The following is a 52,569-nucleotide window of genomic DNA, read 5'->3' as shown; positions in this document are numbered from 1 at the left end:
TGCCCGGCAACGTGCGTTTCGAAGATGTAGGCCAGCCCCAGGCCAGCCAACGCGGCTTCGATCATCACAGGCGCATCATTGACGATGACGGCGCCCTCGACCGGCACGTCGACCGTGCGCGCACCGTCCCTAAACATCCAGCGGTAAACGTCGCCATGGCTTGCCGTGCGAAAATTGATGCAGTCATGCGCCGCAAGATCCTCGAGCCGGACGGGCCGGCCCCTCCTGAAGTAGTAAGCCGGCGCGGCGACAATGGCCGCGCTGACATCCGGCCCCACCGGAACAGCCACCATGTCCTTCTCCAGATGCGCTCCGAAGCGAATGCCGGCATCGAACCCTCCCTGGACGATGTCGACGAACCGATCGCTGACATGGATGTCGACCCGTACACCCGGATGGATGGTCAGGAATTCGCTCAGCGCCGGCACCAGAATGGCACGCGCCGGGTATTCCATCACGGTCAGCCGCAACGTGCCGGACGGCTGGTCGCGGCTGTCCTGCAACTCCAGCAGCCCGCTTTCGATCTGGCGCAGCGAAGGCGTGATCCGATCGAGCAGGCGGCGGCCCGCCTCTGTTGGCCGCACGCTGCGGGTGGATCGCGCAAGCAAGGGCACGCCCAGCCGCGCCTCCAATGCACTGATGGTCTGGCTCAGGCCGGACTGCGCACGCCCCATGACGGAAGCGGCCCGTGTGAAGCTGCCCGCCTCCACAATGGCCTGGAACACGAGCAGGTCGGCAATATCGCGACGATCCATTTATCATCCAGCATGATAGACCCATTCATATAAATCACTCTAATGGCGAAATGCAATTCGCCTTACGTCTCTGGCTCCAACCAACCGGAGCTTCAAAATGGACAGGATCAGCACCCTTCTCGCCTCGCTCATGATTGTTGCCGCCGCCGCGGCACTGCCCGCGCCCGCAGCGGCGAAAGCCGGCAATATCGTGCTCGTGCACGGAATGAACATGGATGGCGGCGCCTGGCGCGGCGTCTACGAACGCCTGACAGCCGACAAGTATCATGTCACCGTGGTGCAACTGCCGATGACCTCCATTCAGGACGACATCGCCGCCACCCGCCGCGCGATCGACGCGCAAGATGGGCCCGTCGTGCTGGTCGGTCATTCCTATGGCGGCATGGTGATCAGCCAGGCCGGCACCGAGCCGCAGGTCCGTGCTCTCGTCTATGTGGCTGCGTTCCAGCCCGAGATCGGCGAAAGCCTGGGCTTCCTCAATGCCTCCATTCCCGGCAAGCTACCGGCGGACGCGCTTACCGTGTTCAAGGACGGCTTCTACCTTGTAAAGCCCGACGCCTGGATCGCCGATGTGGCGAACGGTCTGCCCGAAGCCGAGGCACGCTATACCGCCATGTTCCAGACGCCCGCGAATACGGCGATTTTCGGCTACAAGGCCGAAGCCGCAGCATGGCACAATACGCCAAGCTGGGCAGCCATTGCCACGGAAGACCGCACCATTGCGCCGGATCTGCAGCGGCGGATGTCCAAACGCTCGGGCGCCAAGGTCGTCGAGATCCACGGCGGCCATTTGCTCCCGATGTCGCATCCGTCGGAAGTCACCGCGGTAATCGAGGATGCGGCCGCTTCGGTAAAGTGAAGCTGGTCGTCTCGCGCCGGGCGCCCACATGGTTGCCTTGCGGATCCATGCAACGAGGTCGCGCCTGGTGCGGATGACCTGATCGTGATGAAGCGGGATCCGGCCGGCATCGCCGGCCGGATTGTTGCGGCTCTCTCCCCCTCACCGCCCCATCATCATCCCATAATGCACCGCCAGCAGGTCCAGCCCGACCTTCAGCAGCTTCGTCACCACGTCCCGGCCTTCCCCCGTCTGCTCGGCCACACCTTTGACCGACTCCCCCGCGCAGCAGACGTGTTGCACCACTGCCGCGACATCCCAATGCCCGACCGCCCTGGTGGCGGCGGCATGCGCGCGGCCGGCGTCCAGCACGCTGTCGGCGATGCCGCCGCCGTGGCGGCCGCCGTCGATGCGCTCACTCCAGCGCATCGGTTTGACGCTGGCCTGCTGGCTGCAGTGGAAGTCCTCGCGGTAGCGCTGGCCGGCCTCGCGCTGCTGGCGTGACAGCGAGGTGAGGCCGATGAGCGGGTCGACCGTGCGCACCCGCACGATGCCGCCGGTGGAGGTGTAGCCATCATTCGACACTTCGTAGACGCGCCGCGCTTCCGCCGTGCCGGCGGCCAGCCGCTTGCGGCCGAAGGCGTCGTCCTTCAGCGCGAAGTCATGGCCGACCTCGCGGCGGATGCGCACCTGCTCGGCCTCGCCCATCGGCAGTTTGGGGGCTTGCGGTTTGGCGGCTTTGGCTTTCCTGGGCATGGGGTGGCTCCTTGTTGGGGATTGGGGTGCGGTGTTTCGGTTAGAGGGGTCATCCCGCCGCCAGCTTCGCGGGAACCGAGGCCGCCCTTCTCGCCAGTAGCTCGCGCATCGTCCGCCTTTCCCGCACCTCAATGCAGAGCTGCGCGCTTGACGGGCAGAACTGGGCGTTGCCGCTCTTCACCTCGCCGCGCACGAAGCGCTGGATGGCGGCTTGCAAATCAGCAAGCTCGGCGTCGCGCACGGCGCCGAGATAGCCGCGCAACTGCATCTCGACATCAGTCAGGGCGGATTGCGGGAAGCATGAGAACATCGCGGCCAGCGCCTTCGTCGCCTGCTGCAATTCGGCTGCGGTCATGGGTCTCGATCTCCTCGATGATGGCCTTGGCGGCGTCGGTGTGGGTCTTCGGCCTATGCCAGCCGGATTTCTTTCCTGACAAAACGGGAGCTGTCGTGTTTGCGCGGGAAAAGGCGCCAGCCTTTTCCTTCTGGTTTCTGGAGTCTGGAGAATGCCGAGGCAAACCATCGGCATTTGCTGGGACATGCGCCTTTGTTTTCAAGGCGGTGGCGGCACCGCCGCGCGCCCCGGCGGCCGCTCTCGCTTCGCTTTTGACCTGCGCCTTTTGCAGCTCCCTGCTCAGCCGCTTGTGGCCGATCTCGCCCGCCTCGCGCTCGAAGAAGGTCATGAGATCGGTGCTGATGGCGCGCCATCTCTTGAGGGACAGCCGCGCAACCCGCGCGAGCTTGGCGTCATCGTCGGGCAGGCTGCCGCCGGCGTTCCACATCGCCATCAAAAGCAGCATGTAGGCGCCGATCTGTTCGGTCGAGAGCTGCAACGTGTCGCCGACGAAATCGGAGACGTAGAGCTGCATGAAGGGCCGCTCGCTCATGCCGCCCTCCATGCCGTGGCCACCCTCAGGCCGATGGAACCAGCCGCCAGCCCGCACGTTGTGACGCGATCATGCCAGAGGGAGGTTTGCCGATGACGGCTTTCATGCCGCTTACGTTGCGTTTTAGCGACAACAAGACCATGCTGGTCGGCTCGGTGGCCGAAGCGGAGAAAGCGTTGCGCCAGCAATGGCCCGACAAGGCAAAGCCGGCCTATTCTGATGCCGCGCGGCTGATCGGACTTGCCGTCGAGGGCAGCTGCTGCCCGCGCATTGCTTTCGAAGCCTTCACAAAGGCGGCAAGGCAGCAAGGCATTCTGGTGGCCAAGCCGAGAAGCCGAGCCCATGACTGGCTGGACGCAGCCGCCAATCCATGAGCCGGCGCCAACCGTGATGCAACCGCCCGCCTGGCTTGTGCGTTTATACAAGCGGGCTTTTACACCGCACGAAACGCCAGGGTGAACGCCATGGGTACGATGAAAACCGGAGTGCCGCTCAAAGTATCGCTCGACGGGCATGTCGAGGAAATCGACAGCGTCAGCGACGCCGCCGATTTCCTGCAGCGCTGGCCGATCGAACGGCGCGGCCACGTCTACCGCAGCGCGCTCAATGCCTGCAGCGCCGCCATCGCAGCGCAGATATCGCAATCCGACGCCATGAAAGTGTTCACCGGCTTTGCCCGCGTTGCCGGCATATTGGTCGAAGCCAGCGGCCCGGCCATGATGCTGGAGCCACGCAGCGTGCAGAGCCGCATGCCGAAGCAGGGCCGGCAGGCGCCGAAATAGGCTCACGCGCAGACCCGCCTCTGAAACCGTGCCTGGTGGTAGCTGCAATAGCTTTTCAGCGCCCTGGTGCGCATGCCGCAGCACAGCATGTCGGCGCCGGGCCGGCTGCCCGGTGCATCGTTTTGCGGGTCTTCTTCCAGCATCAGGTCGAGCGGCGCGCGGCAACGGGAAAACAGGCAGTCGATGAAGCGCATCGCCACGCCATGCGGCTGGCGGCCGATCGGGCCGCGCTGTGGCGCCGGCACCTTGAAACGGTAGGCTTCGCCATCGGCGATCAGCACCCCCACCTCGCGCACGAACAGTCGCGGTGGCAGCCAGGCTGGCGAGGCGTTGTGCTTGGTCCGGGCTTTGTTCTTTCTTGGTTCGATGCTCCTGGCGGCATGCTTCTCGGCTGCCCTTCCGCCGGCCGTCTTGTCATCTGCCCTGCCCTTCGCAGGCGTTCGGCTCGCCTGCTTGGCCGCAGCCCCCGCGACGCGTTTGGCGCCGGCCGGCATTCCCTTGCCATTGGCAAAGCCGATGGCGCCCAGCATGGCGTTGCGGTGGACGATGCCGATAATGGCGTTGCGTGACACAGCGCTGCCGCGCAGCGCGCTGAACGCCGCCGCAATCCTTGAGGCCGAGAGCCCCTCGTTCAGCCAGCGGGCGATCTCTTGCAATTCGGCGTCGCTATAGCTTGCCATGTCGGGGCTCCATCCATGGGTCCGCCTTCGACCACGCTCGAAAGCGCACGCCGTCGGCCATGCGTCAGGGTTCGGGCCCGGTGCGGGCCACGGTCAGGGTGTTCGGTATGAGAGCCGGCTCGCGGCCCGGATCAGCCGGAGCGGATCGAGTGCACGGCGGCGAGGCGCGCCAGCCGCGCCTCCCCCGTCTTTCTGTCGGGGGCGGAAACCGCCCTGCCCGTCATCGGCTCGAACAGGATGACGGTGCCGTCCTGGGTGTGGATGCAGGAGCGCGCATAGGGACCGGCAGCTGGCCGGTCGAATGAGGGGCCGGAGCCGCGGGGAGCGGCGGCTCCGGCCGTTCCGGCCGCCGGCGACGGGCGGACCGGACCCGAGGCATCAAGGCGCTCGGGCTTCGCCCCGGCCGGGGAGGAGGACGGCCGGGGCGGAAGGGAATGGCTGGTGACTTCGGTCACCGGATGCGCCTCACAAGAGGCCGGCGCCACGGCGCCTTGAAAGCTGGACAGGTTCTGCATGGCCAGATATAAGCATAACTCAAAAATAGATGCAAGCCATTCTTTCATAGACGAGAGCTGCTTTCATCGCTCAGATGGGCGCCATGGCCAAAACGGAACTGTCGATCAAGGTCGGGGCGGCGATACGCCAGGCGCGCAAGCAGCGTGGCCTGGTCATGCGCCATATTGCCGAGCACAACGACACCGATGTCGCCGCCGTCGGCAATTGGGAAACCGGCCGCAATCTGCCCAAGACCGAGAACCTGTTGAAGACCGCCGCTTTCCTGCGCGTCGACCCCGTCGCGCTCGGCCAAGGGCAGGTCGTCTTCCTCGACGATGCCGGCCCGGTGGCCGATGCCGAGATCGTCACCGATGCCGGACCGTTGCCGGCCGGATCAATGGATATCGAGGTGCTGGGCGCCGCCGTCGGCGGCGACGACGGCGACTTCACCTTCAACGGCGAGCCGGCCGGCTACGTCCAGCGCCCGCCGGGCGTGCGCAACCTGCCAAAGGTGTTCGCGCTGCACGTGCTCTCGGATTCCATGGTGCCACGCTACGAACCCGGCGACCTGATCTATTGCGGCGGCCGCGACGCGGTGCCGGGCGACCATGTGGTGATCGAGACGTTTCCGGAAGAAAACGAAAAGAACGGCAAGGCCTTCGTCAAGAAGCTGGTCAAGCGCACCGCGGGCGAGCTGGTGGTCGAACAATACAATCCGCCCAAGACGATCACCTTCAACCGCTACGCGATCAAGCATGTCTGGCGGGTTATACCGCTGAAGGAATTGCTGGGGTATTGAGGCGCGCTCCCTTTCCTTCTCCCCTTGTGGGGTGAGAAGCGGTCCGCGTTAGCGGACGAAAAGCCAATTGCTTGGCTTTTCGAACTTCGAACGCCCTGAGCCTGCGAAGGGCCGGGTGGTGGCCGATCCACCTGCCGGGTCCCCGCTGCCGCGCAGCGTCCCGGCGTTCGCCAGCCTTTCATCGTGCCACCGGCACTATGAATTCGCTTCGCGAACCGGCCGCTCACCCCACAAGGGGAGAAGGAAGAACCACCCCTTCACCCCCGCCTCACCCCCGCCTCGACCCCTCCACCGGCACCTCCCTGTCGCTCAGCATCTTCGCTTCGCTGCGCACGCGTTGGCGCTCGTCGATGAACGCCGCCTGGATCGTAATGTTGGCACCCGGCAACCCTTCGGCGCGGCAGGCCGAGCAGCGCATGCGCGCTGAAAGCGCGGCCACAAGCGTGTTGCCGTTCACCCCGAACCGCTTCAGCTGATCAGGCCGCCACCATCTGTTGCGGCCGCAATCGGCGCATTCGACCGAGATCGAGGCGACTTGCGCAACCACTGACTCCTTGCCTGGCAATGCCATCGCCCCTCCCTCGCCTTTTGTTCCTGATTTGTTCACATATTCGTGTGTTTTGGACGGAGAGTCGAGTCGCAGTTTTAACACTTTCCCAAAAGTTTCCCTTCCACAGATTTTTGAGTTACACTTATATAAACTCGTAAATGTGAGTCGCTGTAGCATCAGACCCGGGAGCAGTGATGGATGCCGCCGATTTTGCCCGCGCCTGCGGTTACACCGGCGACAGCCCTGCTTTGCTCGAAGCCTTCGAGGCGATCCGCCGCAACGGCATCGCGCAGGCCCGCCACGACCATTTCAGGCGCAAGGCCGTCATCGACGAACTGAAACAATCGGAACCGCTGTTCGTGGCCGCGATCGGCCCGGCGCTGTCGGCGCAGGAAGCCATCGAGGATACCGCCCGCTTCATCGCTTGCTGGCGCAACATGCCGCGCTGGCGCCAGGAGCGGCGCTTGCCCGATCTCGTCAGGGCGAGACAGCAGCGTCTCGTGGCACGCTTCTTCCGTCGCTATGGCCACCGCCTGTGGGTGCGCGAAGCCGCCTGAGGCGCCGGGCATCTTGATTATCCGGCGGCCTGACACCAAGCCGGCCCTGATTCTGTCGGAATGCTGCGCTGATTGGTGGCCTCGAAAACCAGGGAAGGACCACCATGAAACGCCTTGTTCTCGCCGCCCTGTGGATAATGGCGCTTGCCCTGTCCGCCCATGCCGCCGGCGACAGCACGACGGGGCTCGCCGACGCCACCGTGCTGATCGTGCGCCATGGCGAAAAGCCCAACAGCGGCCCCGGCCTGTCGCCCGCCGGCGAAGCCCGTGCGCAAGCCTATGTCGCCTATTTCCAGCCCTTCATGCTCGACGGCACGCCGTTCCGGCCCGATATGCTGGTGGCCAGCGCCGATTCCAAGAACAGCGCGCGCGAAAGGCTGACGCTGACACCCCTCAGCCAGGCCTTGAAGCTGCCCATCGACCAGCGCTTCGCCGACCATGAAGTCCAGAACCTCGTCGCGGCGCTGGCGACCGAAAGCCACGGCAAGTCGATCCTGATCGCCTGGCATCACGGCCAGTTGGCCAAGCTGATCAAGGCCTTCGGCGCCGACCCCAAGGCGCTGCTGCCGGACGGCAGATGGCCAGGCGACGTCTTCAACTGGGTGGTGGTGCTGCGCTACGACCATACCGGGCAGCTGGTGCCGGGTTCGGCGAAGATCATCGAGGAGAAGCTGGCGGGTTGAAATGGCGTAGATTGGTGCGAGGCAGACCTCTCGCCCCTATCGCCTCACCCGCGACTTCAGCCAGCGATCAAACGCCACCGCCAGGATCAGGATCAGCCCAATCACAATGCTCTGCGTGTAGGACGACACGTTGTTGAACTGCAGCCCGTTCTGCAGCACGCCGATCAACGCCGCGCCCACCACCGTGCCGCCGACCGAGCCGATGCCGCCAAACAGCGAGGTGCCGCCAATGACGACGGCGGAGATGACCGTCAGCTCGTAGCCGATGCCGGCCACCGCTTCCGAGGAGTTCAGCCTGGCCGATAAAACGAAGGCGGCGAGGCCGGCGAAGAAGCCGACAATGACATAGACCGAGACCAGGATGCGGTCGACGCGTAGCCCCGACAGCCTTGCCGCCTCGGCATTGCCGCCAACCGCATAGACAGCGCGGCCATAGCGCGTGTAGCGCAGCACGATGTGGCACAGGATCGCGGCGATGGCGAAGATGATCGCCGGCACCGGCACCGGGCCGATCAGGCCGGTGCCGAACCAGCGCATCGAGGCGTCGAAGCCCGAGATCGGGCCGCCATTGGAGATGGTCAGCGTCAGCCCGCGAAACACCGTCAGCCCGCCCAGCGTGACGACGAAGGGCGGCACTTTCAGCCTGGTGATGGCGAGCCCCTGCACGCCGCCGGCAGCAGCCCCCACCACCACGGCGGCGAGCAGTGCCGCGAACCAGCCATAGCCTTGTGTGCCCGTGGTCGACAGCGACAGCGTGTTGGCGGTACCGCCCTTGGCGACGACGGCGGCGACCATGCCGCAAAAGGCAAGCAGCGAGCCGACCGAGAGATCAATGCCGGCGGTGAGGATGACGAAGGTCATGCCGAGCGCGATCAGCCCGGTGATCGAGATCTGCCGCGTGATGTTGAACAGATTGATCGGATCCATGAAGCTCGGCTTCAAAACGGTGAAGACGACGATCAGCGCCACCAGGAACAGCAGCGGCCCGAAGCTCATCAACAGCCGCGCGACATTGATGCCGCCGCGCTCATTCTGTTCGCTCACGCTCATCGTGCCCGCCCTTCATCCAATGACTGCCTCTCGTCCTGTGGCTTTCTGTCGAGCGCCATCAGTTCCATGAGTTTTTCCTCGTTTGCCTCGACGCCCGGCATCTGCCCGGTGATGCGGCCGCGCCGCATGGTGACGATGCGGTCCGACACCGCCAGCACCTCGGACAGTTCCGACGAGATCATCATCACCGCGATGCCACGCGCCGCAAGCTGCACCAGGATCTGGTGGACTTCGGCCTTTGCGCCGACATCGACACCGCGCGTAGGCTCATCGACGATCAGCACTTTTGGATCGCGCGCCAGCCAGCGCGCCAGGATCACCTTCTGCTGGTTGCCGCCCGACAGGCTCTCGATCGCCTGCTCGGCCGAGGCCATGCGGATCGACAGCATTTTTCTGAAACCGGACAATGCATCGCGCTCGCGCCGCTCGGCCATGAAGCCGAAACCGTTGCTGAAGCGGCCAAGCGAGGCGACGGAGAAATTGGGCAGGATGCCGAGCGCGGCAAAGATCGCCTGGTGCTTGCGGTCTTCCGGCACCAGGCCGATGCCGAGCGCGATGGCATCCGCCGGCGAGGCCGGCGCGATCGGTTTGCCCTGAAGCGTGATGGTGCCCGCCGCGATCCGGTCGGCGCCGAAAATGGCGCGCGCCAGCTCCGTGCGGCCGGAACCGACAAGCCCGGCGACGCCGAGGATTTCGCCGGCTTTGAGGTCGATGTCGACACCGTCGAGCACGATGGCGTGCGGCGCCTCGGGATCGCGCACGGTGCGCAGGCCGCGCACCGACAGGACGACATCGCCGGCCAACGCGCGCTGTGCCGGTCGGGCATAGAGTTCAGAGGCCGCGCGGCCAACCATTTTTTCGATGATGCGCGGCAACTGGATCGGACCACCCTCACGGTCGAGATGCCCGGCCAGCCGGCCGTCGCGCAGTACCGTCATGCGGTCGCAGATGGCCGAGGCCTCCTCCAGCCGGTGGGTGACGAACATGATGGCGACCTTGTCCTGGCGCAGCCGGCCCATGATCTTCAACAGCCGCTGCACCTCGGTCTCGGTCAGCGCCGAGGTCGGCTCGTCCATAATGATCAGCCGGCTTTTTAGTGACAGTGCGCGGGCGATCTCGACCAGTTGCTGCTCGGCCACCGACAGCGCCGAGACCGGCGTCATCGGGTCGATGGAAAGGCCGACGCGGGCGATTATATCGCGGGAGTCCCGCTCCATCCGCTTCCAGCTGACCAGCCCGAGCGGCCCGACTGGCGCGCGGCCGATGAAAATGTTCTCCGCCACCGTCAGCGTCGGGATCAGGCTGAGTTCCTGGTAGATGGTGACGATGCCAAGCCGCTTGGCGTCCTGCGGGCTGGCGGGCGCGTAGTCGGCGCCGTCGAAGGTAATGCGCCCGCTGGAGGGCGGCATGACGCCCGACAGGATTTTCAGAAGCGTCGACTTGCCGGCACCGTTTTCGCCGAGCAGGCCGAGGATTTCGCCGGGGCGGATGTCGAGCGAAACATCGCTCAGCGCGGCGACACCGGAAAAGTGCTTGGTGACGCCCTCGACGGCGAGCAGGACGGGAGCTGTGGCTTCAACTGGCAAGGGTGGCTTCCTTAGTGAAGTTCATCCGGGCTCCGTCAGCGCTTGAACGCCCCCCTCTGTCCTGCCGGACATCTCCCCCTCAAGGGGGGAGATTGGCAGCTTCGTTGTCGGCGCTTCCCATGAAACGCTGGAGATTGGCTAAGCCGGCGATGACAGCAGATCTCCCCCTTGAGGGGGAGATGCCCGGCAGGGCAGAGGGGGGCGCTGTCCCGCCGGCCTCACCCAATCAGCCCTACTTCGTCTCGCTCAACCTTTCCGCCTTATCCAGATTATCCTTGCCAATAACAATCGGCGTCAACAGCACCAGCTTCTCCTTCGGCTCGGTCTTGTTCTTGGCGTAGGCGACCGCGATCTGCACGGCGGTGCGCGACTGCTGGCCGGGGAACTGTTCGACCGTGCCGGCGAGCTTGCCGTCGCGTACCGCAACCAGCGCTTCCGGCAGCGCGTCGAAACCGTAGATCTTGACGTCAGTGAAGTTGCGCGCCGCACACGCTTCCAGCGCGCCGAGCGCCATGTCGTCATTGGCGCAGATGATGGCGTCCGGCTTGCCGTTGGCGGCGAGCCCCGCTTCGGTCACCGACAGCGCTTCGGCGCGCGCGAAATTGGCGGTCTGCTCGAAGATGATCTGGTACTTGTCCTTCAGCGGATCGAGCACATTGTGCACGCCCTTGTTGCGATCGATGGCGGGGCCGGCACCCGGCTGGCCCTGCAGGTGGAACAGCTTGGCGCCGTTCGGGAATGCCGCCACCATGGCACTGGCTTCCGCCTCGCCGCCCTTGACATTGTCGGCGCCGACATGGGCGAGGATGCCCTGGACACCGTCGACGCGGCGGTCGATCGTCACCACGGGAACGCCGGCCTTGACCGCTTCCTCGATGGCCGGCGCCAACGCGTTGACGTCGAGCGGCGAAATCACGATGGCGTTGACCTTCTGCACCAGGGCCGCCTCGATGTCGGCAGTCTGCTTGGTGGCCGAGTTCTGGCCGTCGCTCTCGGTCAAATTGACGCCTTGTGCGGCGGCTTCCGCCTTGATCTCGTTCAGCATGTGCACGAAGAACGGAAAGCCGAGATTGGGCACCGAGCCAAGGATGGTGAGCTTGTCTTCGGCAAACACCGAGGGTGCGGCCAGCATCATGGCGCCGAACGCCGCGGACGACAGCAGGAATTCACGTCTGTTCATGGTTGATCCTCCTCCACAGAGACGCATCATCCCCAGGACCGGGATCGGTCTTGGGAAGGGATAATGCGTCGGTTCAAAGTGTTGGAGCATCCTCCTTGCGCAAGACGGCGCATGCCGCTCCAGCTGATATCCGTTGCAAAAACTGCCTCCCATCGGCATCAGCCCGAGGATGCTAACCCAGGGTCAACCATTTGTGCAACATCGATATAACAGTGCTGGGTGGCCAATTATCGGAATTTTGGATTCCCAGGCAGAGCGGCTTCGTCTATTTCATGAACGCCAGAACACGGCTCCAGAGCTGCGCCGCCGCCGTCTCGTTGTAGTCGGGCAGTGCCGGGTCCGAGAAATAGTGGCCCGCGTTTGGATAGCGGTCGACCCGCACAGCCGCTCCCGAAGCCTTCGCGTCTTTCTCCCAAGCGCGGACATCCCAGTCGGGGAAAAAGGGATCGGTGTCCGCGACATGCACTTGAACCGGCAGGCCCGGCCGCACAGTCGAAGGAACTGTCGCGAGGCCATGCAGCAACAGCACTCCGGCAGCCAGCGGGCGCGATGCCCAGACTTCGGCCACCACGCCGGCGCCCATTGAAATGCCAGCCAGAACCGCGTCGCCGGGTGTCGCCTCCAGAGCCTCCCGCGCGCTGCGGCAAATGACGTCCCAGCCGATGCGCGCCTTGATTGCGAAGCCTTCATCGATATCGTCCGTCGCTGCCCCTTGATAGAGGTCCGGCAGCGTGACGGCATGGCCGGCGGCGCGAAGTCGATGCGCAAGACGGCGCTCGTTCTCGCGCAGACCGAGAACCGAGTGAAACAGAATGAGGCTGGTCATGCACCGGTCCTGGCGTTCACTGAGATTCCTCGATGGTATCTCCCGCAGTCCACCGCCTCAATGTCCTCGGGTATGCCGCATCGAAGCGGGCGACGGCTTCCATTCTGCGGGCACGGCACTATTTTCGATCCTTCTCAAGGCCACATCCGGAGAACAGCATGAAGCCGCACATCATCTGCCATATGCTCGCCTCGCTCGACGGCAGCCTGCATCCGAGCCGCTACACCACCAGCCCCGACGGAACCCGGGCCGAATGGTCAGGCCTCTATGAACAGATCCATGGCGATCTCCAAGGAGACGGCTGGATCGTCGGCCGTGTCACCATGGCCGAGATGAGCAAGGCCGCCGCGCACCCGCCGGCGCATGCCGGCAAGGTAGAGCGGCCGCATCATTTCGCGCAACGCGATGCAGGCAGCTATGCCGTGGCGCTCGATGCCTCGGGCAAGGTGCATTTCTCCAAGTCAGACATTGGCGGGGACCATGTCGTGGTTCTGCTCGGGCATGACGTGGCTGACAGCCATCTGGCGGAGCTCGCCGCCGACGGCGTGTCCTACATCGTGTCGGAAACGACGGATATCGACCTCGCCGCCATGCTTGATGTGCTCGGGCGCGAACTGGGAATCCGCCGGCTGCTGCTCGAAGGCGGCGCCGGCATCAACGGCTCCTTCTTCGCGGCCGGGCTGGTTGATGAGCTCAGTCTTCTCATTGCCCCCGCGCTCGATGCGCGGGCGGCGAACCAGGGCTTTGTCGAGTTCGGCGAAAGCGGCCTTGCCGGCAAGATGCAACTGTCGCTTACAGACTGCAAAACCCTGGCGCATGGGCTTGTTCACTTGCGCTATGCCGTCACGCGCTGACGCGCACCACCCTCCTCAATCGGGGTATCGCATCGCATCCAGGTCGGCGATCAGCGTCGGGCCGGTCGGATGCCAGCCGAGCCGTGCCTGGGTCAGCGCGCTGGAGGCCGGCAGGTCCATGGGCGCGAACATGCCCATCCAGCCGAAATGCTCCGCCGCCTTCTCCGGCGCGATCGAAACGACCGGCAATTTCAGGCCCCGTCCGAGCGCCTCGGCGATGGCGCGCACTTCAACGCCTTCCTCGCCGACGGCGTGATAGCGCGCGCCGGGCTGGCGCTTTTCCACCGCAACCCTGTAGAGGTGCGCCGCGTCGAGGACATGCCCCGCCGAAAAGCGGTTGCGGCCTTCGCCGACATAGGCCGAGACGCCTTTCTGGCGCGCGATCTCGATCAGCGGCGAAATGAGCCCCTGCTTGAACGTGTTGTGGACCTGCGGCAGGCGCATCACCGAGACATTGACGCCAGCCTCCAGCAAGGCATTGCCGGCCAGTTCCGAGGCAATGCGCGGATTGGGATGGCTGGCGTTGAAGACGTCCTCGACCGCCAGTTCGCCATGTCCGGGGCTGCCCATGCCGACACCCGAGGTGATCACCAGCGGCCGGTCGGAGCCGGCAAGCGCAGCACCCAGGGCCGCGATGACACGGCTGTCCTTTTCGCAGTTCTCGGCAAAGCGCGAAAAGTCGTGGTCGAAGGCGGTGTGGATCACGGCGTCCGCCTTGGCCGCGCCATCGCGCAGGCCCTCTGGCTCTTCCAAAATTCCGCGATGCACCTCGGCGCCGGCGGCAGCCAGCGCCTCTGCGCCGGCATCGGAGCGGGTGACGCCGATCACCTGATGGCCGGCCTTGATGAGTTCGGGGACGATGGCCGAGCCGATGAAACCGGTCGCGCCGGTGAGAAAGATACGCATGCAAATTCTCCTGTGGTTGCCTGCGTAATATCGAAGGTCTATTATCCCATTAAAGTAGTGATCTTATCGTGGTATAATCTTTAACAGGATGCCTAACAGGATGCCCACCAATTCCCCTGGCACGCTCGCGGCCTTCCTGAAGGACCGGCGCACCCGGCTCGACCCCGCCTCGTTCGGATTTTCCGGGCGCCGGCGCACGCCGGGGCTGCGCCGCGAAGAGGTCGCCCAGCGCGCCAACATCAGCCCGACCTGGTACACATGGCTAGAACAGGGCCGTGGCGGCGCGCCCTCGGCCGACGTGCTGAACCGCATCGCCAAGGGGCTGCTTTTGACCGAGGCGGAGCGCGAACATCTGTTCATGCTCGGGCTCGGGCGCCCGCCCGAGGTGCGGTATCGGGGCGACGAGGGCGTCAGCCCCCGGCTACAGCGCCTCATCGACACGCTCGACGCCAGCCCTGCCCTGATCAAGACCGCGACATGGGACGTCGTTGCCTGGAACCGCGCCGCCGAGATCGTGCTGACCGACTATGGCTCCCTTCCCGCGGGCCGGCGCAACGTCCTGCGCTTCATGTTCCTCACGCCCCACATCCGCGCCAAGCAGCACGATTGGCAAAACCTCGCCCGTTTCGTGGTCGGCGCCTTCCGGGCCGATGCGGCACGCGCCGGCGCGGTCTCCGAGGTCACCCAGCTGGTGGAAGAACTGTGCGCCGGCAGCCCCGAATTCGCCACCCTGTGGCAAGAGAACGACGTGCTCGCCCATGGCGACGGAACAAAGCGCCTGAAGCATCCCGAACTGGGTGACATCGAGATGGAATATTCGTCCTTCGCTGTCGACGGCCGGCCGGATCTGAACCTGACGGTCTACAATCCGATCGACAGCGATGTCGCCGACCGTATTCGCGCGCTGGCCAAGGGCCTCAAAGGCTGAAGGCTGGCCGGCCATCTGCTGCGATGGCGCCTCCTCAACTTCGCTCGCACACCGCCTTCAAAATCTGCAGGGTCGGCCCCCAGTAGAGATTGGCATGCGGGCGGATCGCCGGTTCGGCGAAGTCGCTGAGCGTCAGCGTCAGCAGCGTTCCCTCGTCCGCCGAGGCCAGGGCGAAGCTGACGAGCGTGTGGTTTTCCGGTACGTCCGCCAGGCGCGAGGCCGACAGCGTGCTCCAGTAGCTGTAGGCGAAGCTCTTCGCCGGCTCGAAGGCCCGGACGGTGCCATGGTTCTCGAACGGCATGCCATGCAGCAGCCCGCGTATCACGATCGCGCCGCCGGCATGTCCCTGGAGGCTGACGGTCAGTTCCTCGTCCGACATCCATTGCGGGATTATCCCCGGCGTCGTCAGCACCTGCCAAACCTCAGCCGGTTGGCGGCGATGGCGATGGTCTTGACGATCGGCGTGGCGGGATCGGTCATCCCGTGCAACTACCGTGAAGGCGGTGGCGAGGCCATCGCCGTTTCCAGGTGCGATGCTGCCGGATCAGTCGTGCCGCTCCTTTCAGGCTTGCGCGATTGCCGGCTGATCAACGCAACGGCGGCAAAGGCCGCGATGCCGAACAGGCCGACCATGACGTTGAGCCACAAGGCCGGGAAAACACCGAGGCCTGATATCATCAGGGTAAGGCCGAAAGGGGCGAAGGCGGAACTGAACTGGCGCGCCGCCGTGATCCAGCCGACATAGGAGCCGTAGCGCTCGTGGCCGAACAATTCGAGCGGCAGCGTGCCGCCGACGATGCTCATCAGGCCCGAGCCGAAGCCGAAAACCACGGCAAACAGCATGGCGCCGGGAACGGAGGGCGCCACCAGCAGCAGCACCGCGAGCCCACCGGCCAGTGCTGCGGTCGCGCCCAGCGCCAGCGACGTCTGTGTCAGGCCCCGGCCGAACAGCATGTTGACCAGCCGGCTCGCCACTTGCGACGGGCCAAACAGGCTGGCGACCAACACCGAAGCCCCGCCGAGGCCGACAAAAGTGAGCAGCGGCACCATCTGCACGAGAACAGCCGAAAGCACGAAGCCCTCTATGGCAAATCCGGTCAGCACCAGGACGAACAGGGGCGACCATTGCCGGTCGGGCGCGGGGCCTGACATGCCTGATGTGACCGGGACGATCCTCTCCCGAACCTTGCCGGCATGGCCCGAACGCCGGGCCAGCCACCAATGGATGGGCAAGCAGACAAAGGCGTTGAGCGCGGCAAAGAGAACGAGAACCTCGCGCCAGCCGAGATGCTGGTGCAGCAGCGTCGTCAAGGGCCAGAACAGCGTCGAGGCGAAGCCGGCGATCAAGGTGAGATGGGTGATGCCGCGGCGCGCGCCGCCGAGCTGCACGATAGCAACGAAGGCCGTGCTGTAGAGGACGAAGCAGGAGGCGAGCTCCATGGCCAGCACGCCGATGGCAAAGCCGGCGCGCCCCGGCGCCAGCGCGCAAAGCAGCAACGCGCCCGCCGCCGCCAGTGATCCCGGCACCATCAGGCGCCCTGCCCCGACCCGGTCCGCGAGGCTGCCGGCGAACGGCGCCAGGACAGCGCTTGCCAGCAGCGACACCGACAGCACGGCGAACACCCATTGCTGCGACCAGGCGAGGTCCACAGCCACTGCCGGCGCCAAAATGCTGTAGCTGTAATAGAGCGTGCCATAGCCGATGATCTGGGTGGCGCCCAGCGCCCAGATGGCCGAGGCAGGGATCTGGGCGTCGCTCACTCGGCGGCTTCCATCTTCCCGGCGCAGCCGCAACCGCTTTTGCCGGCCACCTTGGCGTCGGCATCCGCCACGCAGCAGGCATCGATTTCGGCCGGCGCCGGCCCGCCGCAACAGCCTTGCGAGGCGCGGCCTACCGGCACCGTGCAGACGCCGGTTTCGGGCAGCACCAGTTGCACCGCGTCGGCCGCCGCTATGTCGCCGGCGATCGCCGCCGCGACCGAGCGGACCTGCTCGTAGCCGGTCAACAGCAGGAAGGTCGGCGCGCGGCCATAACTCTTGATGCCGACGGTGTAGAAACCGGGCTCCGGATGGCAGAGCTCACGGTGGCCGTGCGGCGGCACGTCGCCGCAGGAATGCTCGTTGGGATCGATGAGCGGACCGAGCGCCTTGACGCTTTCCAGCCATGGATCGAGATCGAGCCTGAGCTCCCTGGTCAACGACAGGTCCGGGCGCTGCCCCGTGGCGGCGATGATGCGGTCTACCGGCCTGAGTTGAGCCAAGCCCTCCTCGCTTTGCCCCTCGACGATCAGCCGGCCCTCATGCTCGCGGATCGCGAGCGTCGCAAAGCCCGTCACCAGCTGGACGCGGCCGCTTTCGGCGAGTTCGCGCACATCGGCGCCGAGTTCGCCACGCGCCGGCAGCTGGTCGGCATCGCCACCGCCATAGATGCGCACGAGGTCGGTTCCGCGCACCGCCCAGATGAAGGCCGTACCGGGCGCGGCATCGGCCAGCCTGGCAAGGTCGAGCAAGGCGTTGGCCGCCGAGTGGCCGGAACCGGCAACCAGCGTCGTGCGACCGGCATAAAGCGCGCGGTCGCGGCCGAGAACATCCGGGATGCCGTAGACAATACGGTCGGCAAACGCCGCCTCGCCCTCCGCCGCGATACCGCCGGCACCGAGCGGATTGGGCGTGCGCCATGTCCCCGAAGCGTCGATGACCGCGCGGGCGCTGTCGCGCCTTGTGCCATTGGTGGCGTCGACGACGAGCATGAACGGCCGCGTCGCGCGCTCACTGCCGCGCACCTTGTCGGCGCCCCAGCGCGATATGGCCACGACACGCGCATTGGTTTCGATCGCCGGCGCAAATTGGCAGGCGAGCGGCTCGAGATAGTGCGCGACCAGTTCATCGGCGGTGGGAAACGCTTCCGCGTCCGGCATCCGCCATCCCCGGCTTTCGAGCAGCCTGCCGGCCGCCTGGTCGACGCAATAGCGCCAGGGCGTGAACACCCGGACATGGCCCCAATCGCGCAAATTGGCCGCGACGCGGCTGCCGGCTTCATAGAGTTTTACCGGCAAGCCCCGGGCCATGAGATGGACGGCGGCCGCCAGGCCAACCGGGCCGGCGCCGATGATGGCGATGGGCAGGTCGTTTTGCTTGACCATAGCTTCTATCCTTCCGGCATTATCGAAATGGCAAAGATTTATGCGGCCGCGTCACCAGCCGCCGGATTGCAGGCCGCGTCGGCGCAGCATTCGTCGGCCAGGAAGCCGATGAGATCGTTCATCATGGGATAGTTGGCGCGGCAGATCAGCGTCGTCGCTTGCCGCTCCTGGCTGACCAGCCCGGTCAGGATCAGGCGGTGCAGATGGTGCGACAGCGTCGAAGCGGCGATGCCGAGGCTCTCCTGCAGGAAGCCGACCGGCCGGCCCGCCTCGCCCGCCCTGACCAGGATGCGATAGAGGTTCAACCGCGTCGGATTGCCGAGCGCTTCCAACTGTTTCGCTGCTTGTTCGAGTTTCATGGAAATAGCATGAGGCCGATGGCTGAGATCGTCAATCCTTATTTCGAAGAATATCGAAATAGACTTCAGGCGACCTGCTTGCCGCCGGCATCGACGACGACCTCGCCATCCTCCTTGGTGAAGGGGCCGATGTCGGGATTGGGGAGGAAAGCGAGCACCGCTTCCGACGGCCGGGCCAGCACGGTCCCGAGCGGCGTCACCACGATCGGGCGGTTGATCAGGATCGGATGCGCCAGCATGAAATCGAGGATCTCGTCGTCGCTCCATTTGGGGTCGCCAAGGCCGAGTTCGGCGTAGGGTGTGCCCTTTTCGCGCAAGAGCTGGCGCGGCGTCATCGCCATCGCTTCGATCAGTTCGATGAGCTTGGCGCGCGACGGCGGCGTCTTCAGATATTCGATCACCTCCGGCTCCTCGCCGGACTGGCGGATGATCGCCAGCGTGTTACGCGACGTGCCGCAGGCCGGGTTGTGATAGATCGTGATGGTCATTCTGCGGCTCTCATTTCTGGTACGGTCTTGGGTTCAGCCAGCAGCCAGCCGGCGAGCGCCAGCGCCAGCAGCCCACCTGCCAGTTCCGCTGCGATGAAGGCCGGCACATCGGATGGCCGGATGCCGGCAAACGTGTTCGAGAAGGCACGGGCAATGGCCACCGCCGGATTGGCAAACGAGGTCGAGGCCGTGAACCAGTAGGCTGATGTGATGTAGAGCCCGACCAGCCAGGGGATGGCATCGCCGCGGAAGCGCAAGCCGGCAAGGATGGTGAAGACCAGGCCGAAACTCGCGACCAGTTCAGCCAGCCACTGCCCCTGCCCGCTGCGCACCGTCGCCGACACCTCCAGCAAGGGCAACTCGAACATCGCATGCGCCACCAGCGTGCCGGCGAGACCGCCAAAAATCTGGACAGTGATATAGCCCAGCACAGCCAGCCAGCCGATGTCGCGCCGCAGCCCGAAAACCAGCGTGACGGCTGGGTTGAAATGGGCGCCGGAGATCGGCCCCAGCGTGGTGATCAGAACCACCAGCATGGCGCCGGTCGGGATGGTGTTGCCAAGCAGCGAAAGCGCCGCATCGCCGGTCAGCCGGCTGGCCATGATGCCCGAGCCGACCACCGTGGCGACCAGCATGGCAGTGCCCAGTGCTTCGGCCGCGAGACTGCGTCGAAGTTCGGTCATGTCAACCTCAACATTTGCAGGTCACGGCCTGGATGACCGGCTGGCAAAGCTCCGGCGCGCCGTTGCAGCAATCCTCTATCAGATAGGCCAGCAGATCGCGAAACCCGGTCATGTCGGCTGTGTAGCGGATGCTGCGCCCTTCACGTTCGCCATGCACCAGCCCGGCCTGGCCGAGGATTTTCAGATGCGCCGACATGGTGTTCTGCACTGTGCCCAGCCGCGTTGCGACCTCGCCTGCCGGCACACCCTCGGCTCCGGCCCGAACCAAAAGCCGGAACACCTCCAGCCTGGTTTCCTGGCCGAGTGCTGCGAGCGCCAGCAATGCTATTGCCTTGTCCATCAATCCATCTATCCAGATTCATGGATTAATGGCAGCCGGCCATGACAATGCTGTGACAGCCAGGGCTCACGCTTTACGCCGGGAACCCGTCGCGCGTGGTTCGCTGAGATGCGGGCGCCAGCCATGCACGCGGTCGCGTCCCGCGGCCTTGGCGCCGTAGAGCGCCTCATCGGCACGCCGCAGCAGATCGGCGATCTCGATGTCAGCACTCCCGTCGAAAGTGGCGACCCCGATGCTGACGGTGACGATGCCCTTTTCGCTGCCGGCATGCGCGAGCCTGAGATCGCGCACCTTGCCCCGCAGCGTTTCGGCGATGACGAAAGCGCCCCGCGCGTCGGTTTCGGGCAGGACGATCGCGAACTCCTCGCCGCCATAGCGGGCCGCCGCGTCGGCCGGCCGCCGCGCCGTCGCCTCGATGCAGCGGCTCACAGTGCGCAGGCATTCGTCGCCCGCCGGATGGCCGTAATGGTCGTTGAAGCGCTTGAACCAGTCGACGTCGATGATGAGCAGGCTGAGCGGCGTCGTGTTGCGCCGGCCGCGCGCGAATTCGCGCGCCAGCGCGTCGTCGAAGGCGCGCCGCGTCAACAATTCGGTCAGCCCGTCGCGGTGTGCCAGCAGGTTCAGCTTCTCGTTGGCGGCCAGCAATTCGGCCTCGACCTGCTTGGCCTCGGTGATGTCGGAGAACACGCTGAGGCTGCCGCCATCGCCGGTCGGCCGGGTCCGCACGTCGAGCCAGCGCCCGTCGGCCAGCCGGATCTGGCGGTGGCTGGCCTGCGTCTGCAAGGCCATGATGTCGGCGACCCAGCCCTCGACCGCATCGGGCGGCGTGACGCTTTCGCCGCGCGCCACCGACGCACGCAGTATGTCGCGGTGGTCGGCGCCGGGCACCCTTATGTCAGCCGTCTTTGGAAACATGGCGCGGTATTGGGCGTTGCACAGCACCAGCCTGTCCTGGGGGTCGAACATCACCAGGCCGTCGGCCATGTGCGTCAGCGCGTCGCCAAGCCTGGCCTGGCTTTCGGCCAATTCGGTCTCCAGCTGCTTGCGCTCGGTGATGTCGCGATTGTGCGTGATCAGGCCGACGATCGCCCCGGCCCTGTCGCGGAACGGCGCCTTCAGCGTCGCCAGCCAGCCATCGGTGCCGTCCTCATGGTGCAGGCGCTGCTCGATGGTGGTGGAGATGCCGGACGCCAGCACGGCAAGCTCGTCTTCGCGGAAATGCTGCGCCGTTTCCCGGGGATAAAAGTCGAAATCCGTCTTGCCGATCAGCGCCTTGGCGTCGGTCGCCTGCATCAGCGCGGCGGTTGCCGGATTGGCGACGATGAACCGCCCGTCTAGGTCCTTGACGTTGAGGCAATCGGGCAAGGTCTCGACCACGGCCTTGAAGATGCGCTTGGACTGCAGCGCTTCTATGCGACGCCGCTCCTGGTGGAGCGCCAGCCCCGACATCGCCACGGAGACGAAGATGAGCAGGCTGGAGGGGAAAAAAACTTTTGGCAGGACCGCCTCGATAATGGACCGGGGCAGGACGCTGAGGCCAAGCAGCGATCCGCACGCCGCCGCCGCACCCAGGATCATGATGTCCATCATGCCGGGCGAGCGGCCCCTGAGCGCGAGATTGCCGGCGATGCCGATCAGCATGGTGGCCGCGATCCCGACCGCGCCGGCGAAGGCGCCGATACCGCCCTCGAAAACCCGGAAGGCACCCGCCATGACGCCCGCGACGATGCCGGCGACAGGACCGCCGAAGAAGCCGGCGACGGCGATCATCGTCGCCCTGAGATCGACCATGACGCCCGGCTGCAACTGCATCGGTGTCAGCATCAGGATGATGGCGCCGGCGCCCATCAGCAGGCCGAAGGCCGCCGCCTTGACAACAGCCGGCCTGCGATCCAGCCACACATGCGTGTGGATCCAGACCGAAACGAACATCGCGACGACCGCGAGATTGGCCAGCAATTCGGACCAGGGCGAACCCATTGCGCACCTTTCCTGTCACCGGGCTTCCGCTGTACCGCCTCTTCGATAGGCTCTCGATGACAACAAAGTGTTACGTCAGGTCTTTGACCTTTCGTTTAAGGGCCCCGTGCCGGCAGGTCCGAAAAGGCCGGCGCAACTTGCAGCACGGCATCAGCCCGAGATCACCCCCAGCGCATGCCGCCGACAAAATCGATGAACGCCCGCAGCGGCGCCGGCGTGAGGCGGCGGCCGGGATAGTAGAGGAACGGGCCTGAGAATTCCTGCCACCAGGGCTCGAGCACCGGCTCCAGCCGGCCATCGTCGAAATAGGGACGCAGCCAGTCCTCGAACAGCGAGACGATGCCGCCGCCGGCGACCGCCACTTCGACAGCAAGGGCCATTGCCGTGCCGGTGCTGACCAAAAGCGGGCCGGTCGGCTCGACGCTCACCACCTCGCCGTCGCGTTCGAACTCCCAGGCCGGCGTGAAGCCGCTGGAAAAGCGGCCGCGCAGGCAGGCGTGATCGAGCAGGTCGCGCGGATGCTCGGGCCGGCCATGCCGGTCGAGATAGGGCGGTGCGGCGGCAGTGGCGAAGCGCTGCCGGCGCGGGCCGATCGGCACCGCGATCATGTCCTGCTCCAGCCGCTCGTCATAGCGGATGCCGGCATCGCAGCCGCTGGCCAGTATGTCGACGAAACTGTCCTCGGCGGTCACTTCCATCCGGATGTCGGGATAGGCGGCGAGGAAAGGCGACAACAGGCGCGGCAGCACCAGTTTCGCCGCGACCACCGGCACGTTGAGCCGCAGCGTGCCGGCCGGGCGGCCGCGAAAGCCGTTGACCACGTCGAGCGCCGCCTCGACTTCGCCGAGCGCGGGGCCGAGCCGTTCGAGCAGGCGCGCCCCGGCCTCGGTCGGCGCCACGCTTCGCGTGGTGCGGTTGAGGAGCCGCACGCCAAGCCCGGTCTCCAGCCGCCGCACGGTCTCCGAGAGGCTGGAGGCGCTGACGCTGCCCACCCGCGCCGCCTCGCGAAAGCCGCCGGCCCGCGCCACCGCCATGAACGCCTGGAGGTCTCCCAGATCCGCTGCCATTGTTCGCCTTTCCGCACAGGTTGTGCCGATTGCACCATATTATCGAGCAAGTGCGTTTTGTCTACATTGGGCTGATCCAAAGGAGATGAGACCATGACCGACATCAGCAAGGCCGGAACCTACAAGCTCGGCGACCGCACCGTAAAACGCCTCGGCTACGGCGCCATGCAACTGGCGGGACCGGGCGTCTTCGGCCCACCGAAGGACCGCGACGCAGCGCTTGCCGTGCTGCGCGAGGCGATCGCCAGCGGCGTCGACCACATCGACACATCGGATTTCTACGGCCCGCACGTCACCAACCAGATCATCCGCGAGGCGCTGCACCCCTACCCTGCCAACCTCACCATCGTCACCAAGGTCAGCGCCAAGCGCGGCGCCGATGGGTCGTGGCTTCCCGCCATGTCGCCGGAAGAGCTGACGCAGGCCGTGCACGACAATCTGCGCAATCTCGGGCTTGATATCATCGACGTCGTCAACCTGCGCTCCATGCATGGCATCCACGGCCCCGCCGAAGGATCGCTGGAGCCGCAGCTCAATACGCTCGCCGAATTGCAGCGCCAGGGCCTCATACGCCATATCGGCCTGAGCAACGTCACATCAACGCAGCTCGCCCAGGGACGCGGCATCGCCGACATCGTCTGCGTGCAGAACCAGTACAACATCGCGCATCGCGAGGATGACGCGCTGATCGACGAACTGGCCGCCGACGGCATCGCCTATGTGCCGTTCTTCCCGCTCGGCGGCTTCACGCCGCTGCAGTCGGACACACTGGCCAATGTCGCCCGCAAACTTGGCGCGACCCCCATGCAGGTGGCGCTCGCCTGGCTGTTGCAGCGTTCGCCCAACATCCTGCTCATCCCCGGCACCTCCTCGGTCGGCCATCTCAGGGAAAACCTGGCCGCGGCCGAGTTGGAACTGCCGCGCGAGGCCATCAATGTGCTTAACGGGATCGGCCGTGAAGCCGAGCAAGCAGCATAAGGCGGTTCCTGCTGTCGATCGGCAGCCTACCGGCTGCCGATCTTGGCGATCCGCGTCTGCGGATCGCAATAGATACCATAGAGCGTCTGCAGGATTCGCTCGACCTCCACCGAGGCCAACCGGTAGTAGACCTGCTGGGCGTCGCGCCTCGTGTCCACGAGCTTGAGCGCGCGCAACTTTGAAAGTTGCTGCGACAGCGCCGACTGGTTCATCGCAACCAGTTCGGCCAGTTCGTTCACGCTCGTCTCGCCGTCCAGCAGATGGCACAGGATCATCAGCCGCTTTTCATTGGCCATCGCGGCGAGCAGTTCGGACGCCTCACGCGCTCGTTTGTCCAGTTCGGCTATTTTTATGTTGCGCATATGAACACATTATCATATTAAGAGTTACAAATAATATTAGCCTGACGCCGGCGCCTGTCAAGCCGATGGATCGATACGCTGGAGATTCACGCCAGCGCGCTCGCTTGATCCGCATCAAGTCGCGGCCGGCCACGATGGCGCAGGATCGGTAAATGCCGCTCCCTGCGTGGGAACCGCAATGTCGGCGTTGCGCCAAAGGCAACGCCGCGAAGGAGGAGAAACATGGCGCATATTGTCGTCCTTGGTGCCGGACTGGGAGGCACCATCATGGCCTACGAGCTTCGCGACGAGCTGGCCCGAGAACACCAGGTTTCCGTCGTCAACAACGGCAGCCGCTATTCGTTCGTGCCGTCCAATCCGTGGGTCGCTGTCGGCTGGCGCGACAGGCAGGCAGTAGAGATAGACCTTGCTCCAGTGCTGGCACGGCGCAACATCGGGTTTCATCCGCAGGGGGCAAAGCGCGTCCATCCGGCTGAGCACACGGTGGAACTCAACGACGGCTCATACCTCTCCTACGACTATCTGGTGATCGCCACCGGCCCCGAACTCGCTTTCGACGAGGTCGAGGGCCTCGGGCCGGAGCACAACACCCAGTCGGTCTGCCACATCGACCACGCGCTCAAGGCCAAGGCGGCCTTCAACGCGCTCGTCGCCAATCCAGGCCCGGTCGTCATCGGTGCGGTCCAGGGCGCGTCCTGCTTCGGGCCGGCCTACGAATTCACCTTCATCCTCGACAAGGCGTTGCGCGACGCCAGGGTGCGCGACCGCGTTCCCATGACCTTCGTCACCTCCGAACCCTATATCGGCCATCTCGGCCTCGACGGCGTCGGCGACACCAAGGGCCTGCTCGAGGGCGAGATGCGCCAGCATCACATCAAGTGGATCTGCAACGCCAAGGTCGACAAGGTCGAGCCGGGCAAGATGTTCGTCCAGGAAATCGCCGAAGACGGATCGGTCAGGCAGGCGCATGAATTGCCGCACGCCTTTGCGATGATGCTGCCGGCGTTCCGGGGCGTGGCGGCAGTGCGCGGCATCGAGGGCCTGACCAATCCGCGCGGCTTCATCGTCGTCGACAAGCACCAGCGCAACACGGCCTTCCCCGAAATATTCGCGGTCGGCGTCTGCGTCGCCATCCCGCCGATCGGCAAGACGCCAGTCCCGGTGGGCGTGCCCAAGACCGGCTTCATGATCGAATCCATGGTCACGGCGACGGCGCGCAACATCGGCCGGCTGGTGAAGGGCGCCCAACCCGATGCCCAGGGCACGTGGAACGCGGTCTGCCTCGCCGATTTCGGCGATTCCGGCGTCGCCTTCGTGGCGCAGCCGCAGATTCCGCCGCGCAACGTCAACTGGTCCTCATCAGGCAAATGGGTGCACACCGCCAAGGTCGGCTTCGAGAAGTACTTCCTGCACAAGATCAGGACCGGAAAGTCCGAACCCTTCTACGAGCGCCTAGCGCTGCAGGTGCTGGGCATCGACAAGCTCAAACAGATCAAGGTCGAGGCGTCGGCGGATGTCCCGGCCGCCTGACCGGGGCAAGTCGCGGCGACTGGGCTTCTTGCGGACGGCAGCGGGCAGGCGCGAAGGCCCGCGGTCGCCGGCAGCAAATTTGGCCACGCCTCTTGCGGTCAATGACAACATCATTATATCTAAATATGATCATACACAAATGGAGATAGCGATGTCCCTTGACCGTTCCGTTCTCGCCTTCGCCGGCACCATGGTGCTTCTGTCCGTCGTGCTCACCGCCTTTGTCTCGCCGTTGTTTGTCTGGCTGACCGTCTTCGTCGGGCTCAACATGCTGCAGTCGGCGTTCACCGGCTTCTGCCCGGCAGCGATGGTCTTCCGCAAGCTCGGCATCAAGCCGGGATGCGCGTTCTAAGGACCATCCGCATGCGCACGCCTCTCATTTTCGCCGCGTTGCTGGCGGCCTCTCCGGCGCTTGCCGGCACGCTGACGCTGGCGCCGACGACGGTCACCGAATGGAAGGCTGTCTATGGCCGTGTCGAGGCGCGCGACACCGTTCCGGCACGCGCCCGCATCGGTGGGCTGATCGTCGACCTGGCCGTCACCGAGGGCGAACTGGTCAAGGCGGGGCAGAAGATTGCTGCCGTCCAGGACGACAAGATCGCCTTCCAGGTCGCGGCGCTGGACGCCCAGTTGCGCGCCTTGCAGTCACAGCTGGAGACGGCGCAGTCTGAACTCGCCCGCGGCCAGACCCTGGTCGACAAGGGCGTGATGACCGCGCAGCGCCTCGACCAGTTGCGCACCGAGGTCGACGTCGCGCGCAACCAGCTCGCCGCCACCGAGGCGCAGCGTTCCGTGGTTGTGCAGCAGGGCGCCGAAGGCGACGTCTTTGCGCCTGGCGATGGCCGCGTGCTGACCGTGCCGGTCACGCGCGGTGCGGTCATCATGGCCGGTGAAGTGGTCGCCACCATTGGGGGCGGCGGCGTGTTCCTGCGGCTTGCCGTTCCGGAACGTTACGCTGCGTCCCTGAGTGAGGGAGCCGCCATCCGCATCAACGCCGGCGGCAAGGGGGCCGCCGGCCGCCTCGCCAAGATCTATCCGCAGATCGACAATGGCCGTGTCATCGCCGATGTCGAGGTCGACAATCTCGATACCAATTTCATCGATGCCCGCGTCCTGGTCGAGCTGCCGGTCGCCGAGCGCCCCGCGCTGCTGGTGCCGACATCGGCGATAGCGACGCGCTCGGGCATCGACTTCGTGCGGGTCGCCGTCGATAGCGGCAACGTCGAACGCGCGGTGGTCACCGGCGAACGGACGAAGCGCGCCGACGGCGACTATGTCGAGATCCTGACAGGCCTCGCGGCGGGTGATGTCGTGGTCACGCCATGAAAGGCAATGCCCCGTTCGGCATCGCGGGCACGCTGACGCGGGCTTTCATCGCCTCGCCGCTGACGCCGCTGTTCCTGATTGCCGCCTTCGCCTTCGGGCTGGTCGCGCTGCTCACCCTGCCGCGCGAGGAAGAGCCGCAGATTTCGGTGCCGATGGTCGACATCTTCGTGCGAGCCGACGGCCTCAAGGCCGACGACGCCGTCAAGCTGATAACCGAGCCGCTGGAGACGATCGTCAAAGGCATCGATGGTGTCGAGCACGTCTATTCGCAGACGCGCGACGACCAGGTCATGGTCACAGCCCGCTTCATCGTCGGCACCTCGTCGGACGCCGCCGTGCTGCGCGTCCACGACAAGGTGCGTGCCAACATGGACCGCATTCCCGTCGGCGTGCCCGAGCCGCTGATCGTCGGCCGCGGCATCGACGATGTCGCCATCGTCACGCTGACCCTGTCGCCGAAGCCGGAGGCGGCCGGACGCATGACGGCGAACGACCTCACCCGCATCGCGCGCGAACTGCGCACCGAGATCGCCAAAATCGACAATGTCGGCCTGACGTATCTGGTCGGCGACACCGGAGAGATCATCCGCGTCAACCCCAACCCGGAAAAGCTCGCCCTTTACGGCATCACCTTGCAGCAGCTCGCCGCCAAGGTGTCGGGCGCCAACAAGGCCTTTCCCGCCGGACGCGTTCGCGACAAGGGCGAGCAGATCGACATCGTCGCCGGCGAAACGCTGGCCTCGCCCGACCAGATTGGCAACCTGCTCGTGACCTCGCGCGACAACCGCCCCGTCTATGTCCGCGACGTCGCCGATGTCGCCTTTGCCACCGACACCGGTGATACACTGGTCTCAACGGTCACCAGGGCTGGCACCGGCGTCGAGCGCGTACCGTCGGTGACGCTCGCCGTCGCCAAGCGGGCCGGATCGAATGCGGTCGCCGTCGCCGACGCCATCCTGCACCGGGTCGCCCTGCTCGAGGGCGGGCTGATCCCCGGCGATGTCGCGATCGATGTGACGCGCAACTACGGCGAGACCGCCAACGACAAGGCCAACGAGCTGCTCTATCACCTCGGGCTGGCGACGATTTCGATCATCGTGCTCGTCTGGGTCGCCATCGGCCGCCGCGAAGCCATGGTCGTGGCCGTGGTTATTCCGGTGACCATCCTGCTCACGCTGTTTGCCTCGCGCGTGATGGGCTACACGCTGAACCGCGTCTCGCTGTTCGCGCTGATCTTTTCCATCGGCATCCTCGTCGACGACGCCATCGTGGTGATCGAGAACATTTCGCGCCACTGGGCCATGGGCGGCGGACCCGACCGCCGGCAGGCGGCTATCGAGGCAGTGGCCGAAGTCGGCAACCCGACCATCGTCGCCACCTTGACCGTGGTTGCCGCATTGCTGCCGATGCTGTTCGTTTCGGGAATGATGGGGCCTTATATGAGCCCGATCCCGGCCAATGCCTCGGCGGCGATGATCTTCTCCTTCTTCGTCGCGGTGATGGTGACGCCGTGGCTGATGCTTAAACTCGCCGGACGGGCGCCGGTTCATGCCCATGGGGACCATGGCAATGGCGGTCCGCTCGGCCGCGCCTACACCGCCGTCGCCCGGCCCATCCTGGCCTCGAAGAAGGCGAGCTGGGCCTTCCTGCTGGCCGTCGGCGTGCTGACGCTCGGTTCGCTCGCGCTGTTCTATACCGAGCATGTCACCGTCAAGCTCCTGCCCTTCGACAACAAGTCCGAACTGTCGGTCACCATCGACCTGCCGGAAGGCTCGTCCGTCGAGGCGACCGACGCGGTGGCGCAGGCCGTCGCCGCCAGGGTTCTCGCGCTGAAGGAGGTTCGATCGGTCCAGACCCATGCCGGAACGGCGGCGCCCTTCAACTTCAACGGCCTCGTCCGCCATTCCTTCCTGCGCGCCGAGCCGCAGCAGGGAGACGTGGCGCTCAACCTGCTGCCGAAGGCGGACCGTGCCCGGTCCAGCCACGAGATCGCGCTCGACATCCGCCAGCGCATCGCCACCATCCCCGTACCGGCAGGCACCAGCCTGAAGGTCATCGAGCCGCCGCCCGGCCCGCCGGTCATGGCAACCCTGCTGGCTGAGGTCTACGGACCCGACGGCAAGACGCGCCGCGCGGTTGCCGCCAAAATCGAGGCGGCGTTCCGTTCCGTGCCGTTCATCGTCGATGTCGACAATTCCTGGGGACAGCCGGCACGCCGGCTGCGCGCCACGATCTCCACCGACGATGCGGAGTTCTTCCATGTCGAGGAGAGCGACGTCTTCGACACGCTTGCCATACTCAATGGCGGCAAAACCGTCGGCTATTCGCATCGCGGCGATGGCCGCCAGCCGATCCCGATCCGCATCGAACGGCCGAAGGGCGAAAGGACGCTCGACGAGCGCTTCATGACCACGCCCATTCCGGCCAATGTCCTGCCCGGCGACCGCGGCGTGGTCGAACTCGGCGATGTCGTGCGGGTGACGCCGGAGCGCGCTTCGTTCCCGGTGTTCAGGCACAATGGCCGCGCCGCCGAAATGGTGACGGCCGAGCTTGCCGGCAGCTTCGAGGCGCCCCTTTACGGCATGCTCGCCGTCAGCAAGGCCATCGACGCGCAGGATTGGACCGGACTGCAAAAGCCCGAAATCGCGCTTCATGGCCAGCCGGAGGATGAAAGCCGGCCGACGCTTCTGTGGGACGGCGAATGGGAAGTCACTTGGGTGACCTTCCGCGACATGGGGGCGGCCTTCGGCGTCGCCCTGCTTGGCATCTACATCCTGGTCGTCGCCCAGTTCGGCTCGTTCAAGCTGCCGTTGGTGATCCTGACGCCGATACCGCTGACCTTCATCGGCATCCTCGGCGGACACTGGTTGTTCAGAGCGCCGTTCACCGCGACCTCGATGATCGGCTTCATCGCGCTGGCCGGTATCATCGTGCGCAATTCGATCCTGCTGGTCGACTTCATCCGCCACGCGGCGTCGCCCGACAGGCCGTTGCGCGAGGTGCTGATCGAGGCCGGCGCGATCCGTTTCAAGCCGATCCTGCTGACCGCACTTGCCGCCATGATCGGCGCGGCGGTGATCCTGACCGACCCGATCTTCCAGGGGCTGGCGATCTCGCTGCTGTTCGGCCTGGCCTCCTCGACGCTGCTGACCGTGCTGGTCATCCCCGCGATTTACCGGGTGCTGCGCACTTAAAGCAATTCCGGGAAAAGCATTAACGGTTTTCCGTCGAAAATTACGTTAAAATAAGGAGTTAGTCGCCGACGTCAAAGCGCGTTTCGCAAGCGTTCATAGAGGCGGCGAGGACCTGACAACGGATATTCGAGCAATGGATGGGCCTGGGAATCCGGAATGACCGCAGGCAGCGGCGGGCCGGGGCAGCGTTCCTGAACATCGGTCCAGGACGAAGCATTGAGCACGGTGTCGCAGCGCGCGAGGTGCGTGTTGCCGGCCACGACGAGGCAGGCAAAGCCGCCGCCCGGGATGAACTGACCGTTGGCCCGGCAGACGGACGTGGCCGGCGCGGGTGCTGGCGCCGGATCGCCCGGGCAATGGTCGAGGACCTCTTTCCAAGACAGGATATTGAGGTTCGCCTCGCAGCGGGCCAGGTGGCTGGCCCCGCCGACCCTCAGGCAGGCATATTGCCCGGGCTCAAAACGTCCCATGTTGGCTATGCATATCGCATCGGCCCACGCCGGCATCGTCAAACCGGAGAGCATCACGGCGGCAGGAAATACGGCGCACTTCACTTAGGCGGACCCATCGCTAATACCTGCTCCATCGCATTGTTCGATTGTGGCAACATAAGGTCCAGACAGGACTTGGCCAGCTGAGGCAATGCGGGTCGCCATGCCTCTAATCCAGCCGAACTGCCCTTGCGGCATGACCAGAACCCGTTGACGTAGCCGCTCTTTCCAGTTACAGAACCACTTAGTTCCAGAACTAGATGGTTCCATAATGCCCACGCAAATCTCCCTCGACGACACATTCGCCGCGCTCGCCGACCCCACGCGCCGGGCGATCCTGGCTCGGCTGCTTGATGGCGAAGCGTCGGTTGCCGAGCTGGCGCAACCCTTTGCGCTCACGGTACGCGCGGTCTCCAAACATGTCGGCGTGCTGGAGCAGGCCGGCCTTGTCACCCGCAGCCGGGCGGCGCAAAAGCACCTCAGCCGCATCGAGCTCAAGCCGCTGCGCGACATCGACCGCTGGCTCGACGACTACAGAAAACTCTGGGAAGACCGTTTCGACCGCATGGAAGACCTTCTGCGGCGCGGCGCGGACAAAAAGGAATGAGCCCGTCCGCAACCGCCGACCGCAGCTTTGCCATCGAGCGGATTTTCAATGCACCGGTCGAGCGCGTCTTCAAGCTGTGGACCGATCCGCTTCTGGTCGCGCAATGGTGGGGCATCAAGGACTGCACCATTCCCCATTGCGTGCTCGATGTACGCGTCGGCGGCCGCTGGCGCATCGACATGCTGACCGCCAGCGGCGCGCTCTACCGCAACCAGGGCAGCTATCTCGAAGTCGTCGAGAATTCCAGGCTGAGCTACTGCGACGAACCCGATCCTGAAATCCGGGAATGGGCCGGCAAGCCGCCGGGCCAGAGCCGTCACATGGTCACCTTCACGGCCCAAGGCGCGCGCACCCATGTCCATTTCGAGGTGACACTTGCCAGCGCCGCCGACCGCGAACGCCTGCTGGCGCTCGGCATGCACGGCGGCTGGATGCAGAGCTTCGACCGGCTGGAACAGCTGATAGCCACCGGAGCCGACCATGCTGGCTGAAGACGCAAAGCCGACCACGCACGCCGTGCTGTCCAAGGATGGAACGCCGATCGCGTGCGAGCGCCGGGGCCAGGGTCATCCGCTCATCCTTATCGACGGCGCGCTCTGCTCACGCGCCATGGGCCCGAGCCGCCCGCTGGCCAAGGCGCTGGAGGGCAGTTTCACCGTGTTCCGCTACGACCGCCGTGGCCGCGGCGACAGCGGCGACGCAGCACCCTACGCGGTCGAGCGCGAGGTCGAGGACATCGAGGCCGTGTTGCAGGCGGCCGGCGGTGAAGCCTGTGTCTGGGGCATGTCTTCCGGCGCCATGCTGGCGCTGATGGCGGCAGCCCGCCTGCCCGGCATCAGGAAGCTCGCGCTCTACGAAGCACCGCTGATCGTCGACGACAGCCGCGCGACCACGCAAGGCGACTGGGCAACGATCCGGCAAGCCATAGCAGACGACCGGCGCGGCGACGCCGTGAGCGCCTTCCTCAAATCGGTCGGCATGCCCGGCCTGCTCATCGCCTTCATGAAGCTGACGCCGATCTGGCACAAGCTCAAGGCGGTGGCGCACACGCTGCCCTATGACGGCGCCATCGTCGCCAGCGACCAGCTCGGCAAGCCGCTCGACCCGGCCCGCTGGACCGCGCTTGGCGTGCCGATACTGGTGACCGATGGAGCAAAAAGCCCGCTTTGGATGCGCCATGGCAACAACGCGCTGGCGCAGGCCCTGCCCAAGGCCCGCTACCAGACGCTGGCAGGCCAGAACCACATGCTGAAACCAGCAGCGCACACGCCGGTGCTGACGGCGTTCTTCAACGGGCGGGATTAGGCGTGGACGACAACCCCATGCGAATAAAAGGAAAACCGACCATGCAGCTTCGCCATATCCTCATCAAGGTCGACGACCAGGACAAGGCGCTGGCCTTCTACACCTCGGTCCTCGGTTTCGTGAAAAAGCATGATTACGACGGCGGCCGGGCCCGCTGGCTGACGGTGGTGTCTCCCGATCAAGCCGACGGCGCTGAACTGGTGCTTGAACCCAACCGCGATGCGCCAGCGCGTGCCGCGCAGAAGGCCCTCCATGACGCGCACTTTCCGGCGGCCCTGATTACCAGCCGCGACATCCAGGCCGACTACGACCGGCTCGCCGGGCGCGGCGTGAAATTTCTCGGACCGCCCCAGCGCGTGGGCCCGGTCAGCGCCGCCTTCTTCGATGACACCTGCGGCAACTTCATCGTGATGGCTCAGCAGCCCGGTTGACGCGCCATCGCCTCCGGTGACGCCCTACCGCAACCAGCAGGGGCTAAGTATTTGAACGGAACTGTGCAGCCCGATTCTGACCTGGATCAACTTCGGCTTCCTGAAAAGCAGCTATAGTCGCGAAGGCCACGAAACGCGATGGCCCGATCAGGAGAAAAGCATGAGCCGCCTGCATGTCGAAAACCACCTTGTGTCGCGCATCGGCTGGCTCCGCGCCGCTGTGCTGGGGGCCAATGACGGCATCGTCTCGACGGCGAGCCTGATCGTCGGCGTGGCGTCGGCCTCCGCGCCGACATCGCAGGTTCTGGTGGCCGGCATAGCCGGGCTGGTCGCGGGCGCCATGTCGATGGCGGCCGGCGAGTATGTCTCGGTCAGCTCCCAATCTGACACCGAGAACGCCGACCTCGCCCGCGAACGCGAGGAACTCAGGACCCAGCCCGAATTCGAGCGCGAGGAACTGGCGCAGATCTACGTCAAGCGCGGGCTGGAGCCGGGCTTGGCGCGCCAGGTCGCCGATCAGCTGATGGCTAGGGATGCGCTGGCCGCGCATGCCCATGACGAACTCGGCATTTCGGAAATGACCACGGCGCGGCCGATCCAGGCGGCGCTGACCTCGGCGGCGACCTTCAGCGTCGGCGCGGCGATGCCGCTCATCATGGTGCTGGTATCGCCGGCTTCAATGCTGGTGCTGGCGGTTTCGGTGGCCTCCCTGCTTTTCCTCGCCCTGCTCGGCGCCATCGGCGCCAGGGCCGGCGGCGCCAATATCCCGCGCGCAACGCTGCGCGTCACCTTCTGGGGCGCTTTCGCCATGGCGCTCACCGCCGGCATCGGCGCGCTGGTTGGCGCTGCGGTGTAAGCTGCGCGCTCCCTACCCGCTGGTGGCCGGCTGCGGCAGGCGGCCTTCGAACAACGCGCTCTGGTCGCGGATGGCCGCCACCATGTGTTCGCGAAACACCCTGACGCGCTTGGTTCGCTTGAGGTCCGGATGGTAGAGCAGCCAGAGCCCAAGATCGTGGATCGGGTCCGGTTGACGAAAGCGCTCCAGTTCGCCGGCGCTATCGCCCATGAAGCAGGGCAGATAGGCAAGGCCCAGCCCCTGTTTCAGGGCGGCGAGCGTCAGCAGCGTATCGTCGACGAAGAAACTATGGCGGTGATCCGGACAGGCCGCATGGGTCCAGGATTGGTGGAAGGCGCAGCACTCCACACCAATCCAGAGCGGTCTGGCGCCGCTGGCGCGCAAACCGCTGAGATAGCGCCGCTCTCCGTAGACGGCCGACGCCACATTGGTGAGCCGCGTGCCGACCAGCGTGTCGAGCGGCGTGTTGGTCAGCCGGATGGCAATGTCGGCATGGCGTTCCGCCAGGCTGACATATTTGTTGGAGACCTGCACATGCAGCCGGATGTCCGGGTAGGCCTCGCTGAAGCCGGCGAAGATCGGCATCAGCACGGATGAAGCCATGTTGTTGATCGCCGACACCCTAAGCTCGCCGGCGACACGGTCTTCCTGACCGCCGAGCGCGCCCTCGACCTCGAGCACCTCCATCTCCATCTTGCCGGCCGCCATCCTCAGTTCGTCGCCTGCCGGCGTCAGCTCGTAGCCGGATTTCTTGCGCTCGATCAGCCGCGTGCCAAGCTGCGTCTCCAGGAGCCGGATGCGGCGCGACACGGTGGAGTGCTGGATGTTCATGCGTTTTGCGGCGCCGCTTATCGAGCCGTCGCGCGCGACGGCCAGGAAAATCCGCAAGTCATCCCAATGCATCCTGGACCCCGATCCGTGCAATTTTGCAAAATGGGCGTCGAGATTTCGAGAATGGTACCAGAATTACGCCACACCTAGGCTTTCCGGCAAGGCAATAGTGCCTTCGCGGAGGATGCCATGACCATGCAGCAACCGATTTTCGATCCGGCAAAGTTCAAGGAAACCACCCGCAAGCAATGGGATAGTGCCGCCGAAGCCTGGAACCGCTGGGGTCCGCTGTTGACCCGCTGGCTCGGACCCGCCACCGAACTGATGCTTGACATGACCGATGTCGGCAAGGGCAGCCGGGTCCTCGATGTCGCCGCCGGTGCCGGCGAACAGACGCTGACGGCCGCGCGGCGTGTCGGGCTTACTGGCTATGTGCTGGCCACCGACATCTCGGCGGGCATTCTGAACTTTGCCGCCGACAATGCGAAGCTGGCCGGCTACGCCAATGTCGACACCGCCGTCGCCGATGGCGAAATGCTGGATGCCCTATCGGCTGAACCGTTCGACGCGGTGATCTCGCGCGTCGGGCTGATCTATTTTCCTGACCAGAACCGGGCTCTGGGTGGCATGCGCGATCATCTGAAGCCAGGCGGCAAGGTCGGCGCTATCGTCTATTCCACCGCCGACAGGAACCCGTTCTTCTCGATCCCGGTCGGCATCATCCGCCGTCGTGCCGCACTGCCTGCACCCCTGCCAGGCCAGCCCGGGCCGTTCAGCCTGGGCGACCCGACGGTGCTGGCCAAGCGCCTGACCGATGCGGGTTTCCACGACGTGCGCATCGAGAAGGTCAACGCGCCGGTGCGGCTGCAATCGGCGCTCGAATGCCTGCAGTTCGAGCAGGAATTGTTTGGCGCACTGCACCAGATGCTGGCCGGCCTGTCCCCTCGCGAGCAGGACGACGCCTGGGCCGAAATCGAAACCGCGCTTGGTCAGTTCGAGCATGACGGACAGTTCGAAGGCCCATGCGAAATGCTGGTCGCAGCCGCCACCAGATAGGTGGACCTCTGCCAGGTGCTTGAGCAGCACCGGATGCGCGTGATAGCCAAGGTGCGGCGGCGGCCGCTTACCAAACGACGGTGCCGGCGGCTGATCGCCCGCCGGACACGCAATCCGCAACGACAAAGCAGGACATGACACCACGCCAGCCACCAACCATCGGCCGTCGTCCCACCAGCAAGCCACCCGGCGTCAGCCTCAACCGCGCGCTGTCGAAACTCGGCCTGTGCTCGCGCACGCAGGCCGAGCTGTTGATCGCGGAAGGCCGCGTGCGCGTCGGCGGCAAAGTGGTGCGCGATGCCTCGCTGCGCGTCGACCTGGACCGCGACCGCATCGTCGTCGATGGCGATGAGGTCGTTGCCGAGCGCAAGGTCTATGTCATTCTCAACAAGCCGCGCGGGCTGGTCACCACCCGCGACGACCCGCAACAGCGCGACACCGTCTATGCCTGCCTGGAGGGGCTCGATTTGCCTTTCGTCTCGCCGGTCGGCCGCCTCGACAAGGCCAGCGAAGGCCTGCTGCTGATGACCAACGACACGCATTTCGCCAACCGGCTGATGGACCCGGCCTCGCATCTGCCCAAGACCTATCACGTTCAGGTCGCCACCGTGCCCGACGCGGCGATGCTGGAGACGCTGCGCGCGGGCGTGACCGTCGACGGCGAGACCCTGACCGCCAATTCGATCGCGCTTTTGCGCAGCGGCGGCCGCACCGCCTGGCTGGAAATCGTGCTTGACGAAGGCCGCAACCGCCACATCCGCCGCCTGCTCGCCGCCCACGGCATCGAGGTCAAGCGCCTCATCCGCATCGCCATCGGCCGCTTGTCGCTTGGCGAATTGGCCAAGGGCACCGCGCGGCATCTGACGGCGGAGGAGCTGGTGCTGCTGGCGGACTGAAAAAACGTCCCCGCCTGCCAGGCCGGAACCGGCCTCGCTATTCCTGCGGAACGCGCGGCCGGAGCGCTCAATCAGGCCTTGTTGGTGATCCACATGGTCGGCGCACCGATCACGCCGGCACTTCCCATCGCCTCTTTCAATTTCGGGTTCTGGATGAAGGCCTGTGCTTCAGCGGCACTGGCGAAATCATGGGTCACGGTAACGTCGTTGGGGTTGTCCGCCGCCTGATAGACGGCCTGTGCCTTCACGCCGCCGGTCTTTTGAACCGGGGCGAACCCGTCATAGACTTTGCGCCAGGCCTTGTAGTCGGACACGGTATGTCTCACGAACAGCGTCGTCATCATCCATTCCTCCCAGACTGTCGGTTGTTGGTGCGCCCACGAGGTCGGCGATGGGCCGTCCGTTATATCTCTCCAAGCTAATGTTTGGCAAATGGCGGACGGATGGATGAGAGGCGCCTGAGAGCTGCGCCGCGAAAGATTTCACTGCCATGCCGATGATTTGCATCAGGCCTCCTGACGGAAAGCTGGCAGGAGGCCTGGCCTATAGAGCGATCGGGAGCCGGATCGCGGCTTCAGCGATCAAGGAGCCCAAGCCATGAATTTCGTCTCAATCCGCATCATCACGTCAGATGTTCAGCGCCTCGTGCGCTTCTACGGCGAGATCACCGGCATGCCGGTGACGGTCTACACGGAAGACTTCGCCGAACTCGAGACACCGTCCTGCACGCTGGCGATCGGCAGCACGCGCACCTTGATGCTGTTTGGCGGCGACATTGCCCGCCCCGCCGACAACCACACAGCCATCCTGGAATTCCGCGTCGGCGACGTCGATGCCGAATTCATCAGGCTGTCGGACTTCATCAGGGCCACGACCGTGCAGAAACCAACCACCATGCCCTGGGGCAACCGCTCGCTGCTGTTTCGCGACCCCGACGGCAATCTGGTGAATTTCTTCACGCCGGTGACGGCGGAAGCAATCCGGAAATTCGATAGATAGAGCTGGCCATCATCGCCAATCGTTCAGTCTGGATTTCCCGTCTCCGCAACGCTCTCCTTGCGCCGGAAGGCCCAGAGCGCGAGCGCGCCTCTGCGCAAATCATTGGGATGGTCCAGTCGAGCGATGTCCTCGTTTACGGTCCAGGGTTCCGGGAAGTCGGCCGCCACTTCGGTTGCGACAATCCCGGCATCTTCAAGATCGTGATCGGCGACCTCGCCGTCAAACACGAAGCGAAGCGTGATCTCAAACCCTTCCCAGCCGCAGGTAACCGCCCGCAGCCTCGGCGAAACGGCGCCGAGCAGCGCGCGTTGCACGGATAGCAGCAGCTTCGCCCGAATGTCATCCATGGGCCTGCGCCCTATGCTTGGTTCCACTTGCGCACCACCGGCTCGCTGAGATCATGCTCATAGCCGAGCACGCTGATGCTGGCCGTGTCGAGCACGAACAGCGCCCCGCCTTCGGGCGGCAGGCCGAGCCAGCGGGCGGCCAGCACGCGCAGGAAATGCGCGCTGGAGAAGATCAGGATCGAGCCGCCAGCGTCGCGAAGCTGTCTGATGATCCTGTCGGCGCGGGCGCCGACATCGGCCGCCATCTCGCCTTGCGGGCAGCCGTCGCGAAAAACGTTCCAGCCCGGCCGCTCGGCCAGGATTTCCTTGGTGGTGCACCCCTCATAGGCGCCGTAATCCCACTCCTGCAGATCGTCGTTTCTGACGCTCCGAGCGCCAAAACCGGCGAGCATGCTGGTGTTGTAGGCGCGCTGCGAGGGGCTCGACCAGACGGCCGTGAACGACAGGCCCTTGAGCCGCTCGGCCACGCCCCGGGCGGCCGCCTCACCGGCCGGCGTCAGCGGCATGTCGGTGCGGCCGGTATGCTGCCCTGACAGGCTCCATGCCGTCTCGCCATGCCGGACCAGGTGGATTTGCGGATATGCGCTGCTCATAAGCTCGGTCTTTCGTTGAAGTCAGGTCAAGCTTTAGCGGTCGGCACCAGACAGCGAAAGTCCCCGGCTGCCATCGCAGCCCTTCAGCACCGCACCGCTGGCTTACCAATCCGTAAGGTCCCTGCCACCAAGTTTTCATGAACCTGTCATGTCCGCTCGCCTACCCTGATCCATCGAGGGTTGCGAGACGAGGGACACTTCAATGAAAAAATTATCTCTGGCGCTGGCCGCCGGCACGCTCACGACGGCGTTGGCGGGCGCGCTGTCTGTTTCCAGCGCCAACGCCGCACCCTACAAGCACGTCCTGCTCATCAGTATCGACGGGCTCCATGCACTCGACCTGGCAAACTATGTCGCCGCGAATCCGAAAAGCGCGATCGCCACGCTCGCCGGTACCGGGATTTTCTATCCGAATGCGCTGACCAGCGCCCCGTCCGAACTCGTTTCCTGGCCTTGTCGCACAGGTAACCGGCGGTACGCCCAAATCGACGGGCGTGTTCTATGACGACAGCTATGACCGCACCTATTTCGCGCCGGCTTCGGATTGCAAGGGCGAGGCCGGCGCCGAGGTGTCCTTCGCCGAGAACATCGACGTCGATTCGACGCGCCTTGATGGTGGCGGCAAGCCGGGCGATTTCCACAGCCAGATCGACCCGGCTAAGCTGCCGATGACGCTGGTCAACGGCAAGTGCTCGGTGGTCTATCCGCATGATTTCGTGCGGGTCAACAACGTTTTCGAGATCGTGAAGGCTCATGGCGGCCGCACGGCCTGGTCCGACAAGCACCCGGCCTACGAATGGCTGAACGGACCTTCGGGCAAAGGCGTCGACGACCTCTACGCCCTGGAACAGGACAGCTTGATCCCCGGCACAAAGGTCAAGACGACCGGCAGCTTCAAGGCCGAGCGTGACTTTGACGAAGCGCGGGTCAAGGCGGTGATCAACGAAATCAAAGGCCTCGACAGCACCGGCACGCATCCCGCGGCGGTTCCCGCGCTTTTCGGCATGAATTTCCAGGCGGTCAGCGTGGGCCAGAAACTCCCCAAGTCCGGTCCCGGCGACGAGGCCGGTCTGGTGGGCGGCTATCTGGATGCCAGCGGCGCGCCTGGCAATGGTCTTGCCGGGCAACTCGCCTATGTGGACGGCGCTCTCGGCGAACTGATGGTGGCACTCAAGGACAACCACCTCACCAGTTCGACCCTGATCATACTTGCCTCGAAGCATGGCCAGTCGCCCATCGACCCGGCGACGTTCCAGCCACTGGACGATGATCCGTACACCAAGACACCGGGCTACGCCTTCCACATCGCCGACGACGCCGCGCTGATCTGGCTCAAACCGCAAGACAGGGCCAAGAACCTCGCCGCGGCGCAGGATTATCTCGAGAAGTCGAGCAAGGCTGAGGGCATCGCCCAGATCCAGCCGCCAAATGCCCTTGCCCTCGCCTATCAGGATCCGGCCACCGACAGCCGTACCCCGGACTTCATAGCCACGGTCAACCCGGGCGTGGTCTACACATCCGGTTCGAAGATTGCCGAGCATGGCGGCGCCAATGCGAACGATCGCAACGTGGCGCTTCTCATCAGCAATCCTTCGCTCAAGCCGAGATCGGTGCCGACCCTGGTGCAGACGACGCAGGTGGCTCCCACCATCCTGCGGGCTCTTGGCTACAACGCGAACGAACTCCAGGCTGTGAAGCTCGAAGGCACCCAGGAATTGCCTGCGACACCGTTCTAGGCCTGGGATCATATCGTTTCACAATGGCCGCCGGGCATGCTCGGCGGCCATTCGTTTGCGGTCAGCCCCCGTTTCGTTTGCGGTCAGCCCATCTGTTTGCGATCGGCAATGTTTGCAGACAGTTGGCCGGATCGCTGAAGGCAGGCAGCGACTGGCCTGACTTTGATTTGAGTTTCCCACCTCACTCGCCTGGCCTTGATCCGCATCAACGTGGCCCTGTGATGAAGCCGGTAGCGAACTTATATCAAGGTCAGCCTCCAACGCTCCCGCCACCCAAGGGCATCGGCCCTTGCACAACAGGTCAGATCATCATGTACAAACATCTGCTCATCGCCACCGACGGATCGGAACTGGCCGACAAGGGCGTTGCCCATGGCCTCACCTTGGCAAAAGGCATCGGTGCCTCCATCACCCTCATTACCGTGTCCGAACAATTCCCGATCTTCGCCTGGGGCGGCGCGATGGCCGGCTATGCCGCCGGCGACGAACTCGCCGTCTTCCAGGAAGAATCGCGCAAATACGGCAAGGAGGTTCTCGACAGGGGCAAGGCAGCGGCCGATGCGGCGGGCGTTTCCGCCGAGGTTGTGCATGTCGAGGACAAGCGGCCGGCCGAAGCCATCCTGGAACTATCGCAGGCGCTCGGCTGCGACCTGATCGTGATGGCCTCGCACGGCCGCCGCGGGCTGGGCAAGCTGCTGCTGGGCAGCCAGACGGCGGAAGTGCTGTCCTACACCGAGATCCCGGTGCTGGTGGTTCGGTAAGGTGTATCTCCGAGAGCTGGAACCGGCTTTCGGAATCATGCTCAAATAACCGCCAGGGCTCCGGCGCGGCCGTCATGCGCCGGACATTCATTCGCCTCGGAGGAAAACAACGAATGGTGGATGACGGTCGCACCCGGATAATCCCCGGAAGAACGCTGGAATCGGCGGCCATGCTGGCAAGCGTCAAACGGGCGATGGCGATCACCGCCAACCTCAACCGTCTGACATTCAACGACGCCGACGAGGTCCGCGCCTTGTTCAGCGAGCTCATCGGCAGACAAGTCGATGACAGCTTCTTGCTGATACCGCCCTTCTACACCACTGGCGGCCCCGACATCCGCGTCGGGCGCAATGTCTTCATCAACCAGAACTGCACTTTTTATGATCTCGGCGGGCTCGATATCGCCGACGATGTGCTGATCGGGCCGAATGTCAGCCTCATCACCTCAGGCCATCCCCTCGAACCCTCGCGGCGGCGCGCCTTCACCACCGCAAAGCCGATCGTCATCGAACGCAACGTCTGGATCGCCGCCGGCGCAACGGTCATCGGCGGCGTGACGGTGGGCGAAAACGCCGTCGTCGCGGCGGGCTCGGTGGTGACCAGGGACGTTCCCGCGAATACGCTTGTCGGCGGAAACCCGGCGCGGGTTATCAGGTCGATTGCCGAGTGAGCAGACTCACCACAGCGCCTCCAGCACCAGATACGTCCCCAGCGCCAGCAACCCGACAAAGAACACTTTGCGAAACGTCTCGACACTCATCTTCTGGCGCAGCGCCTGGCCGATGAACATGCCGGCCAGCGCCGGCACGAGGACTGCTGCCGATCCCGCCAGTTGCGTCGTCGGCGACGCCAGCGCGCCCGTCCTGAACAGGCCGATGGCAAGGGCTGCCGTCGAGACGGTGAACGACAGGCCGAGCGCCTGGATCAGATCCTCCTTCTCCAGCCGCAGCGATTGCAGATAGGGCACCGCCGGGATGACAAAGACGCCGGTGGCGCCGGTGACCAGCCCGGTCGCCACGCCGACCAGTGGTGAGGCCCACGCTTCGTGGCGCGCCGGTGTGGTGAAGCCGAGTTTTAGCAGGCCGAGAATGGCGTAAAGGACAAGTGCGGCGCCGAGCCCTGCCGAGGCCGCGCCCGCATGTGTGCCGGTGAGCACCCCGGCTCCCGCGACGGTGCCCAGCATGATGCCGGCCATCATCGTCCACAGCCGCTTGACGAGGCCGGCGAAGGACGGGCCCGTGAACAATTGCCAGAGATTGGTGACCAGCGACGGGATCAGCAGCAGGGCGGCGGCTTCAGCCGGCGGCATCGTCACCGCCAGCAATCCCATCGCAACCGTCGGCAGCCCCATGCCGACGACGCCTTTGACGAGGCCGGCAGCGAGGAAGACGACACCGATCCAGACAATGATACCCACGCTCAGCACGACCGCACCACTTGATCAATCATGCAACAGCATGTCCGTCGCGTCCGGGCTGGGTTTTGCCGGCGCGGCATCGCGGCTGACCGAAGCCGCTGATGTCATACATCCCCGCGGACCAGGCTGCGCCTGCGCCAGGGCAAGCGAGGCCACGGCCACCGCCAGCACGATCGCCATGCTCTCAAGAATGCCGAGCCCTTGCCGGCCTGGTGTCTTCCGACCTGATGTCTTTTCGTCCATCGCACATCTCCATTGCGGATGATTGACTGACATAAGGGCCGCGCACAATGTGGAAGTTGCGCTGCCAGCCTTTGGCCAGGACGAAGGCTGAAGCCGCATGCTTTGGGGAACAAAAATGCGCTTCGATCTCACCGATCTCCGGCTGTTTCTGCTGGTGGCCGAGCGCGGCAGCATCACCCATGGCGCGGAACTTGCCGGATTGGCGCTGGCCTCGGCGAGCGCCCGCATCAAGGGCATGGAGGAGAGGCTCGGCGCGCCGCTTTTGGAGCGCCGCCGCCGGGGCGTGGTGCCGACGGCCGCCGGCCAGGCGCTGCTGCATCATGCGCGCGCGGTGCAGAACCAGATCGAGGCGATGGCCGGCGACCTTGGCGCCTATGCCGGCGGCCTGCGCGCCCGCGTGCGGCTGATGGCCAACACCGCCGCCACGGCCGAGCTGCTGCGTGACATCCTGCCGGCCTTCCTGGTGGCGCATCCCGGCATCGACATCGATCTGGACGAACGCCCCAGCCACGAGATCGCCGAAGCGGTGGCCAGCGGTGCGGCCGATCTCGGCATTGCCGCCACCTGGGCCGGCCTTTCGCATCTCGAGCAAAGACCGTTCTTCATCGACCGGCTGGTGGTGATCACCGCCCGTGACTGGCCGGGGTTCGCCGGCCTGCATGCTGTCAGCCTCACTGATATCCTGAGCGAATCCTTCGTTGGCCTCAGCCTCGGCCATGCCCTGCAGGAGCACATCACCCGCCAGGCGGCACGCCTCGGCGGCCATCTGCACATCCGCATCCGCGTGCCTGGCCTCGACAATGTCTGCCGGCTGGTCGCGCAAGGGGCGGGCATCGCCATCGTGCCGGAAAGTGCCGCACGCCGCTCGGCCCGCCGACTTCGCAGCCTTCGGCTCAGTGACGACTGGGCAACCCGCCAGCTCAACCTGTGCGCCCGCGGCTTCGACGAGCTGACGCCGCAGGCCAAACTGCTCGCCGCCGCGCTGGCCTGAACCCGGCAGCCGAGGACGAGCAGCGGACGGCCCAACTACAGCTCGACGTCTACTCCGCGTTTTCGGCCTGCCGGAGGCGCCTCGGGGAACACCCGAACACGCGCTTGAATGCATTGCCGAAAGCACTTTCGGAGGCGTAGCCGAGCGATTGCGCCAGACTGCCAACCGAAGCTCCGGATCGACGCATGGCGTCCCGTGCGCGATGCATCCGCCAACGCGTCAAATAGTCGAGCGGTGCCATGCCGACGAGTTCCTTGAAATGATGCGCAAAGCCGGAGCGCGACATGCCGATGGACGTGGCAAGTTCCTTGACCGTCCAGCCATGACCGGGATCATTGTGGATCAGGCTGAGGGCAGCGCCGATGCGTCGGTCGGTCAACGCGCCGACCCAGCCCATGCTGCTTGTGCCTTGCCTGGCGACGTAAGCCCGCAACGTCTGCACGAGCAGGATGTCGCCCATGCGACGTGTCATCAGCGTCGAGCCCATCGACGCCGCATCGAGTTCCTCGTCGAGCACCGCCAGCGAGCCGCGCAGGATCGTCGCTGCCCGATCGCTTCCCGGGATATGCATGAACCTGGGAAGGGCATCGAGCAGGAGCTGCGCATTGCCGCCTTCGAACACGAAGCTTCCCGCGACCAGCGCCGTTTCATCGCCACCGTGCCGGGCGACATTCGAATGCTCCCAGTCGAAGGACGAGATCCCGTCTTCGGGCTCCAGGGAAAGATCATTGGCGATCACATAGGCGGGGGCGTTGGCCAGCAGAAAGGTATCGCCGGGGCCAAGTGCAAAGGGCCGCTCGTCCGGCAAAGTGATCCAGCATTGACCACGAAGAACGGCCGCGAACTTCAACGCGGGCTTTGCTGGAAAACGGAACGACCATCGCCCTCCAGCCTCGAGACGCGTGCAACGCGCGCTCGCGATATCGAGAAGCGAAAGCACATCGGATAAGGGATCGATCATGGCAAGATTGGACGATTGCGACGAAACGCTAGAGCTTTGACCATAGATAATCCACCAGCCTTTCACGACATTAGATCGTGAAAGGAGACAATCATGTCTGGAATAAAAGGAAAAGTCATCGCGATCACGGGTGCCAGCAGCGGCATCGGGCAGGCAACGGCGCTCTTGCTGGCCGAACGAGGAGCCAGCGTTGTACTCGGAGCCCGGCGCGCCGATCGTCTTGACGCGCGCTCGTCGGCACCGTCGTGAGCGCGGGCGGTGAGGCAGCCTGTCTCGCCATGGACGTGAAGAACCGCGAGGACCTCACAAAGCTTGTTGCTCTTGCCTGCGACACGTTCGGCAAGATCGATGTCCTGATCAACAATGCGGGCATCGGCCCGAACTCCCTGCTCGATGAACTGCGCGTCGAGGATTGGGAAGAGATGATCGACATCAACATAAAGGGACCGCTCTACGGCATCGCAGCCGCTTTGCCGGTGTTTCGCCGCCAGGGCTTCGGCCACTTCGTCAACATTCTCTCGACGGCGGGGCCGATCATCAAGCCGACAATGGCGGTCTATGCGGGAACAAAGAATGCGGTTCGGGCGATCGCCGAAGGCTTGCGAACTCGAAGCCGGCCCCAAGCTGCGCGTGACGAATATATCTCCGGGCTTCGTCCAGACGAATTTCGCGGACTCGATGACCAATCCGGAGATCAAGGCGGAGATCGAAAAACGCATGGGTGAAATCGCCATTACCCCCGATGCGATCAGCCGCGCCATCGCCTTCGCGATCGAGCAACCGGCCGAGGTCGATGTGAGCGAGATCGTCATTCGACCCACTGCACAGGCTTGATTGCGACTCACAACAGAGCGCTTGCTGTTTCGAAAGGTTTCCCGTAATCTGCTTTCATATAAGAAAGAAATTACACGACATTTTTCTCATTTGTGAAAGCATGAGCCTTGCGGGAACATCTCGATCAGACGGACCGGCGGCTGGTGAAGCTGCTGTCCCAGGACGCGCAACTTGGCGTTAATCGGCTTGCGGAGAAGATGGCGATATCGGTGCCGACGGTGCGCTCACGGCTGCGCAATCTGATCGACCGCAACCTGCTGAAAATCGTCGGGCTCCTGAACCTGACCGAGCGCCCCGAACTGATCTCGGCCATCGTCGGCATCAATGCCCAGGGACGCGGCCAGGCCCGTCAATTGGCTGAGCGCATCGCCGAACTGCCCTTCGTCAATTCGGCCTCGGTGGTCACCGGGCGCTTCGACATCATCGTCGACGTGACGGTGGCCGGCGATGTTGCCGACCTCTACCGCATCACCAGCGAGCTGATCCCCGGCGCCGGCATACCGGGTGAAGTCGTGCGCAGCGAAACCTTCGTCGTCATGGCCTCCTGCAACAAATGGGTCAGCCTGCCGGAAGGCTGCTGGTCGGAAGATGCCCCCCGCAAGGAGCCGGCATGAAGATCGCGGTTCTCGGCGGCCTCGGCCTGCAGGGCCGGGCCGCCATCGCCGATCTCGTCGCCAGCGGTGTCGAGGAGGTGGTTTGCGTCGACACGGCACCAGATGGCGCGGCACGGCTCGGTGGGCTGACCGATCTTTCCCGCGTGCGCTTTGTGGTGCCCGAGGGCGCGATCGGTCCGGCACTCGCCGATGTGCTGGGCAATGTCGACGCCGTCATCGATTTGTTGCCGCAGCCGCTGATGCGCGAAGCGGTCCAGGCCGCGATCGCAACGCGCACGCCGCTGGTCACCACCAATTACGGCAAGGCCATCGCCGATCTGGCACAGGCTGCCGAACAGGCCGGCGTGTCCATCATGACCGAATGCGGGCTCGATCCCGGCATCGATCTCGTGCTTTACGCCCGCGCCGCCCGCCAGTTCGACACGATCTCATCCATCGATTCCTATTGTGGTGGCATCCCCGAACCGAAGGCGATGGCCAAGCCCCTGTGCTACAAGGTGAGCTGGAACTTCGACATGGTGCTGGTCAGCCAGAACCGCGACAGCGTGATGATCGAGGACGGCGAACGTGTCGCCGTGCCAGCCGCCCGCCAGCACGACAGTCCTTTCATCCACGAGATCGAGGTCGCTGGCCTGGGTCAGCTCGAAGCCTTCCCCAATGGCGATGCGCTGCACTATGTCGAGATGCTTCCCGCGGCAAAAGGGCTGCGCCGCTCCGGCCGCTACACGCTGCGCTGGCCGGGATGGTCGGCCTTCTGGGCGCCGCTGAAGGAGCTTGGTTTCCTGTCCGAAGACAAGGTGCCCGGCACCTCCAGCAGCCCGCGCGAATTCCTCGGCCGGCTGCTCGGCCCGCAACTGCAATACGGCCCCGGCGAGAAGGATTTGTGCGTGATGCGCAACGTCTTTTCCGGCCTCGAAGCCGGCCGCGCCAAGACAGTGACTTCCGATCTGATCATCGAGCGTGACCTGGCGTCGGGCCTGTTCGGCATGAGCCTGGGCGTCGGCTACCCCGCCAGCATCGTGGCGCAGATGCTCGCACGCGGCGACATCAGCAAGCCCGGCCTGCTCAACCCGCTGCTCGACGTGCCGGACGAACCCTTTTTCGAGGCGCTGGCCAAGCGCGGCATCAAGGTGACCGAGACGGTGGCCTGGGACTGAGGATTTTCGAACGGTGGCTGCCGCCGGCAAACGGCGCCGCCGCTCAAAAAAAGCGCCCAAGGAAATCCGCGGGCAGACAACAATGACAACTGGGAGGAATACCAAATGAAGATTGCCAGACTTTTCATCGCCGGACTTGCACTCGCCGGGCTGACCGCCGCGGCCAGTGCCGGAACGCTGGACGAGATCACCAAGCGCGGCGAACTGCGTGTCGCCGTGCAGACTCAAGGGCCCCCCTTCTCGCTGGTCGGCGCCAATGGCGAGCGCACCGGCAGTTCGGTTGAACTGGCCGAACTGATGGCCAAGGAAATGGGTGTGAAAATCACCTTCCTCGACTTCGACTGGGACGGCCTCATCCCCGCGCTGTTGTCGGGCAAGGCGGACCTTCTCGTCGCCGACATGACGCCGACGTTGGCGCGCGGCATGAAGGTCGCCTTCACCACGCCTTACATGTACACGGGCAGCACCGTCTTCACCAAGGCCGACAGCAAGTTCAAAACCACCGAGGACTGCAAGGCCAAGGGCACCAAGATCGCCGTGCTGTTGGGCGCCACCGGCGAGAAGGAAGCCAAGGCCGCCTTCCCCGATGCCGACATCAAGAGCTACAAGGGCGGCGGTCCGCTGCTGCTCGACGCCGTCAACAACGGCCAGGCCGATTGCGGCGTCAACGACGTCTCGGCGGTCAAGGGCCAGTCGACCGCCTATCCCGCCGGCAGCTTCACCATCATGCCGGACCTCTTGTCGAAGGAGCCGCTTGCCTTCGCCACCCGCTACGATGAGCCGGACCTGCTGATCTGGATGAACCTGTTCCTCAACCAGGTCACCATCGACGGCCGCCTGCAGAAGAACCTCGACTACTGGGTGAATTCCGACGCCTGGAAGAAGGATCACTAAGCAGCGATAGAACCCAGGCGGCTTCGCGCGCGTCTTGAGCGCCGCGAAGCCGCCTGGACCCTCGCCACGTCCGTCGCTTCCCGCGCTCCGGGGACTCACCCACGATGCTCGAAAATTTCAGTTTCCGCACCATTGTCGAATATCTGCCCCTGTTCGGGCAGGGCCTGGTGACGACGGTCTGGCTTTCTGCGCTGTCCTTCATCGGTGCGCTCGTCGTCGGCATCGTGCTCTGCGCCATGAACCTGCAGCGCGGCTGGCTGTTTCGCGCCCCGGCCAAGGCCTATATCGATGCCGTGCGCGCCACGCCCTTGCTGGCGCAGCTCTATTTCCTCTATTTCGGCCTGCCCCGGCTCGGCTTCGTCCTGCCCGAGCTCGTCGTCGGCATCATCGCACTGTCGCTGAACAGTGGCGCCTACATCGCCGAGATCATCCGCGCCGGCATCCTGTCGATCCCGCGCGGCCAGGTCGAAGCCAGCGTTGCCTCAGGCATGACCTATGTCCAGCGCATGCGCCTGGTCGTCCTGCCGCAAGCCTTCAAGGTGACGATCCCGCCGCTGCTCGGCCAGGCGATCGTGCTGGTCAAGGATTCCGCATTGCTGTCGCTGATCTCGGTCGCCGAGCTGACCCGCGCCGGACAGTTGCTCGCCTCCGACCGCTTCATGCCGGCGGAAGGCTTTCTCACCATCGCCGCCTTTTATTTGCTCCTCTATTACTGCCTCAAGGGACTGGCCGTTCTCTCCAGCCGCTGGCTCGGCACAGCGGGGGCGCGGACATGATCTGGCACCAATTCCTCAGCCTCGCCGGCTCCTATCCCCTCGCACTGCGCGGCCTCGGCATGACGGTGGTGCTGTCGCTGATCAGCCTGGTGCTCGGCACGCTGCTCGGCTTCGGTCTCGGCATCCTGCGCACCGGCGGCAACCGGCTCATCTCGGGCGTCATCGGCGCCTGGGTCGACCTGATCCGGGGAACGCCGTTCCTGGTGCAGATCTTCCTGATCTTCTTCATCCTGCCGGAGTTCGGCATCGAGCTTGACGCCTTCACCGCCGGCATCATCGCGCTGACCAACCTTGCCGCCTGCTTCATCTGCGAGATCGTCGCCGCCGGCATCCGTTCGGTACCGACAGGCCAGGTCGAGGCAGCCCTGGCATCCGGCCTGCCGCGCTGGCAGCGCATGCGCCAGGTGGTGCTGCCGCAGGCGATGCGCATCGTGCTGCCGCCGCTGGTCGGGCAATATGTGCTGCTGATCAAGGATTCGTCCGTCGTCTCGGCGATCGGCCTGACCGACCTCACCCGCGTCGGCTGGCTGGTGGTGCAGCGCGTGCCCAACGGCCTGCTGGTCTTCTTCCTCGTCGGCGTCGGCTACTTCATCGTCTGCTATCCCCTGATCATGCTGGCCCGCCGGCTCGAACGCCGCATGGGTGCGGCCCATGGCGAGGTGCAGTTGTGACATCGAACCCCAAAGGCCCAACCGATATGACCAAAACGGGCATGATCGACTTTCGCGGCGTCAACAAATGGTTCGGCGCGCTGAACGTCCTGAAGGACATCACGCTCAGCGTCGAGCCGCGCGAAGTGGTTGTCGTCTGCGGCCCAAGCGGCTCCGGCAAGAGCACCCTGATCCGCTGCGTCAACGGCCTGGAAACGATCAAGGACGGCGATCTCGTCGTCGACGGCCAGCGTGTTGGCGACCCCGCCACCAACATGACCCGGCTGCGCACCGAGATCGGCTTCGTCTTCCAGTCGTTCAACCTCTACCCGCACAAGACCGCGCTCGAAAACGTCACGCTCGCCCCCATCCATGTCCGCAAGATCCCGCGCGCCGAGGCCGAAAAGGCCGGACGCGAATTGCTGGCCAAGGTTGGCCTCGCCGACAAGGTCAACGCCTACCCGGCACAGCTCTCCGGCGGCCAGCAGCAGCGCGTGGCGATCGCGCGCTGCCTCGGCATGCGGCCCAAGATCATGCTGTTCGACGAGCCGACCTCCGCCCTCGACCCCGAAATGATTTCCGAAGTGCTCGACGTCATGGTGGCGGTCGCCGAGGAAGGCATGACCATGATGGTGGTGACGCACGAAATGGGCTTTGCCCGCAAGGTCGCCCAGCGCGTGGTGTTCATGGACGCCGGCGCCATCGTCGAAAGCGGCACCCCCGACGAGTTCTTCTCACATCCGAAGACCGACCGCAGCCGGGCGTTTCTGAGCAAGATCCTCAGGCATTGAATCTTGCGGCTTAGGAGTTTCGTTCTGCACCCTCGAACCGATGTTAGCGGCGCTCACTTGGCATGCTTGGCCCGCATTTTGCTCAGGAATGCAGTGCTATCGAAGGCAATGGGTGCCCCAGATTCTTCGCCGGCAATGAGGGCGTTCTGCAGTGCGCGGAAGGCTAGGCGACCTGATAGACGAGTGTCCTTGCCGAGTGTGGTCACAGCCGCACTGGCGCGATAGTTCTATTCTTGCAAGGGGCGATCATCACGGCAGCATGCCCAGCGAGCGCAAGCCGGCAACCGCGCCACGATATTCCACATACCCCTTGGGGCAGGTCCTCGCGGCGAGGCGGTAAAGCCGCAAGGTTTCTTCGCTGCGGGCCTGCAGCCGGTCTAGCTCGGCAGTGTAGAAATTGGCTTCGCATACTTGGCCGCTTGTTTGCGCCGGGTCTCCGGTGCCGGCATCGGCAAGGGCCTCGGCAGATGTCTTTTGCCCCAGCAGCATCTTGACCACCGGTGCCGGCCATTTCGACATGTCGAGCTTGGCAACGGCTTCCTGCAAACGGCTGGTGCCGCCATTGCGCCGGTCGATGATGTCGAGCCAGATCGCAAAATAGGCGTTGTCGGGCGCAAGCGCGGCGGCCTTCGCAAAATCGGGCTCTGCCTTGGCCAGCATGCCTGAATAGAAATTCACGAAACCCCGGCCCGCATAGGCGTTCGGAAAACTCGGATCGAGCGCGATCGCCTGGTTGTAATCGGCCAGGGCCGGGGCAAGATCGCCCTTTCCCGCCCGGGCAATCGCCCGATTACTGTAGATTTTTGCCTGTTTCTGATCGAGACCGATCGCGCGGTCCAGATCGGCAAGCGCACGCTCATAGTCGCCCAACTCGTTCAGGACAAAGCCCCGATCGTTCAGTGCCATGGCGTTTGTCGGTTCAAGCGCGATGACCTTGCTGTAATCGGCGATGGCGCGGTTCCTGTCCTCCTTTTTAAGCCATTCGGTACCCCTGTTATAGTAGGCTGCCGCCATCTTGGGGTCGAGGCTGATCGCCTGGTCGAAATCGGCGATCGCACGATCGCCGTCGCCCTTGCGCGACCATGCCAGACCCCTGTTGTAGCGTATGCTTGGGTCTGTCGGATCGAGGCTGATCACCTGGCTGTAGTCCGCGATGGCCCTGCCATCGTCACCCTTGCGCCACCAGATCATGCCGCGACGATAGTAGGCATGGCCATTTTTCGGATCGAGACCGATCACCTGGTTGTAGTCGGCCATCGCCCTGATATCGTCACCCTTGCTATCCCAGACGTCGCCCCGGTTGTTGTATGAGCTGGCATTCTTCGGATCGAGTGAGATGGCCTGGCCGTAATCGGCTATGGCGCGCTCGTCCTCGCCCTTCCGCGCCCAGCTCACGCCCCGGTTGTGGTAGGCTCTGGCATCTGCGGGATTGAGCTTGATCGCGGCACCGTAATCGGCGATCGCGCGGTCTCCATTGCCCCTGTAGAACCAGGCAACGCCTCTGTTGTAGTAGAATTCGGCATTCTCCGGATCGAGGAAGATCGCCTGGTCGAAGCTGATTGTCGCGCTGTCGTAGTCGCCCTTGTGCACATAGGCGAGGCCACGATTTTCATAGGCGGTGACACCATCCGGATGAAGGGCGATCACCTGATCGTAGTCGGAAATCGCCCTGTCGTAATCGCCCTGCGCGTCAAACGTATTGCCACGGTAGATATAGGCAGAGGCGCGGTTGTCCTCGGCTTCCGCCTTGTCCTCGATGATCGCAGTGC

63 protein-coding genes and 3 pseudogenes (2 of these 66 only partly in view) are annotated in these 52,569 nt (G+C 64.8%); 33 read left to right on the top strand and 33 right to left on the bottom strand.

All coding sequences use genetic code 11. From position 1 onward, the window contains the following. On the bottom strand, positions 1-755 hold the 5' portion of the coding sequence (locus ACZYHG_RS16615) for a LysR family transcriptional regulator (RefSeq protein ID WP_464609459.1). Its footprint begins 145 nt before the window's first position; 755 of the gene's 900 nt are visible here — the first part of the coding sequence; the start codon lies at positions 753-755; the stop codon falls past the left edge of the window. Positions 756-852: 97 nt separating this feature from the next. Here ACZYHG_RS16615 and ACZYHG_RS16610 point away from each other — a divergent pair, with 97 nt between their 5' ends. Beyond that, entirely contained in the window at positions 853-1,614 is a 762-nt protein-coding gene (locus ACZYHG_RS16610) for an alpha/beta fold hydrolase (RefSeq protein ID WP_464609458.1), read from the top strand. Between the two features lie 141 nt (positions 1,615-1,755). On the opposite strand, the gene ACZYHG_RS16605 is transcribed toward ACZYHG_RS16610, so the two are convergent. The 3 genes from ACZYHG_RS16605 to ACZYHG_RS16595 are packed head-to-tail and all read right to left on the bottom strand — an operon-like array spanning position 1,756 to position 3,236. Beyond that, the gene (locus ACZYHG_RS16605; protein ID WP_464609457.1) at positions 1,756-2,349 is read right to left on the bottom strand and encodes a DUF6456 domain-containing protein; all 594 of its coding nucleotides are present in this window, start codon (positions 2,347-2,349) and stop codon (positions 1,756-1,758) included. Between the two features lie 49 nt (positions 2,350-2,398). Beyond that, positions 2,399-2,704, bottom strand: a complete 306-nt coding sequence (locus ACZYHG_RS16600; RefSeq protein WP_464609456.1) for a hypothetical protein — start codon at positions 2,702-2,704, stop codon at positions 2,399-2,401. After that, complete coding sequence (locus ACZYHG_RS16595) at positions 2,625-3,236, bottom strand: YdaU family protein (RefSeq protein ID WP_464609455.1); 612 nt, start codon at positions 3,234-3,236, stop codon at positions 2,625-2,627. The genes ACZYHG_RS16600 and ACZYHG_RS16595 overlap by 80 nt, the downstream gene beginning before the upstream one ends. Positions 3,237-3,328: 92 nt before the next feature. Here ACZYHG_RS16595 and ACZYHG_RS16590 point away from each other — a divergent pair, with 92 nt between their 5' ends. Next, positions 3,329-3,610: a DUF982 domain-containing protein gene (locus ACZYHG_RS16590; RefSeq protein ID WP_464609454.1), complete on the top strand. Its 282-nt coding sequence runs from the start codon at positions 3,329-3,331 to the stop codon at positions 3,608-3,610. A gap of 90 nt (positions 3,611-3,700) precedes the next feature. After that, the gene (locus ACZYHG_RS16585; protein WP_032925487.1) at positions 3,701-4,018 is read left to right on the top strand and encodes a DUF982 domain-containing protein; all 318 of its coding nucleotides are present in this window, start codon (positions 3,701-3,703) and stop codon (positions 4,016-4,018) included. Between the two features lie 2 nt (positions 4,019-4,020). On the opposite strand, the gene ACZYHG_RS16580 is transcribed toward ACZYHG_RS16585, so the two are convergent. Together ACZYHG_RS16580 and ACZYHG_RS16575 are read right to left on the bottom strand one after the other, a co-directional pair. Beyond that, positions 4,021-4,698 (bottom strand): GcrA family cell cycle regulator, encoded by a 678-nt coding sequence (locus ACZYHG_RS16580; RefSeq protein WP_464609453.1) that lies wholly within the window; start codon positions 4,696-4,698, stop codon positions 4,021-4,023. A gap of 131 nt (positions 4,699-4,829) precedes the next feature. Further along, positions 4,830-5,261: a hypothetical protein gene (locus ACZYHG_RS16575; RefSeq protein ID WP_464609452.1), complete on the bottom strand. Its 432-nt coding sequence runs from the start codon at positions 5,259-5,261 to the stop codon at positions 4,830-4,832. A gap of 26 nt (positions 5,262-5,287) precedes the next feature. Here ACZYHG_RS16575 and ACZYHG_RS16570 point away from each other — a divergent pair, with 26 nt between their 5' ends. Then, positions 5,288-5,992: an XRE family transcriptional regulator gene (locus tag ACZYHG_RS16570; protein WP_464609451.1), complete on the top strand. Its 705-nt coding sequence runs from the start codon at positions 5,288-5,290 to the stop codon at positions 5,990-5,992. A gap of 268 nt (positions 5,993-6,260) precedes the next feature. Here ACZYHG_RS16570 and ACZYHG_RS16565 read toward each other — a convergent pair whose 3' ends face one another. Next, entirely contained in the window at positions 6,261-6,563 is a 303-nt protein-coding gene (locus tag ACZYHG_RS16565) for a hypothetical protein (protein ID WP_464609450.1), read from the bottom strand. Between the two features lie 173 nt (positions 6,564-6,736). Here ACZYHG_RS16565 and ACZYHG_RS16560 point away from each other — a divergent pair, with 173 nt between their 5' ends. Then, positions 6,737-7,099 carry a hypothetical protein gene (locus tag ACZYHG_RS16560; protein WP_464609449.1) on the top strand — a complete coding sequence of 121 codons (363 nt, stop codon included), beginning with the start codon at positions 6,737-6,739 and terminating at the stop codon, positions 7,097-7,099. Between the two features lie 104 nt (positions 7,100-7,203). Continuing rightward, positions 7,204-7,782, top strand: coding sequence for a flagellar basal body-associated protein FliL (locus ACZYHG_RS16555; protein WP_464609448.1), 579 nt, complete (start codon positions 7,204-7,206; stop codon positions 7,780-7,782). Positions 7,783-7,818: 36 nt separating this feature from the next. On the opposite strand, the gene ACZYHG_RS16550 is transcribed toward ACZYHG_RS16555, so the two are convergent. The 5 genes and pseudogenes from ACZYHG_RS16550 to ACZYHG_RS16530 all read right to left on the bottom strand — a co-directional run bounded on the left by ACZYHG_RS16550 (position 7,819) and on the right by ACZYHG_RS16530 (position 12,424). Beyond that, a complete protein-coding gene (locus ACZYHG_RS16550; RefSeq protein WP_464609447.1) occupies positions 7,819-8,832 on the bottom strand; it encodes an ABC transporter permease in 1,014 nt (337 codons plus the stop codon). Further along, positions 8,829-9,548: pseudogene (locus tag ACZYHG_RS16545) on the bottom strand (ATP-binding cassette domain-containing protein); the annotation flags it as partial. The pseudogene ACZYHG_RS16545 and the gene ACZYHG_RS16550, both read right to left, overlap by 4 nt. A gap of 354 nt (positions 9,549-9,902) precedes the next feature. After that, positions 9,903-10,352, bottom strand: a pseudogene (locus ACZYHG_RS16540) (ATP-binding cassette domain-containing protein); the annotation flags it as partial. 298 nt (positions 10,353-10,650) lie between these two features. Next, complete coding sequence (locus ACZYHG_RS16535; RefSeq protein ID WP_027030223.1) at positions 10,651-11,598, bottom strand: substrate-binding domain-containing protein; 948 nt, start codon at positions 11,596-11,598, stop codon at positions 10,651-10,653. 265 nt (positions 11,599-11,863) lie between these two features. Further along, entirely contained in the window at positions 11,864-12,424 is a 561-nt protein-coding gene (locus ACZYHG_RS16530; protein WP_464609446.1) for a dienelactone hydrolase family protein, read from the bottom strand. A gap of 158 nt (positions 12,425-12,582) precedes the next feature. Between ACZYHG_RS16530 and ACZYHG_RS16525 the strand changes: the two genes are divergently transcribed. Continuing rightward, positions 12,583-13,278, top strand: a complete 696-nt coding sequence (locus ACZYHG_RS16525) for a dihydrofolate reductase family protein (RefSeq protein WP_464609445.1) — start codon at positions 12,583-12,585, stop codon at positions 13,276-13,278. 15 nt (positions 13,279-13,293) lie between these two features. Here the strand turns inward: ACZYHG_RS16525 and ACZYHG_RS16520 are convergent, their stop codons facing one another. Then, complete coding sequence (locus ACZYHG_RS16520) at positions 13,294-14,184, bottom strand: SDR family oxidoreductase (RefSeq protein WP_464609444.1); 891 nt, start codon at positions 14,182-14,184, stop codon at positions 13,294-13,296. 100 nt (positions 14,185-14,284) lie between these two features. On the opposite strand from ACZYHG_RS16520, the gene ACZYHG_RS16515 reads away from it, so the two are divergent. After that, positions 14,285-15,112, top strand: coding sequence for a helix-turn-helix transcriptional regulator (locus ACZYHG_RS16515; protein ID WP_464609443.1), 828 nt, complete (start codon positions 14,285-14,287; stop codon positions 15,110-15,112). Positions 15,113-15,146: 34 nt separating this feature from the next. Here the strand turns inward: ACZYHG_RS16515 and ACZYHG_RS16510 are convergent, their stop codons facing one another. The 9 genes from ACZYHG_RS16510 to ACZYHG_RS16470 form a co-directional block, all read right to left on the bottom strand. Then, positions 15,147-15,524, bottom strand: a complete 378-nt coding sequence (locus tag ACZYHG_RS16510) for an SRPBCC family protein (protein ID WP_464609442.1) — start codon at positions 15,522-15,524, stop codon at positions 15,147-15,149. A 77-nt stretch (positions 15,525-15,601) separates the two neighbouring features. Further along, positions 15,602-16,873: an arsenite efflux MFS transporter ArsK gene (gene arsK, locus ACZYHG_RS16505; RefSeq protein WP_464609441.1), complete on the bottom strand. Its 1,272-nt coding sequence runs from the start codon at positions 16,871-16,873 to the stop codon at positions 15,602-15,604. After that, positions 16,870-18,255: an NAD(P)-binding protein gene (locus tag ACZYHG_RS16500; protein WP_464609440.1), complete on the bottom strand. Its 1,386-nt coding sequence runs from the start codon at positions 18,253-18,255 to the stop codon at positions 16,870-16,872. Before ACZYHG_RS16500 ends, arsK begins: the two co-directional genes overlap by 4 nt. A 38-nt stretch (positions 18,256-18,293) precedes the next feature. Next, the gene (locus tag ACZYHG_RS16495; RefSeq protein ID WP_010910714.1) at positions 18,294-18,614 is read right to left on the bottom strand and encodes an ArsR/SmtB family transcription factor; all 321 of its coding nucleotides are present in this window, start codon (positions 18,612-18,614) and stop codon (positions 18,294-18,296) included. Between the two features lie 65 nt (positions 18,615-18,679). Continuing rightward, positions 18,680-19,102: an arsenate reductase (glutaredoxin) gene (gene arsC / locus ACZYHG_RS16490; protein ID WP_464609439.1), complete on the bottom strand. Its 423-nt coding sequence runs from the start codon at positions 19,100-19,102 to the stop codon at positions 18,680-18,682. Next, the gene (locus tag ACZYHG_RS16485; RefSeq protein ID WP_464609438.1) at positions 19,099-19,785 is read right to left on the bottom strand and encodes an aquaporin; all 687 of its coding nucleotides are present in this window, start codon (positions 19,783-19,785) and stop codon (positions 19,099-19,101) included. Before ACZYHG_RS16485 ends, arsC begins: the two co-directional genes overlap by 4 nt. Before the next feature lie 7 nt (positions 19,786-19,792). After that, positions 19,793-20,125 (bottom strand): ArsR/SmtB family transcription factor, encoded by a 333-nt coding sequence (locus ACZYHG_RS16480; RefSeq protein ID WP_464609437.1) that lies wholly within the window; start codon positions 20,123-20,125, stop codon positions 19,793-19,795. Positions 20,126-20,191: 66 nt separating this feature from the next. Further along, the gene (locus ACZYHG_RS16475; RefSeq protein WP_464609436.1) at positions 20,192-22,105 is read right to left on the bottom strand and encodes a diguanylate cyclase; all 1,914 of its coding nucleotides are present in this window, start codon (positions 22,103-22,105) and stop codon (positions 20,192-20,194) included. A gap of 161 nt (positions 22,106-22,266) precedes the next feature. Continuing rightward, positions 22,267-23,172, bottom strand: a complete 906-nt coding sequence (locus ACZYHG_RS16470; protein WP_464609435.1) for a LysR family transcriptional regulator — start codon at positions 23,170-23,172, stop codon at positions 22,267-22,269. A gap of 93 nt (positions 23,173-23,265) precedes the next feature. On the opposite strand from ACZYHG_RS16470, the gene ACZYHG_RS16465 reads away from it, so the two are divergent. Next, positions 23,266-24,150, top strand: a complete 885-nt coding sequence (locus tag ACZYHG_RS16465; protein WP_464609434.1) for an aldo/keto reductase family oxidoreductase — start codon at positions 23,266-23,268, stop codon at positions 24,148-24,150. Positions 24,151-24,176: 26 nt separating this feature from the next. On the opposite strand, the gene ACZYHG_RS16460 is transcribed toward ACZYHG_RS16465, so the two are convergent. Further along, positions 24,177-24,512, bottom strand: a complete 336-nt coding sequence (locus ACZYHG_RS16460) for an ArsR/SmtB family transcription factor (protein ID WP_464609433.1) — start codon at positions 24,510-24,512, stop codon at positions 24,177-24,179. 222 nt (positions 24,513-24,734) lie between these two features. Here ACZYHG_RS16460 and ACZYHG_RS16455 point away from each other — a divergent pair, with 222 nt between their 5' ends. The 4 genes from ACZYHG_RS16455 to ACZYHG_RS16440 all read left to right on the top strand — a co-directional run bounded on the left by ACZYHG_RS16455 (position 24,735) and on the right by ACZYHG_RS16440 (position 30,562). Continuing rightward, positions 24,735-26,042 (top strand): NAD(P)/FAD-dependent oxidoreductase, encoded by a 1,308-nt coding sequence (locus tag ACZYHG_RS16455; protein ID WP_464609432.1) that lies wholly within the window; start codon positions 24,735-24,737, stop codon positions 26,040-26,042. A 151-nt stretch (positions 26,043-26,193) separates the two neighbouring features. After that, positions 26,194-26,394 (top strand): YgaP family membrane protein, encoded by a 201-nt coding sequence (locus ACZYHG_RS16450; protein ID WP_464609431.1) that lies wholly within the window; start codon positions 26,194-26,196, stop codon positions 26,392-26,394. Between the two features lie 11 nt (positions 26,395-26,405). After that, entirely contained in the window at positions 26,406-27,368 is a 963-nt protein-coding gene (locus ACZYHG_RS16445) for an efflux RND transporter periplasmic adaptor subunit (protein WP_464609430.1), read from the top strand. Beyond that, positions 27,365-30,562: an efflux RND transporter permease subunit gene (locus ACZYHG_RS16440; RefSeq protein ID WP_464609429.1), complete on the top strand. Its 3,198-nt coding sequence runs from the start codon at positions 27,365-27,367 to the stop codon at positions 30,560-30,562. The genes ACZYHG_RS16445 and ACZYHG_RS16440 overlap by 4 nt, the downstream gene beginning before the upstream one ends. Positions 30,563-30,633: 71 nt before the next feature. On the opposite strand, the gene ACZYHG_RS16435 is transcribed toward ACZYHG_RS16440, so the two are convergent. Further along, a complete protein-coding gene (locus ACZYHG_RS16435) occupies positions 30,634-31,116 on the bottom strand; it encodes a hypothetical protein (RefSeq protein ID WP_464609428.1) in 483 nt (160 codons plus the stop codon). Positions 31,117-31,324: 208 nt separating this feature from the next. Here ACZYHG_RS16435 and ACZYHG_RS16430 point away from each other — a divergent pair, with 208 nt between their 5' ends. The 5 genes from ACZYHG_RS16430 (at position 31,325) to ACZYHG_RS16410 (ending at position 34,252) form a co-directional block, all read left to right on the top strand. After that, positions 31,325-31,660, top strand: a complete 336-nt coding sequence (locus ACZYHG_RS16430) for an ArsR/SmtB family transcription factor (protein WP_464609427.1) — start codon at positions 31,325-31,327, stop codon at positions 31,658-31,660. Further along, positions 31,657-32,151 carry an SRPBCC family protein gene (locus tag ACZYHG_RS16425; protein WP_464609426.1) on the top strand — a complete coding sequence of 165 codons (495 nt, stop codon included), beginning with the start codon at positions 31,657-31,659 and terminating at the stop codon, positions 32,149-32,151. Before ACZYHG_RS16430 ends, ACZYHG_RS16425 begins: the two co-directional genes overlap by 4 nt. Further along, entirely contained in the window at positions 32,141-32,965 is an 825-nt protein-coding gene (locus tag ACZYHG_RS16420) for an alpha/beta fold hydrolase (RefSeq protein WP_464609425.1), read from the top strand. Before ACZYHG_RS16425 ends, ACZYHG_RS16420 begins: the two co-directional genes overlap by 11 nt. A 2-nt stretch (positions 32,966-32,967) precedes the next feature. Next, on the top strand, positions 32,968-33,396 hold the full coding sequence (locus tag ACZYHG_RS16415) for a VOC family protein (RefSeq protein ID WP_464609424.1): 429 nt from the start codon (positions 32,968-32,970) through the stop codon (positions 33,394-33,396). A gap of 160 nt (positions 33,397-33,556) precedes the next feature. Continuing rightward, on the top strand, positions 33,557-34,252 hold the full coding sequence (locus ACZYHG_RS16410; protein WP_464609423.1) for a VIT1/CCC1 transporter family protein: 696 nt from the start codon (positions 33,557-33,559) through the stop codon (positions 34,250-34,252). A 12-nt stretch (positions 34,253-34,264) separates the two neighbouring features. On the opposite strand, the gene ACZYHG_RS16405 is transcribed toward ACZYHG_RS16410, so the two are convergent. After that, on the bottom strand, positions 34,265-35,155 hold the full coding sequence (locus ACZYHG_RS16405; RefSeq protein ID WP_464609422.1) for a LysR family transcriptional regulator: 891 nt from the start codon (positions 35,153-35,155) through the stop codon (positions 34,265-34,267). Positions 35,156-35,272: 117 nt separating this feature from the next. Between ACZYHG_RS16405 and ACZYHG_RS16400 the strand changes: the two genes are divergently transcribed. Next, positions 35,273-36,139: a class I SAM-dependent methyltransferase gene (locus ACZYHG_RS16400; RefSeq protein ID WP_464609421.1), complete on the top strand. Its 867-nt coding sequence runs from the start codon at positions 35,273-35,275 to the stop codon at positions 36,137-36,139. 134 nt (positions 36,140-36,273) lie between these two features. Next, positions 36,274-37,035, top strand: coding sequence for a pseudouridine synthase (locus tag ACZYHG_RS16395; protein ID WP_464609420.1), 762 nt, complete (start codon positions 36,274-36,276; stop codon positions 37,033-37,035). Positions 37,036-37,106: 71 nt separating this feature from the next. Here the strand turns inward: ACZYHG_RS16395 and ACZYHG_RS16390 are convergent, their stop codons facing one another. Continuing rightward, positions 37,107-37,376, bottom strand: coding sequence for a cyclase (locus ACZYHG_RS16390; RefSeq protein WP_464614705.1), 270 nt, complete (start codon positions 37,374-37,376; stop codon positions 37,107-37,109). A gap of 256 nt (positions 37,377-37,632) precedes the next feature. Between ACZYHG_RS16390 and ACZYHG_RS16385 the strand changes: the two genes are divergently transcribed. Next, a complete protein-coding gene (locus tag ACZYHG_RS16385) occupies positions 37,633-38,034 on the top strand; it encodes a VOC family protein (RefSeq protein ID WP_464609419.1) in 402 nt (133 codons plus the stop codon). Positions 38,035-38,057: 23 nt separating this feature from the next. Here ACZYHG_RS16385 and ACZYHG_RS16380 read toward each other — a convergent pair whose 3' ends face one another. Both ACZYHG_RS16380 and ACZYHG_RS16375 read right to left on the bottom strand, forming a co-directional pair. Beyond that, the gene (locus ACZYHG_RS16380) at positions 38,058-38,381 is read right to left on the bottom strand and encodes a hypothetical protein (RefSeq protein WP_464609418.1); all 324 of its coding nucleotides are present in this window, start codon (positions 38,379-38,381) and stop codon (positions 38,058-38,060) included. 11 nt (positions 38,382-38,392) lie between these two features. Next, complete coding sequence (locus tag ACZYHG_RS16375; RefSeq protein ID WP_464609417.1) at positions 38,393-38,974, bottom strand: histidine phosphatase family protein; 582 nt, start codon at positions 38,972-38,974, stop codon at positions 38,393-38,395. A gap of 202 nt (positions 38,975-39,176) precedes the next feature. On the opposite strand from ACZYHG_RS16375, the gene ACZYHG_RS16370 reads away from it, so the two are divergent. The 4 genes from ACZYHG_RS16370 to ACZYHG_RS16355 all read left to right on the top strand — a co-directional run bounded on the left by ACZYHG_RS16370 (position 39,177) and on the right by ACZYHG_RS16355 (position 42,142). Then, complete coding sequence (locus tag ACZYHG_RS16370) at positions 39,177-39,479, top strand: hypothetical protein (RefSeq protein ID WP_464609416.1); 303 nt, start codon at positions 39,177-39,179, stop codon at positions 39,477-39,479. Next, positions 39,469-40,710, top strand: a complete 1,242-nt coding sequence (locus ACZYHG_RS16365) for an alkaline phosphatase family protein (RefSeq protein ID WP_464609415.1) — start codon at positions 39,469-39,471, stop codon at positions 40,708-40,710. The genes ACZYHG_RS16370 and ACZYHG_RS16365 overlap by 11 nt, the downstream gene beginning before the upstream one ends. A gap of 311 nt (positions 40,711-41,021) precedes the next feature. After that, positions 41,022-41,471 carry a universal stress protein gene (locus ACZYHG_RS16360; RefSeq protein ID WP_464609414.1) on the top strand — a complete coding sequence of 150 codons (450 nt, stop codon included), beginning with the start codon at positions 41,022-41,024 and terminating at the stop codon, positions 41,469-41,471. Between the two features lie 113 nt (positions 41,472-41,584). Next, positions 41,585-42,142, top strand: a complete 558-nt coding sequence (locus ACZYHG_RS16355) for a sugar O-acetyltransferase (RefSeq protein ID WP_464609413.1) — start codon at positions 41,585-41,587, stop codon at positions 42,140-42,142. Between the two features lie 6 nt (positions 42,143-42,148). On the opposite strand, the gene ACZYHG_RS16350 is transcribed toward ACZYHG_RS16355, so the two are convergent. Then, complete coding sequence (locus ACZYHG_RS16350) at positions 42,149-42,898, bottom strand: sulfite exporter TauE/SafE family protein (protein WP_464609412.1); 750 nt, start codon at positions 42,896-42,898, stop codon at positions 42,149-42,151. 15 nt (positions 42,899-42,913) lie between these two features. Further along, positions 42,914-43,132 carry a hypothetical protein gene (locus ACZYHG_RS16345; RefSeq protein ID WP_464609411.1) on the bottom strand — a complete coding sequence of 73 codons (219 nt, stop codon included), beginning with the start codon at positions 43,130-43,132 and terminating at the stop codon, positions 42,914-42,916. 115 nt (positions 43,133-43,247) lie between these two features. Between ACZYHG_RS16345 and ACZYHG_RS16340 the strand changes: the two genes are divergently transcribed. Further along, a complete protein-coding gene (locus ACZYHG_RS16340) occupies positions 43,248-44,123 on the top strand; it encodes a LysR substrate-binding domain-containing protein (RefSeq protein WP_464609410.1) in 876 nt (291 codons plus the stop codon). A 49-nt stretch (positions 44,124-44,172) separates the two neighbouring features. Here ACZYHG_RS16340 and ACZYHG_RS16335 read toward each other — a convergent pair whose 3' ends face one another. Further along, a complete protein-coding gene (locus ACZYHG_RS16335; RefSeq protein WP_464609409.1) occupies positions 44,173-45,084 on the bottom strand; it encodes an AraC family transcriptional regulator in 912 nt (303 codons plus the stop codon). 93 nt (positions 45,085-45,177) lie between these two features. Between ACZYHG_RS16335 and ACZYHG_RS16330 the strand changes: the two are divergent. From ACZYHG_RS16330 to ACZYHG_RS16300, 7 genes and pseudogenes are all read left to right on the top strand, one after another. Next, positions 45,178-45,918 (top strand): annotated as a pseudogene (locus tag ACZYHG_RS16330) (SDR family oxidoreductase). A 107-nt stretch (positions 45,919-46,025) separates the two neighbouring features. Next, entirely contained in the window at positions 46,026-46,532 is a 507-nt protein-coding gene (locus ACZYHG_RS16325) for an Lrp/AsnC family transcriptional regulator (RefSeq protein ID WP_027030259.1), read from the top strand. Continuing rightward, positions 46,529-47,689, top strand: coding sequence for a saccharopine dehydrogenase family protein (locus ACZYHG_RS16320; RefSeq protein ID WP_464609408.1), 1,161 nt, complete (start codon positions 46,529-46,531; stop codon positions 47,687-47,689). Before ACZYHG_RS16325 ends, ACZYHG_RS16320 begins: the two co-directional genes overlap by 4 nt. A 105-nt stretch (positions 47,690-47,794) precedes the next feature. Then, entirely contained in the window at positions 47,795-48,583 is a 789-nt protein-coding gene (locus tag ACZYHG_RS16315; protein ID WP_464609407.1) for an ABC transporter substrate-binding protein, read from the top strand. Between the two features lie 104 nt (positions 48,584-48,687). Beyond that, on the top strand, positions 48,688-49,359 hold the full coding sequence (locus ACZYHG_RS16310) for an amino acid ABC transporter permease (protein ID WP_464609406.1): 672 nt from the start codon (positions 48,688-48,690) through the stop codon (positions 49,357-49,359). Continuing rightward, on the top strand, positions 49,356-50,030 hold the full coding sequence (locus ACZYHG_RS16305) for an amino acid ABC transporter permease (protein WP_464609405.1): 675 nt from the start codon (positions 49,356-49,358) through the stop codon (positions 50,028-50,030). The genes ACZYHG_RS16310 and ACZYHG_RS16305 overlap by 4 nt, the downstream gene beginning before the upstream one ends. Before the next feature lie 26 nt (positions 50,031-50,056). Continuing rightward, positions 50,057-50,800, top strand: a complete 744-nt coding sequence (locus ACZYHG_RS16300) for an amino acid ABC transporter ATP-binding protein (RefSeq protein ID WP_080680789.1) — start codon at positions 50,057-50,059, stop codon at positions 50,798-50,800. Between the two features lie 53 nt (positions 50,801-50,853). Here the strand turns inward: ACZYHG_RS16300 and ACZYHG_RS16295 are convergent, their stop codons facing one another. Together ACZYHG_RS16295 and ACZYHG_RS16290 are read right to left on the bottom strand one after the other, a co-directional pair. Next, complete coding sequence (locus tag ACZYHG_RS16295; protein ID WP_464609404.1) at positions 50,854-51,006, bottom strand: type II toxin-antitoxin system ParD family antitoxin; 153 nt, start codon at positions 51,004-51,006, stop codon at positions 50,854-50,856. Positions 51,007-51,049: 43 nt separating this feature from the next. Next, on the bottom strand, positions 51,050-52,569 hold the 3' portion of the coding sequence (locus ACZYHG_RS16290) for a tetratricopeptide repeat protein (RefSeq protein ID WP_464609403.1). 139 nt of this gene lie beyond the right edge of the window; the window shows 1,520 of its 1,659 coding nt (coding positions 140-1,659); its start codon lies beyond the right edge, outside the window — the gene reads right to left on this strand; it ends in the stop codon at positions 51,050-51,052.

This window comes from Mesorhizobium subarcticum, from assembly GCF_055456085.1.
This window is presented reverse-complemented; position numbering and strand designations above follow the sequence as displayed.

Excerpts from the sequence above, each read along its gene's own strand:
- ACZYHG_RS16610 (WP_464609458.1), top strand. The coding sequence starts at position 853 with ATGGACAGGATCAGCACCCTTCTCGCCTCGCTCATGATTGTTGCCGCC.
- ACZYHG_RS16300 (WP_080680789.1), top strand. The coding sequence starts at position 50,057 with ATGACCAAAACGGGCATGATCGACTTTCGCGGCGTCAACAAATGGTTC.
- ACZYHG_RS16525 (WP_464609445.1), top strand. The coding sequence starts at position 12,583 with ATGAAGCCGCACATCATCTGCCATATGCTCGCCTCGCTCGACGGCAGC.
- ACZYHG_RS16345 (WP_464609411.1), bottom strand. The coding sequence starts at position 43,132 with ATGGACGAAAAGACATCAGGTCGGAAGACACCAGGCCGGCAAGGGCTC.
- ACZYHG_RS16485 (WP_464609438.1), bottom strand. The coding sequence starts at position 19,785 with ATGACCGAACTTCGACGCAGTCTCGCGGCCGAAGCACTGGGCACTGCC.
- ACZYHG_RS16430 (WP_464609427.1), top strand. The coding sequence starts at position 31,325 with ATGCCCACGCAAATCTCCCTCGACGACACATTCGCCGCGCTCGCCGAC.
- ACZYHG_RS16530 (WP_464609446.1), bottom strand. The coding sequence starts at position 12,424 with ATGACCAGCCTCATTCTGTTTCACTCGGTTCTCGGTCTGCGCGAGAAC.
- ACZYHG_RS16500 (WP_464609440.1), bottom strand. The coding sequence starts at position 18,255 with ATGGTCAAGCAAAACGACCTGCCCATCGCCATCATCGGCGCCGGCCCG.
- ACZYHG_RS16455 (WP_464609432.1), top strand. The coding sequence starts at position 24,735 with ATGGCGCATATTGTCGTCCTTGGTGCCGGACTGGGAGGCACCATCATG.
- ACZYHG_RS16550 (WP_464609447.1), bottom strand. The coding sequence starts at position 8,832 with ATGAGCGTGAGCGAACAGAATGAGCGCGGCGGCATCAATGTCGCGCGG.
- ACZYHG_RS16405 (WP_464609422.1), bottom strand. The coding sequence starts at position 35,155 with ATGCATTGGGATGACTTGCGGATTTTCCTGGCCGTCGCGCGCGACGGC.
- ACZYHG_RS16335 (WP_464609409.1), bottom strand. The coding sequence starts at position 45,084 with ATGATCGATCCCTTATCCGATGTGCTTTCGCTTCTCGATATCGCGAGC.
- ACZYHG_RS16475 (WP_464609436.1), bottom strand. The coding sequence starts at position 22,105 with ATGGGTTCGCCCTGGTCCGAATTGCTGGCCAATCTCGCGGTCGTCGCG.
- ACZYHG_RS16410 (WP_464609423.1), top strand. The coding sequence starts at position 33,557 with ATGAGCCGCCTGCATGTCGAAAACCACCTTGTGTCGCGCATCGGCTGG.
- ACZYHG_RS16470 (WP_464609435.1), bottom strand. The coding sequence starts at position 23,172 with ATGGCAGCGGATCTGGGAGACCTCCAGGCGTTCATGGCGGTGGCGCGG.
- ACZYHG_RS16515 (WP_464609443.1), top strand. The coding sequence starts at position 14,285 with ATGCCCACCAATTCCCCTGGCACGCTCGCGGCCTTCCTGAAGGACCGG.
- ACZYHG_RS16590 (WP_464609454.1), top strand. The coding sequence starts at position 3,329 with ATGACGGCTTTCATGCCGCTTACGTTGCGTTTTAGCGACAACAAGACC.
- ACZYHG_RS16340 (WP_464609410.1), top strand. The coding sequence starts at position 43,248 with ATGCGCTTCGATCTCACCGATCTCCGGCTGTTTCTGCTGGTGGCCGAG.
- ACZYHG_RS16580 (WP_464609453.1), bottom strand. The coding sequence starts at position 4,698 with ATGGCAAGCTATAGCGACGCCGAATTGCAAGAGATCGCCCGCTGGCTG.
- ACZYHG_RS16440 (WP_464609429.1), top strand. The coding sequence starts at position 27,365 with ATGAAAGGCAATGCCCCGTTCGGCATCGCGGGCACGCTGACGCGGGCT.
- ACZYHG_RS16400 (WP_464609421.1), top strand. The coding sequence starts at position 35,273 with ATGACCATGCAGCAACCGATTTTCGATCCGGCAAAGTTCAAGGAAACC.
- ACZYHG_RS16395 (WP_464609420.1), top strand. The coding sequence starts at position 36,274 with ATGACACCACGCCAGCCACCAACCATCGGCCGTCGTCCCACCAGCAAG.
- ACZYHG_RS16380 (WP_464609418.1), bottom strand. The coding sequence starts at position 38,381 with ATGGATGACATTCGGGCGAAGCTGCTGCTATCCGTGCAACGCGCGCTG.
- ACZYHG_RS16445 (WP_464609430.1), top strand. The coding sequence starts at position 26,406 with ATGCGCACGCCTCTCATTTTCGCCGCGTTGCTGGCGGCCTCTCCGGCG.
- ACZYHG_RS16560 (WP_464609449.1), top strand. The coding sequence starts at position 6,737 with ATGGATGCCGCCGATTTTGCCCGCGCCTGCGGTTACACCGGCGACAGC.
- ACZYHG_RS16575 (WP_464609452.1), bottom strand. The coding sequence starts at position 5,261 with ATGAAAGAATGGCTTGCATCTATTTTTGAGTTATGCTTATATCTGGCC.
- ACZYHG_RS16535 (WP_027030223.1), bottom strand. The coding sequence starts at position 11,598 with ATGAACAGACGTGAATTCCTGCTGTCGTCCGCGGCGTTCGGCGCCATG.
- ACZYHG_RS16315 (WP_464609407.1), top strand. The coding sequence starts at position 47,795 with ATGAAGATTGCCAGACTTTTCATCGCCGGACTTGCACTCGCCGGGCTG.
- ACZYHG_RS16465 (WP_464609434.1), top strand. The coding sequence starts at position 23,266 with ATGACCGACATCAGCAAGGCCGGAACCTACAAGCTCGGCGACCGCACC.
- ACZYHG_RS16595 (WP_464609455.1), bottom strand. The coding sequence starts at position 3,236 with ATGAGCGAGCGGCCCTTCATGCAGCTCTACGTCTCCGATTTCGTCGGC.
- ACZYHG_RS16425 (WP_464609426.1), top strand. The coding sequence starts at position 31,657 with ATGAGCCCGTCCGCAACCGCCGACCGCAGCTTTGCCATCGAGCGGATT.
- ACZYHG_RS16600 (WP_464609456.1), bottom strand. The coding sequence starts at position 2,704 with ATGACCGCAGCCGAATTGCAGCAGGCGACGAAGGCGCTGGCCGCGATG.
- ACZYHG_RS16495 (WP_010910714.1), bottom strand. The coding sequence starts at position 18,614 with ATGAAACTCGAACAAGCAGCGAAACAGTTGGAAGCGCTCGGCAATCCG.
- ACZYHG_RS16565 (WP_464609450.1), bottom strand. The coding sequence starts at position 6,563 with ATGGCATTGCCAGGCAAGGAGTCAGTGGTTGCGCAAGTCGCCTCGATC.
- ACZYHG_RS16605 (WP_464609457.1), bottom strand. The coding sequence starts at position 2,349 with ATGCCCAGGAAAGCCAAAGCCGCCAAACCGCAAGCCCCCAAACTGCCG.
- ACZYHG_RS16555 (WP_464609448.1), top strand. The coding sequence starts at position 7,204 with ATGAAACGCCTTGTTCTCGCCGCCCTGTGGATAATGGCGCTTGCCCTG.
- ACZYHG_RS16310 (WP_464609406.1), top strand. The coding sequence starts at position 48,688 with ATGCTCGAAAATTTCAGTTTCCGCACCATTGTCGAATATCTGCCCCTG.
- ACZYHG_RS16480 (WP_464609437.1), bottom strand. The coding sequence starts at position 20,125 with ATGGACAAGGCAATAGCATTGCTGGCGCTCGCAGCACTCGGCCAGGAA.
- ACZYHG_RS16320 (WP_464609408.1), top strand. The coding sequence starts at position 46,529 with ATGAAGATCGCGGTTCTCGGCGGCCTCGGCCTGCAGGGCCGGGCCGCC.
- ACZYHG_RS16305 (WP_464609405.1), top strand. The coding sequence starts at position 49,356 with ATGATCTGGCACCAATTCCTCAGCCTCGCCGGCTCCTATCCCCTCGCA.
- ACZYHG_RS16370 (WP_464609416.1), top strand. The coding sequence starts at position 39,177 with ATGAAAAAATTATCTCTGGCGCTGGCCGCCGGCACGCTCACGACGGCG.
- ACZYHG_RS16520 (WP_464609444.1), bottom strand. The coding sequence starts at position 14,184 with ATGCGTATCTTTCTCACCGGCGCGACCGGTTTCATCGGCTCGGCCATC.
- ACZYHG_RS16355 (WP_464609413.1), top strand. The coding sequence starts at position 41,585 with ATGGTGGATGACGGTCGCACCCGGATAATCCCCGGAAGAACGCTGGAA.
- arsC (WP_464609439.1), bottom strand. The coding sequence starts at position 19,102 with ATGACCATCACGATCTATCACAACCCGGCCTGCGGCACGTCGCGTAAC.
- ACZYHG_RS16390 (WP_464614705.1), bottom strand. The coding sequence starts at position 37,376 with ATGACGACGCTGTTCGTGAGACATACCGTGTCCGACTACAAGGCCTGG.
- ACZYHG_RS16460 (WP_464609433.1), bottom strand. The coding sequence starts at position 24,512 with ATGCGCAACATAAAAATAGCCGAACTGGACAAACGAGCGCGTGAGGCG.
- ACZYHG_RS16570 (WP_464609451.1), top strand. The coding sequence starts at position 5,288 with ATGGGCGCCATGGCCAAAACGGAACTGTCGATCAAGGTCGGGGCGGCG.
- ACZYHG_RS16420 (WP_464609425.1), top strand. The coding sequence starts at position 32,141 with ATGCTGGCTGAAGACGCAAAGCCGACCACGCACGCCGTGCTGTCCAAG.
- ACZYHG_RS16375 (WP_464609417.1), bottom strand. The coding sequence starts at position 38,974 with ATGAGCAGCGCATATCCGCAAATCCACCTGGTCCGGCATGGCGAGACG.
- ACZYHG_RS16385 (WP_464609419.1), top strand. The coding sequence starts at position 37,633 with ATGAATTTCGTCTCAATCCGCATCATCACGTCAGATGTTCAGCGCCTC.
- ACZYHG_RS16585 (WP_032925487.1), top strand. The coding sequence starts at position 3,701 with ATGGGTACGATGAAAACCGGAGTGCCGCTCAAAGTATCGCTCGACGGG.
- ACZYHG_RS16360 (WP_464609414.1), top strand. The coding sequence starts at position 41,022 with ATGTACAAACATCTGCTCATCGCCACCGACGGATCGGAACTGGCCGAC.
- ACZYHG_RS16450 (WP_464609431.1), top strand. The coding sequence starts at position 26,194 with ATGTCCCTTGACCGTTCCGTTCTCGCCTTCGCCGGCACCATGGTGCTT.